We start from the raw sequence: 50,581 nt of genomic DNA, 5'->3' as shown, positions 1-50,581 counted from the left end.
CGGCTCGTTTGAGAGACACCCAAGTAGCACGGGGCCCGAGAAATCCCGTGTGAATCTGGCGGGACCACCCGTTAAGCCTAAATATTCCCTGGTGACCGATAGCGGATAGTACCGTGAGGGAATGGTGAAAAGTACCGCGGGAGCGGAGTGAAATAGTACCTGAAACCGTGTGCCTACAAGCCGTGGGAGCGTCGCGCAGGGAGCTTGCTCCTTGCGTCGTGACTGCGTGCCTTTTGAAGAATGAGCCTGCGAGTTTGCGGTGTGTTGCGAGGTTAACCCGTGTGGGGAAGCCGTAGCGAAAGCGAGTCCGAATAGGGCGATTGAGTAGCGCGCCCAAGACCCGAAGCGGAGTGATCTAGCCATGGGCAGGCTGAAGCGGAGGTAAGACTTCGTGGAGGGCCGAACCCACCAGGGTTGAAAACCTGGGGGATGACCTGTGGTTAGGGGTGAAAGGCCAATCAAACTCCGTGATAGCTGGTTCTCCCCGAAATGCATTTAGGTGCAGCGTCGTGTGTTTCTTGCCGGAGGTAGAGCACTGGATAGGCGATGGGCCCTACCGGGTTACTGACCTTAGCCAAACTCCGAATGCCGGTAAGTGAGAGCGCGGCAGTGAGACTGTGGGGGATAAGCTCCATGGTCGAGAGGGAAACAGCCCAGAGCATCGACTAAGGCCCCTAAGCGTACGCTAAGTGGGAAAGGATGTGGAGTCGCAGAGACAACCAGGAGGTTGGCTTAGAAGCAGCCACCCTTGAAAGAGTGCGTAATAGCTCACTGGTCTAGTGATTCCGCGCCGATAATGTAGCGGGGCTCAAGCGTACCGCCGAAGTCGTGTCATTCCAGCATGAGGGCCAACGCCCGCTGGGATGGGTAGGGGAGCGTCGTGTGCCGGGTGAAGCTGCGCCGGAAGGCAGTGGTGGACGGTTCACGAGTGAGAATGCAGGCATGAGTAGCGATACATACGTGAGAAACGTGTGCGCCGATTGACTAAGGGTTCCTGGGTCAAGCTGATCTGCCCAGGGTAAGTCGGGACCTAAGGCGAGGCCGACAGGCGTAGTCGATGGATAACCGGTTGATATTCCGGTACCCGCTTTGAAACGCCCAGTATCGAGCCCATTAATGCTAAGGCCGTGAAGCCGTTCCGGACCCTTCGGGGAAAGGAAAGTGGTGGAGCCGCCGACCCAAGGTGGTAGTAGGTAAGCGATGGGGTGACGCAGGAAGGTAGTCCAGCCCGGGCGGTGGTTGTCCCGGGGTAAGGGTGTAGGCCGTGTGATAGGCAAATCCGTCACACATTGAGGCTGAGACCTGATGCCGAGCCGATTGTGGTGAAGTGGATGATCCTATGCTGTCGAGAAAAGCCTCTAGCGAGTTTCATGGCGGCCCGTACCCTAAACCGACTCAGGTGGTCAGGTAGAGAATACCGAGGCGTTCGGGTGAACTATGGTTAAGGAACTCGGCAAAATGCCCCCGTAACTTCGGGAGAAGGGGGGCCACACCCGGTGACGAGTTTTACACTCTGAGCTGGGGGTGGCCGCAGAGACCAGCGAGAAGCGACTGTTTACTAAAAACACAGGTCCGTGCGAAGCCGTAAGGCGATGTATACGGACTGACGCCTGCCCGGTGCTGGAACGTTAAGGGGACCGGTTAGCTCCATTTCGGTGGGGCGAAGCTGAGAACTTAAGCGCCAGTAAACGGCGGTGGTAACTATAACCATCCTAAGGTAGCGAAATTCCTTGTCGGGTAAGTTCCGACCTGCACGAATGGCGTAACGACTTCTCGACTGTCTCAACCATAGGCCCGGTGAAATTGCACTACGAGTAAAGATGCTCGTTTCGCGCAGCAGGACGGAAAGACCCCGGGACCTTTACTACAGTTTGATATTGGTGTTCGGTTCGGCTTGTGTAGGATAGGTGGGAGACTGTGAAGCGGGCACGCCAGTGTTCGTGGAGTCGCCGTTGAAATACCACTCTGGTCGTGCTGGATGTCTAACCTGGGTCCGTGATCCGGATCAGGGACAGTGTCTGATGGGTAGTTTAACTGGGGCGGTTGCCTCCCAAAGGGTAACGGAGGCGCCCAAAGGTTCCCTCAGCCTGGTTGGTAATCAGGTGTTGAGTGTAAGTGCACAAGGGAGCTTGACTGTGAGACTGACGGGTCGAGCAGGGACGAAAGTCGGGACTAGTGATCCGGCGGTGGCTTGTGGAAGCGCCGTCGCTCAACGGATAAAAGGTACCCCGGGGATAACAGGCTGATCTTCCCCAAGAGTCCATATCGACGGGATGGTTTGGCACCTCGATGTCGGCTCGTCGCATCCTGGGGCTGGAGTCGGTCCCAAGGGTTGGGCTGTTCGCCCATTAAAGCGGTACGCGAGCTGGGTTTAGAACGTCGTGAGACAGTTCGGTCCCTATCCGCTGTGCGCGCAGGAGTCTTGAGAAGGGCTGTCCCTAGTACGAGAGGACCGGGACGGACGAACCTCTGGTGTGCCAGTTGTCCTGCCAAGGGCATGGCTGGTTGGCTACGTTCGGAAAGGATAACCGCTGAAAGCATCTAAGCGGGAAGCCTGCTTCGAGATGAGGACTCCCACCCACTTGATGGGGTAAGGCTCCCAGTAGACGACTGGGTTGATAGGCCAGATATGGAAGCCTGGTAACGGGTGGAGTTGACTGGTACTAATAGGCCGAGGGCTTGTCCTCAGTTGCTCGCGTTCACTGTGTTGGTTCTGAAACCACGAACAACCCCACACCTTCAATGCGTGTGGTGCGGTAGTTCACAGTTTCATAGTGTTTCGGTGGTCATAGCGTGAGGGAAACGCCCGGTTACATTCCGAACCCGGAAGCTAAGCCTTACAGCGCCGATGGTACTGCAGGGGGGACCCTGTGGGAGAGTAGGACGCCGCCGAACTCCTTTTAGGGAAAGCCGTGTTCCTTGAGTCGAAAGACTCGGGGAGCACGGCTTTCTTGCGTTGTCCGTCGAGACCACCCCTCCGCACTGGCACCCGGCAACTGACGGTAAGGTCTGGGGGCATCATTGGCTCGTTCACAGGAGGCCCCCGGGTGGAGGTCCAAGAGACGCGTGTCCAGACGGACCGGGTCCTCACCATCCCCAACATCCTCAGCATGGCGCGCCTCGTCGGCGTGCCCCTCTTCCTGTGGCTGATCCTCAGGCCGGAGTTCGGCGGCCCGAAGAGCGACGGCTGGGCGCTGCTCGTCCTGGCGTTCAGCGGAGTCAGCGACTACCTGGACGGGAAGCTCGCCCGCCGGTGGAACCAGATCAGCAGTCTCGGCCGGATCCTCGACCCCGCGGCCGACCGGCTCTACATCCTGTCGACACTGGTGGGCCTGACATGGCGGGAGATTCTCCCGCTGTGGCTGACCGGCGTGCTTCTGCTGCGCGAGCTGGTTCTGCTGGTGATGGTCTGGATCCTCAGGCGACACGGCTATCCGCCGCCGCAGGTGAACTTCCTGGGCAAGGCCGCCACCTTCAACCTGATGTACGCCTTTCCGCTGCTTCTCCTCAGCGACGGAACTGGCTGGTTCTACACGCTCGCTGGTATTTTCGGATGGGCGTTCGCCGGATGGGGTACAACGCTGTACTGGTGGGCAGGGATCCTCTACGTGGTTCAAGTCCGCCGACTTGTCAAGGCGGATGCCATGGCCGATTGAGCTAGCCGGTAAGGCAGCTGTAGCGGCTTGCGGGCCCGTACGAGACCTGAACGGGCCAATATCGGCAGGCTGAGTCGGCTAGATCGTCACCTATCAAGGAGGACGTTTCCGACATGAAGGCCGTCGTGATGGCCGGAGGCGAAGGCACACGCCTGCGCCCCATGACCTCGAGCATGCCCAAGCCGCTCCTGCCGGTGGCCAACCGGCCGATCATGGAGCACGTGCTGCGCCTGCTGAAAAGGCACGGGCTCACCGAGACCGTAGTGACAGTGCAGTTCCTGGCATCTCTCGTCAAGAACTACTTCGGCGACGGTGAAGAGCTCGGAATGGAGCTCACCTATGCGAATGAGGAGAAGCCACTCGGCACCGCCGGCAGTGTGAAGAACGCCGAGGAGGCGCTGAAGGACGACGCCTTCCTCGTCATCTCCGGTGACGCTCTGACCGACTTCGACCTCACCGACCTGATCAGCTTTCACAAGGAGAAGGGCGCGCTGGTCACCGTCTGTCTGACGCGCGTTCCCAATCCGCTGGAATTCGGCATCACCATCGTCGACGAAGAGGGCAAGGTCGAGCGCTTCCTGGAGAAGCCGACCTGGGGCCAGGTCTTCTCCGACACGGTGAACACGGGCATCTACGTCATGGAGCCCGAGGTCTTCGACTACGTCGAGGCCGATGTGCCCGTGGACTGGTCCGGGGACGTGTTCCCGCAGCTCATGAAGGAAGGCAAGCCGGTCTACGGCTATGTCGCCGAGGGCTACTGGGAAGACGTCGGTACCCACGAAAGCTACGTCAAGGCGCAGGCCGACGTCCTCGAAGGCAAGGTCGACGTCGAACTCGACGGCTTCGAGATCTCGCCCGGAGTATGGGTCGCCGAAGGCGCCGAGGTGCACCCCGACGCCGTCCTCCGCGGCCCGCTCTACGTCGGTGACTACGCGAAGATCGAGGCCGACGTCGAGATCCGTGAGCACACCGTCGTGGGCTCGAACGTCGTCGTGAAGAGCGGAGCCTTTCTGCACAAGGCCGTGGTCCACGACAACGTGTACATCGGGCAGCACAGCAATCTGCGCGGCTGCGTCGTCGGCAAGAACACCGACATCATGCGGGCCGCCCGCATCGAGGACGGAGCCGTCATCGGCGACGAGTGCCTCGTCGGTGAGGAATCGATCGTCCAAGGGAATGTACGGGTCTATCCGTTCAAGACGATCGAAGCCGGCGCGTTCGTCAACACCTCGGTCATCTGGGAGTCCCGCGGCCAGGCGCACCTCTTCGGAGCCCGCGGCGTGTCCGGGATCCTCAACGTGGAGATCACGCCGGAACTCGCGGTGCGGCTCGCAGGAGCGTATGCGACGACCCTGAAGAAGGGCTCCACGGTCACCACGGCCCGCGATCACTCCCGTGGTGCCCGGGCGCTCAAGCGGGCGGTCATCTCCGCGCTGCAGGCCAGCGCCATCGACGTACGGGACCTGGAGAACGTGCCGCTGCCGGTGGCGCGGCAGCAGACGGCGCGGGGGAGCGCCGGCGGGATCATGATCCGTACGACGACCGGGGTGCCGGACTCCGTCGACATCATGTTCTTCGACGGAGAGGGAGCCGACCTCTCCCAGGCGAAGCAGCGCAAGCTCGACCGGGTGTACGCACGCCAGGAGTACCGGCGGGCCTTCCCCGGGGAGATCGGGGACCTGCACTTCCCCTCCAGCGTCTTCGACTCGTACACCGGGTCGCTGCTGCGGAACGTGGATACGACGGGGATCGCGGAGGCGGAGCTGAAGGTCGTCGTCGACGCCTCCAACGGCAGCGCCGGGCTCGTCCTGCCCAGCCTGCTCGGCAAGCTCGGCGTCGACGCGCTGACGATCAACCCCGGCCTCGACGAGTCGCGGCCCACCGAGTCGTCCGACGCGCGCAGGTCCGGGCTCGTACGGCTGGGGGAGATCGTGGCGTCGGCGCGGGCCGCCTTCGGCGTGCGGTTCGACCCGGTCGGCGAGCGCCTTTCGCTCGTGGACGAGAAGGGGCGGATCGTCGAGGACGACCGGGCGCTCCTGGTGATGCTGGACCTGGTGGCCGCGGAGCGGCGCAGCGGCCGCGTGGCGCTGCCGGTGACGACGACGCGCATCGCCGAGCAGGTGGCGGCGTACCACGGCACGCAGGTCGACTGGACGACCACGTCGCCGGACGACCTGACCCGGGTCGGGCGCGGCGATTCGACGATCTTCGGTGGTGACGGGCGCGGCGGCTTCATCGTGCCGGAGTTCAGCAGCGTTTTCGACGGCACGGCGGCGTTCGTACGGCTCATCGGTCTGGTGGCGCGCACGCAGCTCACTCTCAGCCAGATCGACGCCCGCATCCCGCGCGCGCATGTGCAGCGGCGCGACATCGCCACGCCGTGGGCGGTCAAGGGCCTGGTGATGCGGAGCGTGGTGGAGGCCGCGGGCGACCGGTCCGTGGACACCACCGACGGCGTACGGGTGGTGGAGGCAGACGGGCGCTGGGTGCTGGTGCTGCCGGATCCGGCGGAAGCGGTCACCCATCTGTGGGCCGAAGGGCCCGACGACGCTTCGGCTCAAGCTCTGCTTGACGAGTGGTCGGCGGTCGTGGACGGCGCCGGGCGCTGAGCGTGCGGGTGTGCCGGGCCGAACCCGTAAGTGGTGCGGTCCGGCACACCGGTGGGGCCATTCGGAGGTAGCGCCCGCGACGTGCGACGATGTGCGGCATGCCGCAGCAGCCCCCCGTTCGGAGCACCGTCTCGCGACCCTCGCGCCCGGACGCCTCCATGTCGCTGCTCACCACCGTCATGGACCACAGCCTGGACGAGGGGTACGCGGAAGCCGCCGCCCGCAAGAGGGAATCCGGCACGGGTGGTGTGCCGAAGACCCTCCGGGCGAAGCTGGGGCTCGCGGCGGGTCTGGTCCTGGCCGCGCTTGTCGTGACCGTCGGGGCCGCCCAGGCGCGGATAGCGGCGCCCGTGCTCGCCAAGGAGCGCGCCGAGCTGATCGACCGGGTCGAGTCGGCGACGGCGGACGCGGACGAGCTCGAGGACGAGGTCGACGACCTGCGCAACGACGTGAGCGCGCGGCAGCGTGCCGCGCTGCGGAAACACGGCGGCGGCCAGGCCGAGTTGGTGTCGCTGCTCTCCGGTGCCACGCCCGTGCAAGGGCCGGGGGTGCGGCTCGTCGTCAACGACAAGAAGCAGGCCGACCAGGGTGGCGGCGGGCCCCGGGAGAGCGACGGGTTCTCGGACACCGGCCGGGTGCGTGACCGCGACATGCAGCGTGTCGTCAACGGGCTGTGGCAGTCCGGCGCCGAGGCGATCGCCATCAACGACCAGCGGCTGACCGCGCTGTCGGCGATCAGGGCGGCCGGTGACGCGATACTGGTCGACAACAAGCCGCTGGTGCCTCCGTATACGGTGCTGGCGGTGGGCCAGGGGCAACAGCTGAGCACCAGGTTCCAGAACAGCCCCGACGGTCAGTATCTGCATGCTCTGCAGGAGAACTTCGGCATCCGGACCAGCATCTCCGTGGCCGACGACCTCCGGCTGCCGGCAGCGCCCAGTGTGACCGTACGTACAGCAGAGCCGAAAGCAGGAAAGGGCACATCGTGATCGCGGTACTGGGCCTCGTCGTGGGAGTCGTGGCCGGATTGTTGGTCCGGCCCGAGGTTCCCGCGGTGGTGGAGCCTTATCTTCCGATCGCCGTGGTGGCGGCGCTCGACGCGGTGTTCGGAGGTCTGCGGGCGATGCTCGACGGGATCTTCGACGACAAGGTCTTCGTGGTGTCGTTCCTGTCCAACGTGGTGGTGGCCGCGCTGATCGTCTTCCTGGGGGACAAGCTCGGCGTGGGTGCCCAGCTGTCGACGGGCGTCGTGGTCGTCCTCGGGATCCGCATCTTCTCCAACGCCGCGGCCATCCGCCGGCATGTCTTCCGGGCGTGATGCCGATGAGCTCGACGAGCCCCGCGAACGGGGACGACACGCCCGGCGAGGGCCGGAGCGGGGAACTGCCCCCCGAGGTCCCGGTGACGCCCGGGAGGGGCGGGGACGGAGCGCCGGGCGCCGGGGACGGACCCGCGCCGCTGACCGGCCGCCAGCGGCTCGTGCAGGGGCTGTGGCCGCCGCGCCTGACGCGTGCTCAACTCATCGTGGCCCTGCTGCTCTTCGTCCTCGGCCTGGGTCTCGCGATCCAGGTGCGGTCCACCAACGACAGCAGTGACGCGCTGCGCGGAGCGCGACAAGAAGATCTTGTTCGCATCCTCGATGAACTGGATGACCGTACTCAGCGTCTGGAAGATGAGAAGCGGCGCCTCGAAGAACAGCGCACCGGTCTGGAGAACAGCTCGGACCAGGCCGAAGAGGCGCGCAAACAGACCGCCGAGAGGGAACGGCAACTCGGCATCCTCGCGGGCACGGTGGCCGCGCAGGGGCCGGGCATCACGCTGACGATCGACGACAAGAAGGGGACGGTGGAGGCACACATGCTGCTCGACGCCATCCAGGAGCTGCGCGCCGCGGGCGCCGAGGCCATTCAGGTCAATGACGTACGGGTGGTGGCCAGCACCCATCTGTCGGACGCGGCGGGCGGCGGTGTGCGGGTGGACGGCCGGAAGGTGGCCGAGCCCTACCGCTTCAAGGTCATCGGCAAGCCCCAGGACCTGGAGCCCGCACTGAACATCCCTGGTGGGGTGGTGCAGACTCTGGAGAAGGAGCAGGCCACGGTCACTGTCGCACGTACGGAGAAGATCGTCGTGGACGCCTTGCGACCGGCGAAGCGGCCTGACTACGCTCGGTCGTCCTCCCAGTGAGGCGGCGGCGCATGCGGGTCTTGGGTCCAGGGCATGAGGTTGCGGGGGGTCGGCGCACCCGGGACGGGGTGCGTGGTGGAAACTGTTTGGCGGATACGGACGTTGTGAGGATGTCCGTGTTGGCGATGCACGCCGGTGTGTGCAGTCAGGGTTCGTCCTGCCCCACGGGCGGGTCTGTTTCGGTCAAGGGGAATCGCCCGTGAAGTTGTTTGCGAAGTTGTTCGGCAAGAGCGCGCGTGAGGACGCGCGCCATCGTGCGCCGCGCCAGGGAGACGTGCCGGAGACCCAGGTGGGCGAGCGCCCGCTGTTCCGGGACCAGGTGGCTGGTCCGGGTGGTGACATTTCGGGCGGACAGGGCGCGTCGTCTGTTGACCCTGCTACTTCCGGCCGCATAGGTTTCGGGGATCCGTCGACCTCAGGTACGGGTGGAGGGTTTTCCGACCCGTACGCGTCCCACGCCCCAGCGGGGCAGCCGCGGCAGGAGGATCCGTCCATGTCGGCCCTGGTGTGTCAGAGGTGCGGTAACCGCAATGCGCAGGCGAGCCGGTTCTGTTCCAACTGCGGCGCGCCGCTGCGGCCCGGAGCGGTGAGCGAGCGCCCGTCCGAAACCACTTCGACGATCTCCATCTCCGGTCTTGAGGCCTACGACGCCGAGGCCACGGGCCAGACGCTGTCCCCGGCGCTGTCGCCCGAGGCGCAGGCGGCCGTGGACGCGCTGCCGCTCGGTTCGGCGCTGCTCGTGGTCCGCCGCGGGCCGAACTCGGGCAGCCGCTTCCTGCTGGACGGCGATCTGACGACGGCGGGCCGCCACCCGCAGAGCGACATCTTCCTGGACGACGTGACCGTGTCGCGCCGCCACGTGGAGTTCCGTCGTGCCGCGGACGGCAGCTTCACCGTCGCCGACGTCGGCAGCCTCAACGGCACGTATGTGAACCGGGAGCGGATCGACTCCGTCGCCCTGTCCAACGGCGACGAGGTGCAGATCGGCAAGTACCGGCTGGTCTTCTACGCGAGCCAGCGGGGCATCTGACCCTCTCCCGGACGCCGTCCGGGGGAACGCCGAGGAAGGTCCATGCTGCACACACCGAGGGGCGGTGCCGGTCACGGCACCGCCGCTGCGGAACACCGGCTGATGAGCATCGGCGCCGTGCTGAACGTGCTGCGTGACGAGTTTCCCGAGGTCACCATCTCCAAGATCAGGTTCTTGGAGTCCGAGGGCCTCATCGAACCGCAGCGCACGCCGTCCGGGTACCGCAAGTTCAGCCCCGAGGACGTCGAGCGACTGGCGCACGTCCTGCGGATGCAGCGCGACCACTATCTGCCCCTGAAGGTCATCCGAGAGCAGCTGGACGCCCTCGAGCGGGGCGAGCAGGTCACGCTGCCCTCGGTGGGGCAGCAGCGCGACGGCGGCGACGCCGTAGCGGAGGACGAGCGCACCGCCGCCCGGGTGGGGCGCGAGGCCCTGCTCGCGGCCGTGGAGGCCGACGAGGGGCAATTGGCCGAGTGGGAGACGTACGGCCTGATCGCCGCGTTGCCGGACGGCAGCTATGACGCGGATGCCGTGACCGTGGCCGCGCTCGTCATCGAGCTGGGGCGGTTCGGTATCGAGCCACGCCATCTGCGCGCCATGAAGGCGGCCGCGGAGCGGGACGCGGCGCTCGTCGACCAGGTCGTGGCGCCGCTGCGCAGGCACCGCAATCCGCAGACCAGGGCCCATGCGGAAGCGCGTACGAAAGAGCTCGCGGGGCTCGCGGGACGGCTGCACGCGGCGCTCGTGCACAGTGCGCTGGGCGTCCGGGCACGCTGACTCGACGGGTGCCCGACTACCCAAACCCGCCGGGCACGTCCTAGGGTTGCTGTGTGAACGAGCTCGACGTCGTAGGTGTCCGGGTCGAAATGCCCTCCAACCAGCCGATCGTGCTCCTGCGTGAAGTGGGAGGCGACCGGTACCTCCCCATCTGGATCGGACCAGGGGAGGCGACCGCCATCGCCTTCGCACAGCAGGGCATGGCACCCGCGCGGCCGCTGACCCACGACCTGTTCAAGGACGTGTTGGAGGCCGTCGGTCAGGAGCTCACCGAAGTGCGCATCACCGACCTGAGGGAAGGCGTGTTCTACGCCGAGCTTGTCTTCGCCAGCGGGGTCGAGGTGAGCGCCCGTCCCTCGGACGCCATAGCCCTCGCGCTGCGCACCGGGACGCCGATCTTCGGCAGTGACAGCGTGCTCGACGACGCGGGCATCGCGATCCCGGACGAGCAGGAGGACGAGGTGGAGAAGTTCCGCGAGTTCCTCGACCAGATCTCGCCCGAGGACTTCGGCACCAGCAGCCAGTGAGGAGTCGGAGGGTCCCTGCGAGGAGTGGCCGAGGGGCCCGCTCCGGAGCATTCGGCTAGCCTTTCCCCGCAGTGCGGGACGGGAAACCACTCGCAGGGTGATTATCACTCGGCGTGCCGAGTGTGGCGATCGTTGACGAGCCCCTGGCGACTGCCTACCGTCGAGAAGGCAGGTCAAGGACGGAGGTCGGCGTGAGAAGCAGCGGCGACGGTACAGCGGTGGGCGGTTCGTATCCGCTGCACGGTGGCTCGGCCGAACCCTCGTTGAGGCGCCCGGTGCCGGTTCACGGTAGCGGCAGCCCCTCCGGACCGGAAGGCCAGGCGCAACAGGGCGAGACCGACAGCATCGGCTATCGGGGCCCGACGGCGTGCGCGGCCGCGGGCATCACCTACCGCCAGCTCGACTACTGGGCGCGCACCGGTCTCGTCGAGCCCAGCGTGCGCGCCGCGGGCGGCTCCGGCACCCAGCGGCTCTACAGCTTCCGCGACGTCGTCGTGCTGAAGATCGTGAAGCGCTTCCTCGACACCGGGGTGTCGTTGCAGAACATCCGCACCACGGTCCAGCACCTGCGGGACAGCGGTTTTCGGGACCTCGAACGTACGACGCTGATGAGCGACGGCGCGACGGTCTACGAGTGCACGTCGCCCGGCGAGGTGCACGAGCTGCTCCAGGGCGGCCAGGGCGTCTTCGGGATCGCGGTGGGCGTCGTCTGGCGTGATGTCGAGGCGGCCCTTTCGCAGCTGCACGGAGAGCGCGTCGACACGGGGGAGACCCTCGTCGGGAACCATCCGGGGGACGAGCTGGCGCAGCGCCGCAATCGCGCTGTGTGAGGCCCTGAGAGGCGAGCGGAGGCCTGAATGTCCTCCGGCCCCCTCCTGCGCGCCCCAGGCGCGCACAGGCCCGTACGCGCCCTCGGTGGGCGCCCGCCCGCGCCGCCGCACGGTCTCGCCCGTCGCCGCTGGTCACGGGCGTTGTCAGTGGCGTAGGGCAGCATCAGTGATGTGAGAACCGCGCCGACGATCCTGCATCTCGACATGGATGCCTTCTACGCGTCCGCCGAGCAGGCCGCGAAGCCGAGCCTGCGCGGCAAGGCCGTCGTGGTCGGTGGCCTGGGGCCGCGCGGTGTGGTCGCGACCGCGTCGTACGAGGCCCGGCGGTTCGGGGTGCACTCGGCGATGCCGATGGGGCAGGCGCGGCGCCTCGCGCCGAACGCCGCGTACCTCGTCCCCCGCTTCGGTCTGTACCGGGAGGTCAGCGAGCAGGTCATGGGGTTGTTGCGGCAGCTTTCGCCGCTCGTGGAGCCGCTCAGCCTCGACGAGGCGTTCGTGGATCTGGAGGCGGGCGGCGTCGCGGACGACGAGGCGTCCGCGCGGGCCGTGGGGGAGCGGCTGCGGGCGGACATCCTGCGGGTGACCGGGCTCACCGGCTCCGTGGGCCTCGCCGTGTCCAAGATGCTGGCGAAGATCGCCTCCGAGGAGGCCAAGCCCGACGGGCTCGTGCTGATACCGCCCGGGACGGAGCGGGGGCTGCTCGGGCCGATGCCGGTGCGGGTGCTGCCCGGCGTGGGCCCCGCGACCGGGGACCATCTGCGGCGGGCCGGGATCACCACGGTGGCGGAGATCGCCGAGGCCGGGGAGGACGAGCTGGTGCGGCTCCTGGGCAAGGCCCACGGCGGCGCGCTGTACGCGATGGCGCTGGCCCGGGACGAGCGGCCCGTGGTGGCCGAGCGCGACACCAAGTCGGTCAGCGTCGAGGACACGTACGACGTGGACATCCACGACCGCGTGCGGGTGCGGATGGAAGTGGCGCGGCTCGCCGACCGGTGTGTGCAGCGGCTGCGGGCGGCCGGGCACTCCGGGCGGACCATCGTCCTGAAGGTGCGGAGGTTCGACTTCTCGACGCTGACGCGCTCCGAGACGCTGCGGGGGCCCACGGACGATCCGGCCGTGGTGCGGGAGGCGGCGGCGCGGCTCCTGGAGTCCGTGGACACGACGGGCGGGGTGCGGCTCCTCGGGGTCGGTGTGAGCGGTCTCGCGGACTTCACCCAGGAGGACCTGTTCGCGCAGGCCCACGCCGTGCTGCAGACCGAGTCCCTGGCGCCGGCGGCCGAGGGGGAGGAGACGGCGGCGGTCCCGGTGGAGCCCGCGGGCGACGAGGGCGGGGCCCACGCGGGATCCGGGGCCGGGGAAGCGGCCGGGGAGCCGGTGGCGCCCGCCGAGCGGCGGTGGCCCTCTGGGCACGACGTACGGCACGCGGTGTACGGGCCCGGATGGGTACAGGGCAGTGGTCTGGGGCGGGTGACCGTGCGGTTCGAGACCCCGGATTCGGCGCCGGGGCGGGTGCGGACGTTCCGTACGGACGACCCGGAGCTGGAAGCTTCGGATCCGCTGCCGTTGGTGGTGGCAAAGGACGGGGAGGCCCCCGGGGGCGCGGTGCCGCTGGCGGGAGGGGCGGCAGGGTAGCCGGGGGAGGACTTCGTGCGGGGAGGCGTCAGGTGCCCGGCCCGTCCGCCCGGTGGCCGAAGTCGTGGTCCGGCGGGGGCGGAGGTGCCACGTCCAGGCCGTAGTGGCGGTAGAGCTGGAGCTCCTGCTCGGGGGAGAGGTGACGGCCCACGCCGAAGTCCGGGGCGTCCTTGATCAGGGCGCGTTCGAAGGGGACGCGCAGGGTTCCGTCCTTGACCAGCTCGCTGGGCTCAAGGGGGACGAACGCGTCGCGGCTGAACAGACCGGTGCGTATGGCCGCCCACTCCGGGGCGCCGGTGGCGTCGTCGAGGTAGATCTCGTCGACCGTGCCGATCTTGGTGCCGTCGCGGTCGAACGCCTTGCGGCCGATGAGATTGCGGGGATCGATATCCGTCTGCACGTTCCCTCCAATTGGTCGCAAGTCATCCGGGCTCATCCGGTTTTCGGTCGTCACCACTACGAAAGAGCACATCGGGACGGGCGGCCACTCGAGGGATCGGCCACGGACCGCGCTGGTAGGCTGGCAAACGGCTGTTGACCCCGTGCGGGAGAGCTCTTCGGTGGCAGCACCGGAGGCGCCGAAGGAGCAACTCCTCCCCGGAATCTCTCAGGCCCCTGTACCGCACGGACGAGGCCACTCTGGAAAGCAGGGCGGGCGTCGGGCGGGCACGCTCGGAACCCTTCCTCACCGACGGTGAAAGCAGGACCGCCTTGGCGGGCCTGTGAAGCTCTCAGGTTGAGATGACAGAGGGGGAGGCCGTCCGGGTACCCGCGCCGTGGTGCCCCTCGCAGGTCGTGTCAGACCAGGAGGCCTCCGCAATGACAGCCACCCCTCGCACTCCGCTCGTACAGCTGGAGCAGGGAATTCCGTTCGAGCAGCGGCACATCGGACCCGATGCAGAAGCCCGCGCCAAGATGCTCGCCCAGGTCGGGTACGGCTCCTTGGACGAGCTCACGGCCGCCGCCGTGCCGGATGTGATCAAGAACGCCGAAGCCCTGGAGCTGCCCGGCGCGCGTACTGAGGCCGAGGTCCTGGCCGAGCTGCGCTCCCTCGCCGACCGCAACCAGGTGCTCGACTCGATGATCGGGCTCGGCTACTACGGGACGTTCACGCCGCCGGTGATCCTGCGGAACGTGATGGAGAACCCCTCCTGGTACACCGCGTACACGCCGTACCAGCCGGAGATCTCCCAGGGGCGCCTGGAGGCGCTCCTCAACTTCCAGACCGTCGTCGCCGAGCTGACGGGGCTGCCCACCTCGGGCGCCTCGCTGCTCGACGAGGGCACCGCGGCCGCCGAGGCCATGTCCCTCTCCCGGCGCGTCGGCAAGGTCAAGAACGGCGTGTTCGTCGTCGACGCCGACGCGCTGCCGCAGACCGTGGCCGTCATCCGGACGCGGGCCGAGCCGACCGGCGTCGAGGTCGTCGTCACCGACCTCAGCGACGGCATCCCCGCCGACCTCGCCGCGCGCGAGATCAACGGCGTACTGCTCCAGTACCCGGGTGCCTCCGGTGCCGTGCGTGACATCAAGCCGGTCATCGAGCAGGCCCACGAGCTCGGCGCGGTCGTCACCGTCGCCGCCGATCTGCTCGCGCTCACGCTGCTCACCTCGCCCGGCGAGCTCGGCGCCGACATCGCGGTCGGCACCACGCAGCGCTTCGGCGTGCCGATGGGCTTCGGCGGCCCGCACGCCGGCTACATGGCGGTGCACGAGAAGTTCGCCCGCAACCTGCCCGGCCGCCTGGTCGGCGTGTCCGTCGACGCCGACGGCAACAAGGCCTACCGCCTGGCCCTGCAGACCCGCGAGCAGCACATCCGCCGTGAGAAGGCGACCAGCAACATCTGTACCGCGCAGGTGCTGCTCGCCGTCATGGCCGGGATGTACGCGGTCTACCACGGGCCCGAGGGCCTGAAGGCGATCGCCCGGCGCACCCACCGCTACGCCACGCTGCTCGCCGAGGGCCTCAAGGCCGGCGGCGTCGAGATCGTGCACGGCGCGTACTTCGACACGCTGACCGCGCGCGTGCCCGGCAAGGCCGCCGACGTGGTCGCCGCCGCGCGCGAGGGCGGGGTCAACATCCACCCGGTCGACGCCGACCACGTGTCGTTCGCCTGTGACGAGACCACCACGCGCGCGCAGCTCTCCGCGCTGTGGACGGCGTTCGGCGTCGAGGCCGACGTGGAGGCCCTGGACACGAGCGTCGAGGACGGCCTGCCCGCCGGGCTGCTGCGCTCCGACGACTACCTGACGCACCCGGTCTTCCACCAGCACCGCTCCGAGACCGCGATGCTGCGCTATCTGCGCCGGCTCGCCGACCGCGACTACGCGCTCGACCGCGGCATGATCCCGCTGGGCTCCTGCACCATGAAGCTCAACGCGACCACGGAGATGGAGCCCGTCACCTGGCCGGAGTTCGGGCAGCTGCACCCCTTCGCGCCCGCCCAGCAGGCGCAGGGCTATCTGACCCTGATCCGCGAGCTGGAGGAACGTCTCGCCGAGGTCACCGGCTACGACAAGGTCTCGCTCCAGCCGAACGCGGGCTCCCAGGGCGAGCTGGCCGGTCTGCTCGCGGTGCGCGGCTACCACCGTGCGAACGGCGACGACCAGCGCACCGTCTGCCTCATCCCGTCCTCCGCGCACGGCACCAACGCCGCGAGCGCGGTCATGGCCGGGATGAAGGTCGTCGTGGTGAAGACCGCCGACGACGGCGAGATCGACGTCGAGGACCTGCGCGCCAAGATCGAGAAGCACCGCGACGAGCTGGCCGTGCTCATGATCACGTACCCGTCCACGCACGGCGTGTTCGAGGAGCACGTCGCCGACATCTGCGCGGCCGTGCACGAGGCGGGCGGCCAGGTGTACGTCGACGGCGCCAACCTCAACGCCCTGGTGGGGCTCGCCAAGCCGGGCCACTTCGGCGGCGACGTCTCGCACCTGAACCTGCACAAGACCTTCTGCATCCCGCACGGCGGCGGTGGCCCCGGCGTCGGCCCGGTCGCGGTGCGCGAGCACCTCGCGCCGTATCTGCCGAACCACCCGCTGCAGCCCGCCGCCGGTCCCGAGACCGGTGTCGGTCCGATCTCCGCCGCGCCGTGGGGCTCGGCCGGCATCCTGCCGATCTCCTGGTCGTACGTCCGGCTGATGGGCGGCGAGGGCCTCAAGCGGGCCACGCAGGTGGCCGTGCTCTCGGCGAACTACATCGCCAAGCGCCTGGAGCCGCACTTCCCGGTGCTCTACACCGGCCCCGGCGGGCTCGTCGCGCACGAGTGCATCATCGATCTGCGGCCGCTGAGCAAGGCCACCGGCGTGAGCGTCGACGACATCGCCAAGCGGCTCATCGACTACGGCTTCCACGCGCCGACCATGTCGTTCCCGGTCGCGGGCACGCTCATGATCGAGCCGACGGAGAGCGAGGACCTGGTCGAGATCGACCGGTTCTGCGAGGCGATGATCGCCATTCGCGGGGAGATCGAGAAGGTCGCGAGCGGCGAGTGGACCGCGGAGGACAACCCGCTGCGGAACGCGCCGCACACCGCGGCCGCCCTCGGTGACGACTGGGAGCACGGCTACAGCCGTGCTGAGGCCGTCTTCCCGGCCGGTGTGTCGGCCGCGGACAAGTACTGGCCGCCGGTGCGCCGCATCGACCAGGCGTACGGCGACCGCAATCTGGTCTGCTCCTGCCCGCCCCTGGACGCGTACGAGGACTGACCGGAGGGGCGGCACCCAGAGCCGGGTGCCCCTGGGCACAAGGCAGGGCCGGTGCGGAGGACTTCGTGTCTTCCGGGCCGGCCCTGGGTTCTTTCTGGACTGTCTGTCGTGCGCTGCTTCCGTGCGGACGGCTCAGGCGGCCGTCATCACCTGAATGGTGCCCAGCGGCCGGTGCGGCGCGATGATCTCGCCGTTCGGCAGCAGCTCACCGGTGTCCTCGAAGAGCAGGACGCCGTTGCACAGCAGGCTCCAGCCCTGCTCCGGGTGGTGCGCGATGAGGAGCGCGGCCTCCCGGTCGGCGGATTCGGCTGTCGGGCACGCTGGCTGGTGCTGGCACATGGAAGGGTTCTTTCGCTGCGAAGTGGTGGTTGTCGCGTCTGTGCTGCGGCTCGATGCGGTGGTCATGCCGCCCCCGTTCCCCCGTTGGTTGGTCGGTCCAGTCCAGTGTTGCCCCACGGACGTGATTCCGCAGGGATTTTGCGGCAGCGCTCCCTACAGCCTTAAGGACGTATCACCCGCCCGGACGGTTCAGCTCAACTCCCCTGTCCCTTCGGGTGGTTCGACGTGGCCGAAGTGGGCTAGTCCGGATGGGCATTCCGGGCAGGGGCGTGCCCCGCGGCCCTGGGGGCGGCGGGGCACGGAAGCGGAATCGCGCCGGGTTCAGGCGGGCGAGCCGAGCAGTGGGGCCGGGGTGAGGCGGTGGGTGAGCACCGGGAGGAGGTCGGCGGCGCGGTGCGGCCGGTGGGCGGTGATGCCGGGGGGCGCCGGGGCGAGCGGCACCAGGATGTCGGTGGGCGCGAGCGGGCCGCTGGCGGCGTCGGTGCCGCGGTCGCCGTGCAGCCACAAGGTGAGCATGTACAGCTCCGGTACGGACAGCAGGCGCGGCTGGTACGACTGCGGCATGGCCTCGGCGTGGCGCAGCGCGCGCTCGGCGGACGCGATGTACGGACCCTCGCAGAAGTGCGAGAACGCCCAGCCGTCGGGCGTGAGCATCGTCTCCGCCGCGGCCACCGCGCGCTCGCCGCAGCGGATCAGGAAGCGCCAGCCGATGAGCTTGGTGGCCGCTCCGGTCGCCGGTGCGGGCTCCGTCGCCGCGTGGTCCAACTCGTGCACGGGCAGCGGAACATCCGGGCTCACGGGCCCTTGGGCGGCGCGCAGGGAAGGCGTACGGGCCTCGCGGACGGCGGTGGGAGAGCTGAGGGCCGTGAGGACGCTGCGCAGTGCGGGCGCGGGAGCCGGGGGAACATGCAGCGGCATGGTGGGTCGCCTCTCTCATTCGACAGGCACAAGTGGAGCGGGGGGCGGGTGCGGACGGCGCTGTCTGCTCGGGGGCAGAGGGGGCGGGGGCAGGGGCCCCGGGGGACGGGGGACCGCGAGCGCCAACTCTCTGCCTCAACCCGGGAGTTTATACGACACGTGTTCAGGAAGTGTTTCGCCTAGCCCTTCCTCATATGCCGGTCAAGTCGTCATTCGGACGCGCTTCTGGGGGATTTCTCCTGATTCCGGATCGTGTCCGTGCGTGTGACCTCGTGACTTTCCACGGCTGCGGTCGGCCGATTCTCATCGGTTTTTTCGCCACAACTGGAGGAAGGGAAAGCGGCGTCGCGTCCCTTGCCTCGTGAATGTGCCCCACGGCACATTCTGGAGCCTACCGGGCGGCGGGCTCGCGCGGGGCGTTACGGATCACATCGTCGGGGCATCATCCTCCGTACACAGCGGCCGGGTTGCTGGCTGCCCATCCGGAGGAGGGAAGCTGCGATGGGGGAAAAGGTCGAGGCGGGATCGTACGACCTGTCCGATCGCCAGCTGTACCGGATCAAGCATCGGCAGTGCCTCGACGCGCTCGGGCGGATGCTCGACGAGCGGCGCTTCGACCGGCCCAAGAACCTGCTGGGCCTGGAGATAGAGCTGAATCTCGCGGGGCCCGACGGCTCTCCGAGAATGATGAATACCGAAGTTCTCAGGCGCATCGCGAGCCGTGATTTCCAGACCGAACTCGGAATGTTCAATCTGGAAGTGAACATTGCCCCGCACCGGCTCGGCGGCCGTGTTCTCGACCAGCTCGCCGAGGAGTTGCGCACGGCCCTCGCCTACGCCCACCGGAAAGCGAACGAGGTGGACGCGGGCATCGTGATGATCGGCATTCTGCCGACCCTGAACCGCGAGGACCTGGTCTCCGCGAACCTCTCCGATGACGACCGCTACGCGCTGCTCAACGACCAGATGGTGGCGGCCCGCGGCGAGCACTTCGCCCTGGACATCGAGGGCGTGGAGCGGCTGCGGTGCTCGTCGGCGTCCATCGCGCCCGAGGCCGCGTGCACGTCGGTGCAGCTGCACCTCCAGGTCACGCCGGGCAAGTTCGCCGACGTGTGGAACGCGGCGCAGTCGATCGCGGCCGCCCAGGTCGCGGTGGGCGCCAACGCGCCGTTCCTGTTCGGGCGCGAGCTGTGGCGCGAGTCGCGGCCGCCGCTGTTCCTGCAGTCCACGGACACGCGCCCGCCCGAGCTCCAGGCGCAGGGCGTACGGCCGCGCAGCTGGTTCGGGGAGCGCTGGATCAGCAGCGCGTACGACCTCTTCGAGGAGAACGTGCGCTACTTCCCGGCGCTGATCCCGCTGTGCGACCGCGAGGACCCGCAGCGCGTGCTCGACGACGGCGGGGTGCCGCAGCTGGCGGAGCTGACGCTGCACAACGGCACGGTGTACCGCTGGAACCGCCCCGTGTACGGCATCGCCGACGGCGTACCGCACCTGCGCGTGGAGAACCGGGTGCTGCCCGCGGGCCCGACCGTCACGGACGTCATCGCCAACGTCGCCTTCTACTACGGAGTGGTCCGCGCGCTCGCCGAGGAGACGCGGCCCGTGTGGAGCAGGCTGCCCTTCGAGACGGCCGCCCGGAACTTCGACACGGCCTGTCGCCACGGCATCGAGGCGTCCTTGGAGTGGCCGCGGCGCGGGCGGTACGGCGGCCTCACGCGGGTGGCGGCCGTCGATCTCGTACGCGACGAGCTGCTGCCGCTCGCCGGGGCCGGTCTTGACGCGTGGGGCGTGGAGCCCGCCGACCGCGATCTGTACCTGGGCGTGATCGAGGAGCGGTGCAGGCGGCGGGTCAACGGCGCGTCCTGGCAGGCGGCGACGTACCACCGGGCCCTGGAGCGCGGTCTGGAGCGCGAGGCGGCCCTCGCGGCCACCACGCGCCGGTACTGCGAGCTGATGCACGCGGGGGAGCCGGTGCACACCTGGCCGGTGGGCCTTCCGGAGCCGGCGCTGCCGGTGCGGTGACGCGTCCCGGCGCGGCGCAGCGGGGGTCTCCTCGGCGGACGAGGGGCCCGCGCGCGCCCGTGCCGTGGCGTGCGTGATCTCGTGAGCGCGGGTCGGCCGACCGCCCTCGGCGGTCATCGGGCAAGCTTGACGACCCAGGCGCGGCCTCGTACCGATCGATGCGACGGGCGGCGCGGTGAGCGACGAGGCGGGGTCACGCAGTGGAGGAAGAAGTGCGAGCGGAGCCGGGGCCGACGGCTGGTGTCCTTCCCGGGGCGAGGCCCTCGCGGCGGTTCCTGCGCGACGAGACGGTGCTCGTCCTCGCCCTGTCGCTCGGCGCGAGCGGTGTGTCGGCGCTCATCAGCTTCATCGGCTCGGTCACCAAGCCGGGCGGCCTCAAGGACCAGGCGGCGACCCTCAACTCCTCGGCGGCGCCGGGGCGGCCCTGGCTGGACCTCGCGTGGCAGCTGTTCGGCATCACGACGGCCCTGGTGCCGGTCGCGCTCGTGGCCCACTTCCTGCTGCGGGAGGGCTCGGGCCTCAAGGCGCTCGGCTTCGACCGGACGCGGCCGTGGCCGGACCTCGGGCGCGGGGCGGCGGTCGCCGCGGTCATCGGCTCCACGGGCATCGCCTTCTATCTGGCGGCCCGCGGCCTCGGCTTCAATCTGACGGTGGTGCCGGAGGACCTGCCCGACGTGTGGTGGAAGTACCCGGTGCTCGTCCTGTCGGCGCTGCAGAACTCGATCCTCGAGGAAGTGATCGTCGTCGGCTATCTGCTGCGCAGGCTCGACCAGTTGGGGTGGTCGCCGATGGCCGCCCTCGCGGCGAGCTCGGTGCTGCGCGGCTCGTACCACCTGTACCAGGGCATCGGCGGGTTCGTCGGCAACATGGCGATGGGTGTGGTCTTCGTCCTGCTCTACCGCAGGTGGGGCCGGGTCGGGCCGCTCGTCGTGGCCCACTCGCTCCTGGACATCGGGGCGTTCGTCGGATACGCGCTGCTCGCCGGGAAGGTGGGGTGGCTGCCCACCGCGTGATCCCACGCGGTGGGCGGGCGCGCGTCAGGCCAGCAGGTCGCCCTCGATGACGGTGACCGCGCGGCCGGTCAGCAGGGTGCGGTCGCCGCGCAGATCGGTGCGCACCAGGCCCGAGCGGGGCGAGGCCTGCAGGCCCGTCAGCTCGGTGCGGCCGAGGCGCGCGGACCAGAAGGGCGCGAGGGCGGTGTGCGCGCTGCCCGTGACGGGGTCCTCGTCGATGCCCACGCGCGGGAAGAAGCCGCGCGAGACGAAGTCGTAGCCGCTGGTGGGGTCCTCGGCGGGCGCGGTCGCGATGATGCCCCGCTCGGAGTGCAGCGCCAGGGCCCGGTGGTCGGGAGTGAGCGCGCGGACCGTCTTCTCGTCGGCCAGCTCGACCAGCAGGTCACCGGTGTGCGGACCCGTGTCGTACACCGAGAGCGGCTCGGCGCCGAGGGCTTCGGTGATGCCGTCCGGGGCGCCGGTCGCGGTGAGCGGGGCGGTCGGGAAGTCGAGCGTGATCGTGCCGTCCGCGTGGGTGGTGGAGACGAGCACCCCGGCCCGGGTGGCGAACCGCACGGTCCCCTCGGCCGTGCCCGTGGTCCACAGGACGTGGGCGGTGGCCAGGGTGGCGTGGCCGCACAGGTCGACCTCGGTGGCGGGCGTGAACCAGCGCAGCGCCCAGTCGGCGGCGCCGCCCGGCGGCAGCGGGTGGGCGAAGGCGGTCTCGGCGTGGTTGACCTCGGTGGCCACGTGCTGGAGCCAGCCGTCGTCCGGGAACGAGTCGAGCAGCAGCACACCGGCGGGATTGCCGGTGAAGGGGCGCTCGGCGAAGGCGTCGACGATGCGGATGCGCTTCCGTGGGGATGTCGTCATGGGGCGACGGTAGGGGGCCACTCAAGGACTTGGGTAAGGCCAATTCACTGAAACTGGCTTTGTTCGGTGACGGGTGGTGGGTTTTTGGCCATGAGCCGAGCCGCGCTGACGCGGGGATCAGGTGCGTGATGACGGCATGGGGTTGTCAGACGAACGGTTCCGATATATCGTCGAAGCATCGCGACTGATCAATGATGTCATTGACCGACGATGCCACGGATCAGCGGATGAGCAACGGAAGGAATGATCGACATGCGTTCCCATGGTTTTGAACACGAGCACCAGCGCGGCCGCGGACGCGGTCCGTTCGGCCCCGGCCCCGAGGGGCGCGGGGGATTCGGCGGCGGCTTCGAAGGGCGGCGCGGCGCGTTCGGCCCCTTCGGGCCCGGCTTCGGGGGCCCCGGCCCCTGGGGCGGACGCGGCGGGCGGGGCGGTCCGCGTGGCCGGGCCCGGCGCGGCGACGTACGCGCGTCCATCCTGGCCCTTCTCAAGGACCGTTCGATGCACGGTTACGAGATGATCCAGGAGATCGCCGAGCGCAGCGGCGGGGCGTGGAAGCCCAGCCCCGGCTCCGTCTACCCCACCCTCCAGCTCCTGGAGGACGAGGGCCTGATCGTCAGCGAGAGCGAGGGCGGCAAGAAGCTCTTCTCGCTCACCGAGTCCGGCCGCGCCGCGGCGGAGGAGGGCACGGACGCGCCCTGGGAGGACGCCGGGCGCGGCGTCGACTGGGAGGTCCTGAGCGAGATCCGGCAGGCCGGGGTCGGCCTGATGGAGGCCTTCGGCCAGGTCTGGAAGACCGGCTCCAAGGAGCAGCGCGAGAAGGCGCTGACCGTCATCAACGACGCCCGCAAGAAGCTGTACCTCATCCTCGCCGATGAGGACTGAGGCAGCGAGGACCGCGCCCTCCGCGCGGCCGTCGAGGCGCCCCGCACGACAGGTGCGGGGCGCCTTCCTCGTCCGCGCCGCGCCGGGCGCGGGCCGCGCCGCTCACTTCACCAGGTCGCCCAGCTTCCGCAGCGACTCGTTGAGCGCCGCCGTCACCGAGTCCTTGAGCTTGCCCGCCATCATCGACACGGCCGCGCCGCTGAACTCCCCGTTCGCGCGCACCGTCGACGCCTCGCCGTCCGGTACCACCGTGTAGCGGGTGCCGACCGTGACGCCCATCGGCCCCTTGCCCTTGATCGCGAACGTACGGCCTGCCTCCAGGTCCACGACCGTCCAGGCGACCTCGGCGGGGAAGCCCATCAGCTTCATGTTCTCCGTGAACGTTCCGCCCAGCTCCAGCGAGGCGGGCGGGCCTTGCGGGAAGCCGGTGTGCGTCGTGTTCCACTTTCCGTACTGGGACAGGTCGGCGAGGTGCGCCCAGACCTTCTCCGCTGGTGCCTCGATCCGTGCCTCCGCGCTGACTTCGGGCACTGCGACCACCCCTTCTCGTCGGGCGCTGCGGCGGGCGCAGCGACGGTGTCGCGGAAAGTAGCCCCAGGCTCCGCAACATTCAAGACGGCCGAACTGGCCGCTCGCGGCGGCCGGATAGGCTGGTCACCTCCCTCCTCCGTACTGCCGGAAGGCTCCTTCATGCCAGCCCTCGCCCACTCCGCCGAGCGTCCCCCGGCTCCCGCCGCCGTCGTGGCACGGCTGCGCGCGGCGGGCTGTGTGTTCGCCGAGGAGGAGGCGGACCTGCTCATGGCCGCCGCCGCGACCCCCGAGGAACTCGACGCCATGGTGGCGCGGCGGGCGAGCGGCCTGCCGCTGGAACACGTCGTGGGCTGGGCCGATTTCGCGGGTCTGCGCATCGCCGTCGACGCCGGGGTCTTCGTGCCGCGCCGCCGTACCGAGGCCCTCGTCCGCGAGGCGGCCGCGCTGTCGGCGCCCGGTGCCGTCGTCGTCGACCTGTGCTGCGGGTCCGGTGCGCTGGGGGCCGCCGTCGCGGCCGCGCTAGGCCGGGCCGAGCTGCACGCCGCCGACATCGACCCGGCGGCCGTGGCCTGCGCCCGCCGCAACGTGGGCGAGGCCGGAGGCCACGTGTACGAGGGTGACCTGTACGAGGCGCTGCCCGCCGCGCTCCGCGGGCGGGTCGACGTCCTGCTGGCCAACGTGCCGTACGTCCCCTCCGACGAGGTCGCGCTGCTGCCCGTCGAGGCCCGTGAGCACGAGGCGCGCGTCGCCCTCGACGGCGGAGCCGACGGGCTCGACGTGCTGCGGCGGGTGACGGCGGACGCGGCGCGCTGGCTGGCGCCGGGCGGATGCCTGCTGTTCGAGACGAGCGAGCGGCAGGTGACCTCGGCGGTCGCGGCCGTCACGGACGCGGGCCTCGTGCCGCGCGTCGTCACGGACGAGGAGCTGTACGCGACGGTGGTGAACGGCCGGCGCCCGGAGCGGTAGCCCCGGCCGCGACCCGTGCAGGTGCCCCGTGAAGGCGGCTCCGGCGCCGGTCGGAAGGCCGCGCGGTCAGCCGACGCGCTGTATCTCGGCCGCGTCGAAGAGGTCGGAGGCCCGGGGGAAGGGGCTCTCGTCGTGGCAGTGCCACGCTTCCCAGAACAGGTCGGCGGGCAGGGCGTCCTCCGGCGCGTACACGCGGTACACGTACAGTCGGCCGTCGACCGCCGGCAGGGTGACCAGCCAGCACCTGCTCTCCATGCCACAGACAGACGAGCGCCGGAGCGAAGTGGTTGCGCACCCGGCGCGCAGCACAAAAGCGCACGCCCCACCTGCGAAAACAGCAGAAAGTCATCCGTAAGGAGGACAACCCGCCCGGCAGTGCCCAACTTGTGTGGGACGCGGAAATGCTTCCCGCCGCCGATGCCGGGAGCTGTGGGGACTGATGGGGTGGGAGGTGTGCAAAGCCGTACCCCCCAGGGTGCCGAACCCGGCCCGACCCGAACCGACGTCGATTCCAGCCTGAGCGCGGCGCTGGCCTCGGTGCTGTCCGGTGCGCGCAGGCGGGCCGTGCGCGACGGGGACAGGCAGGTCGACACGGCCCATCTGCTGCACTCGCTCCTGGAGTACGAGCCGCAGGTCCGGGCGGTCTTCGACGGCGGGCCGCAGATCGCGCGGCTGCTCGGCTATCTCGTCCAGCGCAGCATCGGCTACGGCCTCCAGTGGCAGGGCACCGTCGAGGACTCCGGGGCCGTGCCGCTCGTGCCGTCCGCCAAGGAAACGGTTCTCTCGCCCGCGGCGGCCGGAGCCATGGAGGCCGCGCACGCGCGTGCCGTGCTGCGCGGCGAGCGCCTGGCCCAGGGGGTCGACCTGCTCGCCGCCCTCGCCGCCGACCGGGAGTGCCGGGCCGTCGAGGTGCTGCGGCGCGCGGGCGTCGACGCCGACGTGCTGCTCGCACGGCTGGAGAGCGACGGCGACGCGGAAGGCGAGCCGGCCTTCTGACGGCCCGCGCCGGGCGTGACCGGCGCGCACGGCACGGCGCCGTCCGCCGATTGAGACAGTGGTCATCAGGGGTGACGGTCATGACCTCGGCTGTCATCATGTGCCGGTGCGTGGGACTCAGAACAAGCGTCGGGGGGCGGCGGACGGCGGCAGGGGGCTCGGCCTCGGCCTCGCCCTGGTGTCGGCGGTCGCCTTCGGCGGCTCGGGCGTCGCGGCCAAACCGCTGATCGAAGCGGGTCTCGACTCGCTGCACGTGGTGTGGCTGCGGGTCGCGGGCGCCGCGCTCGTGATGCTGCCCGTGGCCTGGCGGCACCGGGCGCTCGTGCGGCGCAGGCCCGCGCTGCTCGCCGGGTTCGGACTGCTCGCCGTCGCCGGTGTGCAGGCCTGCTACTTCGCCTCGATCTCCCGCATTCCGGTCGGCGTGGCCCTGCTCGTGGAGTACCTCGCGCCCGCGCTCGTCCTGGGCTGGGTGCGGTTCGTGCAGCGCAGGCCCGTGACGCGGGCGGCCGCGCTCGGCGTGGTGCTCGCCGTCGGCGGGCTCGCCTGCGTCGTGGAGGTCTGGGCGGGGCTCAGCTTCGACGCGGTCGGACTCCTGCTCGCGCTCGGCGCCGCCTGCTGCCAGGTCGGCTACTTCGTCCTGTCCGACCAGGGCGGCGACGCGGGCGCCGACGCCCCGGATCCGCTCGGCGTCATCGCGTACGGCCTGCTCGTCGGCGCGGCCGTGCTCACGGTGATCGCCCGCCCGTGGGGCATGGACTGGGGCGTGCTCGCCCGCACCGCCGCCATGGACGGCTCGCGCGTGCCCGCGTGGGTGCTCCTCTGCTGGATCGTGCTGATCGCCACGGTCGTCGCGTACGTCACCGGGGTCCTCTCGGTGCGTCGTCTCTCCCCGGCGGTCGCGGGCGTCGTGGCCTGCCTCGAAGCGGTCGTCGCCACCGTGCTCGCCTGGGTGGTGCTGGGGGAGCGGCTCTCGGCGCCGCAGCTCGCCGGGGGCGCCCTCGTCCTGGTGGGCGCGTTCATCGCCCAGTCGTCCGCGCCCGTGAAGCCGTCGTCCGACGGGAGCGCGGGCGCCGTCCCGGAATCCGAACAACGGTTGTCCCCGAGCGGGACCGCCGCATAGGGTGCCGATCATGCACGCACGAGCACTCGTTCTTCCGCCTCCGGCCGCCTGAGAGCGGGCCCCCACGGATCACGCCCGGCCGTCGGCCGGGCTGAACGGCGCTGCCCGCAGACGACAGTCCCAGACCTGCGTCCCAGCGGCCGTGCGGGATGCCGTCCCCCTTCTTCTACGGGGCGGCCCCTGTTGAGCCCGTGCCTGCGGGCACTCCTCGTCGCCACGCCCGGCCGTGACGCGGTCTCCCTTTCGATCCGCTGCGGAGATTCCACGTGTCGAGCGTGTCCAGCATGTCCACGGCGTCCACGGACGCCACCCCCGTCGCCACCACCGCCCTTCCCCGGCTCTCCGTGGGGCGCGGCCTCGTCTATCTGAGCATCGCCGGAGCCGCCTGGGGCACCGCGGGTGCCGCCGCCTCGCTGGTCTTCTCAGCCGGTGACATGGGGCCCGTCACCCTCTCCTTCTGGCGTTGCGCCGGAGGGTTCCTGCTGCTGCTCGCCGCGCGTCTTGTGCGGCCGCGCGGCGGAGTCCGCCGCACGCCCGCGCGCGGGCCGCTGGGCCGCAGGGCCGGGCGCGTCCTCGCGATCGGTCTGGCCCTGACCGTGTTCCAGACCGCGTACTTCGCCGCCGTGGAGGCCACCGGCCTCGCGGTCGGCACGGTCGTCACACTCGGGGCGGGGCCCGTGCTCATCGCGCTCGGCGCCCGGCTGACCATGGGTGAGCGCCTCGGGCTCGGCGGCCTCTGCGCGGTGGGCGGCGCGCTCGCCGGGCTCGGCGTCCTCTTCGTGGGCGGCGGCGAGTCGGCCGTGCGCCCCTGGGGCGTGGTCTTCGCCCTGGCGTCCGCCGCCGGGTACGCCGTCATGACGCTCCTGACCCGGTGGTGGGGGCGGGACGGCGAGGCCGACGCGTCCAGCACCACGGTGTGGTCGTTCGCGGTGGTGTCGCTGTGCCTGCTGCCGTTCGCCGCGGCCGAGGGGCTGTGGCCGCACACCGCCGACGCGGCCCGCGTGCTCGGCTGTCTGCTGTACATCGCCGCCGTGCCGACGGCCCTCGCGTACGCGCTGTACTTCGCGGGGGCCGCCGTCGTCCGCTCCGCGACCGTCTCCGTGATCATGCTCCTGGAGCCGGTGAGCGCGGCGGCCATCGCCGTCACCCTGCTCGGTGAGGAGCTGAACGCCGCCACCGTCGCGGGCACCCTCCTGATGCTCGCGGCCGTCACGGGACTCGCCGCGGCGGAGGCGCGCGCCGCGGCACGCGCGCGCCGCGCGGGTCAGGGCTCGATCAGATAGTCGGGGACCTCGATGCCGGGGGCCAGGTCGGCGGACGGCACGACCGGGTCGTAGCCCTTGCGCAGCGGCACGACGCCCGCCCAGTGGGGCAGGTCCATGTCCTCCGGGTCGTCGTTCGGCCCGCCGGTGCGCACCTTCGCGGACACCTCGGCGAGATCGAGGCTGAGCACGGCGGTCGCGGCCAGCTCCTTGGCGTTCGCGGGCCGCGAGTCGGCGGCGCGGCCGGGCACCACGTGCTCGACCAGCGCGTCGAGCGCGGTCCGCTTCTCCTCCGGGTCCGTGACCGGGCGCGCGATGCCGTGCACCACCACGGAGCGGTAGTTGATCGAGTGGTGGAAGGCCGAGCGGGCCAGGACGAGGCCGTCGACGTGCGTCACCGTCAGACACACCGGGAGGCCCGGGTCCGCGCCGTCGTCCGGCTGCGCGGCCCCGGCCATCCGCAGCGGGCGCGACCCCGTCGAGCCGTGCACGTAGAGCCGCTCGCCGACCCGCCCGTACAGCGTCGGCAGGACGACCGGGGCACCGTCGCGGACGAAGGCGAGGTGGCACACGTACGACTCGTCGAGTATCGCGTGCACCAGCGCGCGGTCGTACGCGGCCCGTTCGCGGGCCCGGGTGGGCACGGTGCGGTCGGTCGCCGCATAGGGGGCGCTGTCCGGCGCGGCCGGGTGCGTCGTCGTCTCCATGGCTTCTCCCTCGGGTGCGCGTCGCGCTCCGGCCTCCGTGGGCCGTGCGCGCCGCCGCTTTGCCTCATCTATTGCACTAGTGCATACTGTGCTTTGTGCTAGGAGAGTATCCGATCGCTGGGCGCGGCGCAGCTGAGATCGCCGCCAGTGTCGAGCGCGCCGTGGGGCGCGGTGACCTGGAACCGGGGCAATCGCTGCCCCCGATGCGGGAGTTGGCGCGCCAGCTGGGGGTGAATCCCAATACGGTGGCGGCGGCCTACCGCACGCTGCGCGAGCGCGGTGTGATCGAGACGGCCGGGAGGCGCGGCAGCCGGGTGCGGAGCAAGCCCGCGACCACCGCGCGCGAGTACAGCCGCCTCGTCGTGCCGCCCGGGGTGCGGGACGTCGCCAGCGGCAACCCGGACACGGCGCTCCTGCCGTCGCTAGCCGAGGCCTTCGCGGCCGCGGCGGCGCACGCGGACATCCACCCCGACCTGTACGGGGAGTCGCCATTCGACCCCGCGTTCAGCCGCTGCGCGCGCGGGATGCTCGACCGCGACGGGGTGCCCCAGGGGCCGCTGGCCGTCACCTCCGGAGCGCTCGACGCGATCGAGCGGGTGCTCGTCGCCCGGCTGAAGGTCGGCGACGCGGTGGCCGTGGAGGATCCCGGGTGGGGCAGCGTCCTGGACCTCGTGCCCGCGCTCGGCCTGCGGCCGGTTCCGGTCGGTGTCGATGACGAGGGGCCGCTGCCCGACGACGTCGAGCGGGCGCTGCGCGCGGGCGCCCGCGCGCTCGTCGTCACCGCGCGCGCCCAGAATCCGACAGGGGCCGCCGTCAGCGCCACGCGTGCGCGTGCCGTGCGAGAGGTCCTCGCCGCGCACAAGGAGACGCTGGTCATCGAGGACGACCACGGCCACGGCATCGTCGACCTGCCGCTGCACACGCTGACCGGCGTGACCCACGCCTGGGCGTTCGTCCGCTCCACGGCCAAGGCGTACGGCCCCGATCTGCGCCTGGCCGTGCTCGCCGGTGACGTCGAGACCGTCGACCGGGTGCAGGGCCGGCTGCGGCTCGGCCCCGGCTGGGTGAGCAAGGTGCTCCAGCGGGCCGTCGTACACCTCTGGGAGAGCGGCGCGGTCGACGCCCGGGAGGTGGCCGCGGCGTACGGACGCAGACGGGACGCGCTGATCGCGGCCCTCGCCGAGCGCGGCGTCACCGCGTACGGGCGCAGCGGTATGAACGTGTGGGTGCCGGTCCCCGACGAGACCGGCGTGGTGGCCCGGATGCTGCACGCGGGCTGGGCGGTCGCCCCGGGGGCGCGGTTCCGCTTGGGCGCGGCCCCGGGCGTGCGGATCACCGTCTCCGCGCTCGGCGGGGACGACACCGCGGGCGTGGCCGAGGCCCTGGTGGCAGCCATGGGGCCGGTGGTGGAGCGCCGCTACGGCTGACGGCCGCCGCTTCCCCGCTGGTGCCTCGTGGCGCGTGCCTCTCCGGGGGCGTTCACCTGGCCCCGCGCGGCTTGGACTGCGTGAGCGCGGCGCCCGCCAGGATGATCACGGCACCTATCGGCGTCGTCCAGGCCAGGGACTCGCCGAGGACGGCCACGCCCGCCGCCGTCGCGATCACCGGGGTGAAGTACGTGACCATCTGGGCGGTCGTCGGGCCGACCTCGGAGACGATGTCGTACTGCACCAGGAAGGCCAGGCCCGTGCCGACCGCGCCGAGGGCGACGACCGCGAGCAGCGGCACCACGGGGAAATGCCGCGGCAGCGTCGTGAACAGCGGGGTCACGACGGCCAGTTCGACCGTGGCGACGAAGAGCTGGGCGCCGGTGAGGGCGAGGTTCGAGTGGCCGGAGCCCGCCAGGGTGCGGCGTACGTAGATCCAGCCGATCGGGTAGCACAGCGAGGCCAGCAGGGCCATGCCCGTGCCCCGGGCGTCCAGGCCGCTGAAGCCCTGCCAGGCGCCGAGGACCGTGAGCACCCCGAGGAAGCCGAGGCCGAGGCCCGCGACCCGGCGGCGCGTGGGGCGGTCCTCGGAGAGCGCGACGAGGGACAGGGCCATGCCCCACAGCGGCGACGTCGCGTTGCAGATCCCCGCCAGCGTCGAGGGGATCGTCAGCTCCGAGTACGCGAACAGGGAGAACGGCGCCGCGTTGAGCAGGAGGGCCGCCACCGACAGATGCGCCCAGGTGCGCGGGGAGCGGGGGAGCCGCTCGCGCTTCACCACCAGGAAGACCGCGACCACCAGCGTGCCGAACAGCAGCCGCCCGAAGGTGACCTGGAACGGTGCGTATCCGTCCGTGCCGACCTTGATGAACAGGAAGCTGAAGCCCCACACGAGCGAGAGGAAGGCGAAGCGCAGGCGCCAGTCGAGCCTGCGACGGCCGTCCGCGCGCGGGGAGGCGTCCTGGGCGGCTTCGGCGGGTGCGGGAGCGGCTGTGGGGGCGGGAGCCGAGGCCGGGACGGCGGCGGAGGTGGTCATGCTCGTCACGATGGATCACCGGACGCCTTAGTACAAGCGAGTTTTTGTGCTGGGTATCGCGTAGCATCACTTATATGTCGATCCTGGAGCAGTCATGCTGAGTGCAGTCATGCTGAGCGCGGCCATGTCGAGTCCGGAGCGGCCATGTTGAATCTGGAGCGCCTGCGGACCCTCGACGCGCTCGCGCGGCACGGATCGGTGAGCGGCGCCGCCGCCGGGCTGCACGTCACGACGTCCGCCGTCTCGCAGCAGATGACCAAGCTGGAGCGCGAGGTGGGCCAGCAGCTGCTCGCGAAGAACGGCCGGGGGGTGCGCCTCACGGACGCCGGACGGCTGCTCGCCGACCACGCCGCGCGCATCCTGTCCCAGGTGGAGCTGGCCCAGTCGGACCTGGAGCGGCAGCGCGGCAAGGCGGTCGGCCGGCTGGGGATAGCCGCGTTCCCGACGGCGATGCGCGGCCTGCTGCCCGCCACCCTCGCCTCGCTGCGGGCCCACCACCCGGGCCTGCGCGTGACGGCCGAGGAGCTGGAGCCGCAGGCCGGCGTCCAGAAGGTGGTGCGCGGCGATCTGGACCTCGCGGTGGTCCTCGACTGGTACAACAAGCCGCTGCCGCTGCCCGACGGTCTGCTGAAGGCCCCCCTGCTCGACGACCCCGCCGACGTGGCGATGCCCGTGGCGCACCCGCTGGCCGACCGCCCGGAGGTCGACCTGGAGGACTTCGCCGAGGACGAGTGGATCGCGTGGACGGAGGGCGAGTTCTGCCACGAGTGGCTGATGTTCACCCTGCGCGGCAAGGGCTTCGAGCCGCGCGTCGCCCACCGCGCCGAGGAGCACCACACCCAGCTCGCCCTGGTCGCGGCCGGGCTCGGCGTGTGCGTGGTGCCGCGCCTCGGCCGCGATCCGATGCCCGCGGGCGTGCGGACCGCGCCGGTGCGCCACCGGGTGCGGCGGCACGTGTACGTGGTGTGGCGCGCGGACGCCGACCGCCGCCCGTCGATCCGCGCGGCGGTGGAGGCGCTGCGGGTGGCGGGCGCGGGGCTCGGCTGAACGGGACGCGGGGGCTCGGCTGAAAGGGACGTGGGCCTGCGTCGTCGCCGGCGCGACTACGTCAGCTTGCGGAAGTCCCAGGACGCCACCGCGTCCGGCGTGAGCCGCAGCCACGCGTGCCGCCCGTCGTGCACCATCGCGTCGATGCCGAAGTTCTTGCGCGCGAACAGCCGCTCCACCGCGTCGAGTTCGGGGCAGGGCCCGCCGACGCGCGGAGCCTCGCCGACGCGCTCGACGGTGCCGGTCAGCTCGGCGCCGCGCAGTTCGCCGTACGCCTCGCCCGCGTCGACGACGACCGCGATCCGCGGGTCGCGCCCGAGGTCGGCCCAGCGCCTGCTGCGCGTGAGCGAGTACAGCCACACGGACGTGCCGTCCCACACGAACCACAGTGGGCTCGCGTGCGGGGCGCCGTCGGCGGACACCGTCGCCACCCGGCAGGTCCGCTCGGCGGTCAGGAAGGAGTCAAGCTCGTCCGGCGTCATCATGATCCGGCGGCCGCGGCGCTGTGTGAGGGCCATGCGTCGTCTCCTCTTCCGGGGCCGTCCGCGCGGTGGCCACGGCCGCGCGGCCGGGTGTCCGTGCGCTGCGGCGCCCTTGGCTGACAATGCGTCAGATGAGCATGGGGTCTCTTCCGCCGGGGCGCAATGCCGATTAGCCTCCCGCGCACCGCGGCCGCCGAGGGCCACGGCCCGCGACCGGGTGCGCCACGTACCGCGCGGCGGGCTCAGCCGAGGGGGACCATGCCCACGTACGAACAGCTCAGCCGCCTGCTCGACCCCGCCACCACCGCCCTGCTCACGGTCGAGTGCCAGCAGGGCGTCGTCGGGCCGCAGAGCGCGCTGCCCGAACTCGCCGACGCCGCCCGCGCGTCGGGGGCCCTCACCAACGTGGCACGTCTGGTGGCCGCCGCCCACGTGGGCGGCGTCCAGGTCCTGCACGCCGTCGCCGAGCGGCGGCCCGACGGGCGCGGTGCCAGCCACAACGCGCGCCTCTTCAAGGCCGCGGCGAAGCTGCCCGTGCAGCAGCTGTCCGGTACGACGGCCGTGCGGATCGCGGCGCCGATCGAGGTCGCCGAGGAGGACTTCGTCGTCCGCCGTCTGCACGGCCTTTCGCCGATCGCGGGCACCGACGTCGACGCGCTGCTGCGCAACATCGGCTGCCGCACCCTCCTGGTGACCGGCGTCTCGGCCAACGTGGCGATCCCGAACGCCGTCTTCGACGCCGTGAACCTCGGCTACACCGCCGTCGTGCCCGCGGACGCCATCGCGGGGGTGCCTGCCGACTACACCCCCGCGATGGTCCGCCACACGCTCGCCCTGGTCGCCACCGTGACCTCCACCGAAGAGGTCCTCGCCGTGTGGCAGCGACCGCGGCGCCTGCGGCCCGCCCAGCGGCTCAGGCCAGTTTGATCGAATCGCCCTCCACAGTGATCTCGGCCGGGGGCAGGGGGCTGGTCGCCGGGCTCTGCTTCACGCTGCCGTCGGCGATGTCGAACTTGCTGCCGTGGCACGTGCAGTTGATGGTGCCGCCCTCGACGCTGGCGACCGGGCACTGCTTGTGCGTGCAGCGGTTCGAGAACGCCTTGAACCGGCCCTTGGCGGGCTGGGTGACCACCACGCCCTCGTCCTTGAAGATCTTCCCGCCGCCCACGGGGATGTCGGCCGTCCTGGCGAGCACGGCGGCCGCCGTGCCGCCCCCGTCCTTCTCCCCCTTCTCCTTCTCCTCGCCCGCGGGTTCGGAGGAGCTCTTGTCGTCGTCGCCGGAGCCGCAGCCGATGAGCGCGACGGCCAGGCCCGCGGAGCCCGTGGCGGTGAGGACGGTGCGGCGGGTGAGGTGGTGGCCCGTGGGCAGGGGGGAAGCGTCCCTTGGAACAGTCATGTGGAGGGATACGGATGCGGAAGGCGGGTTGTTCACGGTTGAGCGAGCGGGTGGGCGGGCCTTCGCGGGGCGCTCCGGACCAGCCCAGTAACCTGGGGCGATGCTCTCCCAAGTCACCGCTGTCCGGTACGTCACGCCCCTGCGTGAGGGCGGCTCGCTGCCCGGCCTTGTCGAGACCGCCGACGGACGCGGGGCGTACGGGACGTACGTCACGAAGTTCCGCGGCGCGGGCCAGGGGCGCAAGACGCTGGTCGCGGAGGTGGTCTGCGGGCGCCTCGCGCGCCGGCTCGGGCTGCGCGTGCCGGGGCTCGTGGGCGTCGACCTGGACCCCGTGCTCGGCCTCGCCGAGCCGGACCAGGAGGTGCAGCAGCTGCTCAAGTCCAGCGGCGGGCTCAACCTCGGCATGGAGTACCTGTCGGGCGCCGTCGGCTTCGACCCGCTGGCCTTCGCGGTGGACCCGGTGGAGGCCGGCCGCGTCGTGTGGTTCGACGCGCTGATCAACAACGTGGACCGCTCCTGGCGCAACCCGAACCTCCTGGTGTGGCACGGCGACGTCTGGCTCATCGACCACGGCGCGAGCATGATCTGGCACCACAACTGGCCCACCGCCCGGGCCGCTTCCGCCAGGGCGTACGACGCCGGTGACCACGCCCTCGCCCCGTACGCCCCCGACGTCGCCGCGGCGGCCGCCGAGCTGGCCCCGCTGGTCACCGAGGAGGTGCTCGCCGAGGTGACGGCCGACGTGCCGGACGCGTGGCTGGAGGGCGAGCCGGGCTTCGACAGCGCCGACGCGGTGCGGCAGGCGTACGTCGACGCGCTGCTCCCGCGCGCGGAGAGCATCCACGAGCGCATCACCCTGGAAGGCGGCGGCAAGTGACCGACAAGACCGAGGCGCCCGCACGGGACGTCTACGAATACGCCCTGCTGCGGGTCGTCCCGCGCGTCGAGCGCGGCGAGCAGTTCAACGCGGGCGTGGTGCTCTACTGCCGCGCCAAGTCCTACGTCGCCGCCCGTGTGCACCTCGACGAGGCCAAGCTCCGCGCCCTGGACCCGGAGGCGGACGCCGCCGGGGTGCGCGCGGCCCTCGGCGCCGTCGAAGGGGTCTGCGCGGGGGGCGACGCCGCGGGTCAGGCCGCGCCGGACGACGCCGGGCGGCGCTTCCGCTGGCTCATCGCGCCGCGTTCGACCGTGGTGCAGCCGGGGCCCGTGCACACCGGCCTCACCGCCGACCCCGAGGCCGAGGTGGAGCGGCTCGTCGCGCTCCTGGTGCGCTGATCGCGGATCGCCCGCGCCCGGATCCCGGGGGTGCCGTTGACACCGGGTGCCAGGGCTTCTAGCGTCTCGTCTGCTGAAGGTACTAAGCGGTCGCTCACCTGGGGGCGCACCGCGGAGCCGCATCCCAAGGGCGAGGAGAGCCAGCATGTCCACCACTGAGCAGCGCGTCGCGGTCGTGACCGGAGCGGCGCGAGGCATCGGCGCCGCCACCGCCGTACGCCTCGCCGCCGAGGGCCGCGCCGTCGCGGTGATCGACCTCGACGAGGCCGCCTGCAAGGACACCGTCGAGAAGATCACGGCCGCGGGCGGCCGGGCCCTCGCCGTCGGCTGCGACGTGTCGGACGAGGCCCAGGTCGAGGCCGCGGTCGCCCGGATCGCCCAGGAGCTCGGCGCGCCGACGATCCTCGTGAACAACGCGGGCGTGCTGCGCGACAACCTGCTGTTCAAGATGAGCGCGGACGACTGGGACACGGTCATGAACGTGCATCTGCGGGGCGCCTTCCTGATGTCCAAGGCCTGTCAGAAGCACATGGTCGACGCGGGCTTCGGCCGCATCGTGAACCTCTCCAGCTCCTCCGCGCTCGGCAACCGCGGCCAGGTCAACTACGCGGCGGCCAAGGCGGGCATGCAGGGCTTCACCAAGACCCTCGCCAAGGAGCTCGGCAAGTTCGGCGTCACCGCCAACTCGGTCGCGCCCGGCTTCATCGCCACCGAGATGACCAAGGCCACCGCCGAACGCGTCGGCATGGGCTTCGAGGACTTCCAGGCCGCGGCCGCCACGCAGATCCCCGTACAGCGCGTCGGCGAGCCCGAGGACATCGCCAACGCCATCGCCTTCTTCACCGGCGACGCGGCGGGCTTCGTCTCGGGGCAGGTCCTGTACGTGGCCGGCGGCCCGCTCAACTAGCGCCCCCCGCTCCCTCCCCGACGCAAAGGACAGTACGGAATGGCAGTGCAGGACAGCGGCAAGGCGGCGCTCGTGACGGGCGCGAGCCGCGGCATCGGCTACGGCATCGCGGAGGCGCTCGTCGCCCGCGGCGACCGCGTGTGCATCACCGGGCGCAACGAGGACGCCCTCAAGGAGGCCGTCGAGAGGCTCGGCTCCGACCGCGTCATCGGCGTCGCGGGCAAGGCCCACGACGAGGCGCACCAGGCGATCGCCGTCGAGCGGGCCATGGAGGCCTTCGGACGCGTCGACTTCCTGGTCAACAACGCCGGTACGAACCCGGTGTTCGGCCCCATGGCCGAGCTCGACCTCAACGTGGCGCGCAAGGTCTTCGAGACGAACGTGATCTCGGCCCTCGGCTTCGCGCAGCTGACCTGGAAGGCGTGGCAGAGCGAGCACGGCGGGGCGATCGTGAACATCGCCTCGATCGCGGGCGTCGCCGCGTCGCCGTTCGTCGGCGCGTACGGCATGAGCAAGGCCGCCATGGTCAATCTGACGCTCCAGCTGGCGCACGAGTTCGCGCCGAAGGTACGGGTCAACGCGATCGCGCCCGCCGTGGTCAAGACCCAGTTCGCGCGGGCGCTGTACGAGGGCCGCGAGGAGGAGGTGACGTCGGCGTACCCGCTGGGGCGGCTCGGCGTGCCCTCCGACGTCGGCGGCGCGGCGGCGTTCCTCACCTCCGGGCAGTCCGACTGGATCACCGGCCAGACGCTCGTGGTCGACGGCGGCATCTTCCTGAACGCGGGCGTGGGCTGAGCGACCGCTCCGCCTCCGGCCGGTGCGGGCGCCTCGCCGCACCGGCCGGCGCGCGCGAAAGGGCACATCGTGCAAAGCTCAACAACCGCCCGTAGGTGACGTACGCACGCAACAAGAACCGCCTCGGCGTGCCGGGTTGGACCGGCTGGACCTTGCGGTATGGTCTGCCGCCCCATGGCACGGCAGATCGAGGAGCGCCCGCGTGTTCACCAGAGGTCAGCTGCGATGCCTGCGTCCGTTCGCGGTGTCGTTGTCCATATCCCTGCTCGCCGGATGCGGGGTGTTCTCGTCCGAGGACTCGGACGACGAGGACGTCATCACCGTGGGCACGACGAGCGCGCCGACCACGCTCGACCCCGCGGCGTCCTGGGACGGTTCCTGGGAGCTGTACCGGAACGTCTTCCAGACGCTGCTGAGCTTCCCGTCCGGCGCCACGGAGCCGCAGGCGGACGCCGCCCGCTCGTGCCGGTTCACCGACGACTCCAGCACGGTCTACGCGTGTACGCTCCGCGACGACCTGACGTTCTCCGACGGCGACGAGCTTGACGCCGCGGCCGTGAAGCACACCTTCGACCGGATCCGGCGCATCGACGTCAAGGGCGGCCCCGCGGGGCTGCTCGGCTCCCTGGCGTCGGTCTCCACCGAGGGCGAGCGGACCGTGGTCTTCCGGCTGAAGAAGCCGGACGCGACCTTCCCGTTCGTGCTCGCCACGCCCGCCATGTCGATCGTCGACCCGGACGACTACCCGGCGGACGGGCTCCGCGAGGGCAACGAGGTCACCGGCTCCGGCCCGTACGAGCTGGACGACTACCGGGTCGACGAGAAGGCGGTCCTGGTCAGGAACGACCGGTACGTGGGCGCCGCCGACCGCAAGAACGACGCCGTGACCATCCGCTACTTCGACGACTCCGGCGCCATGGTCGACGCGCTGCGCGAGAAGGAGCTCGACCTCACCTTCCGCGGCATCGCCGCCGAGGACATCGTGGCGCAGCAGGGCGCCGACAAGGAGGAGCACCTCCGGCTCGTCGAGGGCGCGGGCGCCGAGATCCGCTACCTGGTCTTCAACCCCAAGGACCCGTGGGCGCGCAAGCCCGCGGTGCGCAAGGCGTTCGCGCAGGTCCTCGACCGGCCCGCGCTCGCGCACAAGGTGTACAAGGACACCGTCGATCCGCTGTACTCGATGGTGCCGCGCGGCGTGAACGGGCACACCACGGGCTTCTTCGACGAGTACGGCGAGCCCAGCGCGGCCAAGGCCGAGCGCATCCTCACGGCCGCGGGCATCACCGAGCGGGTGCCGCTCACCCTCTGGTACGCCACCGACCGCTACGGCTCCGTGACCGCGTCGGAGTTCGCCGAGCTGAAGAGGCAGCTGGAGGCCTCGGGCCTGTTCAGGATCACGATCAAGGGCCGCCCGTGGAAGGCCTTCGAGGCGGGCTACGAGGAAGGCCGGTACCCGGTCTTCGGGCGCGGCTGGTTCCCGGACTTCCCCGACGCGGAGAACTTCATCGCGCCCTTCGTGGGCGAGCGCAACGTCCTGAACACGCCCTACCCCTCGCCGCGGATCACCGAGAACCTGCTGCCGCGCTCGCGGCGCGAGGCGGACCGGGGCAAGGTCGCCGACGAGTTCGAGGCCGCGCAGGGCGTCCTCGTCGACGACGTCCGGCTGCTGCCGCTGTGGCAGGGCAAGCAGTACATCATGGCCAGCGAGGAGATCGCGGGCGGCGAACGCGCCCTCGACCCGTCGGCGATCATGATGATGTGGGAGCTGAGCCGCAAGACGAGCTGGTAGCCGTCGCCGGGCCGGGCGGGCCGGAGGGGCGGGACACCGGGCGGGGACCGGTTGTCAGTGGTCGCCGGTAGGTTCTGTGCTGAAGAACAGACCGCACACCGGAGGTTGTTGACGTGACCGACATCGCCATGCTGCCCGCGTCCTGGCGCGGAGTCCTCGGCGAGGAGCTCCAGAAGCCCTACTTCAAGGAGCTCACCGAGTTCGTCGAGGAGGAGCGGGCGAAGGGACCGGTGTTCCCGCCGCGCGAGGAGGTCTTCGCCGCCCTGGACGCGACGCCGTACGACGACGTGAAGGTCCTCGTCCTCGGCCAGGACCCGTATCACGGCGAGGGTCAGGGTCACGGCCTGTGCTTCTCGGTGCGCCCCGGCGTGCGGACCCCGCCCTCGCTGCGGAATATCTACAAGGAGATGCACGCCGAGCTGGGCCTGCCCATCCCGGACAACGGCTATCTGATGCCCTGGGCCCGCCAGGGCGTCCTGCTCCTTAACGCGGTCCTGACGGTCCGCGCCGGTGAGGCCAACTCGCACAAGGGCCGGGGCTGGGAGAAGTTCACGGACGCGGTGATCCGGGCCGTCGCCGACCGCGCGGAGCCGGTGGTCTTCGTCCTGTGGGGGAACTACGCGCAGAAGAAGCTGCCGCTCATCGACCAGGAGCGGCACGTCGTGGTCAAGGGCGCGCACCCGTCCCCGCTGTCCGCCAGGAAGTTCTTCGGCTCGCGGCCCTTCACGCAGATCAACGAGGCGGTGGCGGCCCAGGGGCACACGCCGATCGACTGGCGCATCCCGAGCGCGGGCTGACCCCGGGGCCGCCCGCCGGTCCTGTTCTGTGTCCGTCACCGGCCTGGCGCAGCGGGCGGGCGCGGGCCGCCCGCGTCGCACCGCGCCTGACGGGGATTGTCAGTGGTGGCCGCTAGCGTCGGGACCGTGGGACGACCGAGGACGGACGGCGGACGCGGAGGGCGGCGCGGTGGTGGAGCGGAAGGAACGGACGGCGGACGGCGAGGACGCCGTGATGACCCGGATCGGGCAGGCGGTCATGCTCCAGCACGCCGGTGACCGCGAGGAGGCGAGGACCCGCTTCCTCGCCATCTGGTCGGAGATCGGCGAGGACGGCGACGCGCTCCACCGCTGCACCCTCGCGCACTACATGGCGGACACCCAGGACGATCCGGCGGACGAACTGGCCTGGGACCTCAGGGCGTTGTCGGCGGCGGACGAGCTGACCGACGACCGGGTCGGCGCCCACCACCACTCGCTCGCGGTCCGCGGCTTCTACCCCTCGCTCCATCTGAACCTGGCGGCGGACTATGTGAAGCTCGCCCGCCCCGAGGCGGCCCGCAGCCAGCTGCGCCTCGCGCGCGGCGCGGTCGGCGCGCTCGGCGACGACAGCTACGGGGACGGCATCCGCGCCGCCCTGCACCGCCTTGAGGCGCAGGTGGGGGAGGGCGCCGTCGAGGAGTGACCACCCGGTCCCGCGCGGGACCGGGGCGGCTCCTCAACTCCCGTACACCTCACGGCAGATGACCGCCTGCGGGCTGTCGGGGTCCCAGTGGCCGTGCTTCCGCGCGAGGGCGCAGACGCCCGTCTCGTCGCGGGCGCGGGGCGGCGGGCCGTGCGGGGTCTCCCGCGGGCGCTGCCCGTGCCGGGGCCCCTCGGGGCGGGGCTTCTGGGGGCGGGGGCGTGCGGCCACGGGGGCCTCGTCGGGCGTGGCCGCCCGGGGCGCGGGCGCCGGGGCCGCAGGGGCGGGCGGCGCGGGGCGGGGTGTCCGCCGCGGTGGCGCGGGCGGTGGGTCGGCGCGCTGAAGCCGGTCGCGGGCCGGGGGCTGGGTGGCCCGCGGGGGCGGCCGGTCCTTGGTGCGAGGCGACCGCTCCGTCGGCCCCGAGGGTGCCTTGCCCCGGTCGGCAGTCGTCCCGTGGGCCGCCGTCCGGTCGACGCCGACACAGCCGGAGACGGCCGAGACGGTCACGGATATGGACAGGGACACGAGCAGGGTCATGGTGGTCGTCATGCGCCGCATCCCGGGAACTCTGCTGGGCGCCGGGCGGCGTACGGCCGTGAAGGCGGGCCGATGCCCCCGCACGGGGGACGGCACGGCTCTCCCGGCGGGGCGCGCCCTCCGCTGAGCGCGCCGCCCGACGGGCCCGTGCCCCCCCTGCGGGCTACTCGTCCAGCATTCCGCGCAGCAACTCGCCGAAGCCCGCCCGCAGTTCCTCCATCGTCGGCGTCTTGGCGCTGTACGAGCCCGCCACGCAGGAGAACATCAAACCGTCGCACCACGCGACCAGGGACAGGGTGTGCCGGTCCGGGTCCGTGGAGCCCGCCGCGCGCACGAACGCGTGGAGCGGCTCGCGGAACCGGGCGCCCGTCGCGTCGTAGTACGCCCGCAGCTCCGGGCGTCGCGTGGCCTCCAGGGCCAGCTCGTAGCGGGAGACGAGCAGGGCGCGGTGCTCGGCGCCGGAGAGGAAGCGGTGCAGGGCGAGGGAGAGCCCTTCGACCAGGGCCGCGCGCCCGCCCGCCGGGTCCGGCAGCTCGTCCGGAGTGAGGACGGCCGCCTCGCGCTGCGCCTGTCGCCGCACCGCCGCTTCCAGGAGCGCGAGCCGGGTGCGGGCGTGGTTCGAGGTCGAGCCCGGGGGGAGCCCGGCCGCCTCGTCGACGGCCCGGTGGGTCAGACCGCGCATGCCGCGCTCGGCGAGCAGGGTCAGCGCGGTGTCGGCGATCAGTTCGGGGCGTGAGGAGCCCTTGGCGCGTACGGACATGGGTGCACCCTACCCGTTTCACTACAGCTGTAGTACGGTCATCCCACTGGCACTACAGCTGTAGTGCCAGTGGGTGTGCGACCGAGGAGAGAACATGGCCCCCACAGGCAAGCCCCTCAAGCCCGGCGAGCCCCACGCCGTCGTCGTCGGCGGTGGCATCGGCGGGCTCACCACCGCCATCGCCCTGCACCGGTCCGGCTGGCGCGTCACCGTCCTGGAGCGGGCCGCGTCCCTGGAGCCCGTCGGCTCCGGCATCGGCCTCGCCCCCAACGCCCAGCGCGCCCTTGACGTCCTGGGCCTCGGTGACGGCGTGCGCGAACTGGCCGCCTGGCAGGGCGCGGGCGGCCTGCGCGCACAGGGCGGCCGCTGGCTGGTGCGCACCACGGCCACCGCCACGGCGCGGCAGTTCGGCGGCGCCCTCGTGCTCCTGCACCGGGCGACGCTCGTCGACCTGCTCGTCGCCGCGCTGCCCGGCGAGGGCCTGCGCACCGGCACGGCCGCGCGGCTCGCGGACCCGGGCGGGCCCGGCCGCGCCGCCGTCGTGAGCACCCCCGAGGGCGACATCGAGGCGGACCTCGTGGTCGGCGCCGACGGCATCGACTCCGGGGTGCGCGGGGAGCTGTTCCCGGGCCACCCCGGGCCCGTGTACACCGGGTTCACCGCCTGGCGGCTCATCGTGCCCGCGCCGGAGCGGCCCTTCGAGCCGCACGAGACCTGGGGGCGCGGCGGCGTATGGGGCACGCAGCCGCTGAAGGACGGCAGGGTCTACGCGTACGGCACGGCGCTCGTGCCCCCGGGCACCCGCGCGCCCGACGACGAGAAGGCCGAGCTGACGCGGCGCTTCTCCCGCTGGCACGACCCCATCCCCGAGATCATCGCCGCGGCCCGCCCCGAGGACGTCCTGCGCAACGACGTGTGGCACATGGCGACCCCGCTCGCCGCCCACCACCGCGGCCGCGTCGCACTCGTCGGTGACGCGGCGCACGCCATGGCGCCCACCCTCGGCCAGGGCGGCAACCAGGCCATCGAGGACGGCGTCGTGCTCGCCCACCACGCGCGGCCCGGCGGCGACCTCTTCGCGGGCCTGGCCGCCTACAGCGTGGTGCGCGTGCCCCGGACGACCGCCGTCGTGCGGCGGGCCGCCCGCACCGCCCGCCTCAACCACCTCTCCCACGGCGGGCTCGTCGCCGCGCGCGACACCCTGATGCGCGCGGCCCACCGGCTCGGCCCGAACCTGATCACACGGGGCTTCTCCTCGATCGCCGACTGGCGGCCGCCGGGTCCCCCGTATGCTGCGGAGACGGACGCCGGGGCGCATGGGCGTGAACCGGCACGACGGTAGGGAGACAGTGGTGAAGGTCGGCTGCATCGGACTCGGTGACATCGCGCAAAAGGCGTACCTGCCGGTGCTCACCACGCAGCCAGGCGTCGAGCTGCACCTCCAGACCCGCACGCCCGCCACCCTGGAGCGGATCGGCGAGATCCACCACGTCCCCGCGCGGCAGCTCCACACCGACCTGGACGCGCTGCTCGCCCAGGACCTCGACGCGGCCTTCGTGCACGCGCCGACCGCCGCGCACCCCGAGATCGTGGAGCGCCTCCTCGAGGCGGGCGTGGCGACGTACGTGGACAAGCCCATCGCCTACGAACTCGCCGACTCCGAGCGGCTCGTGGAGCTCGCCGAGCGGCGCGGCGTGAGCCTCACCGTCGGCTTCAACCGCCGCTACGCGCCCGGCTACGCCCAGTGCGCCGAGCACCCGCGCGAGCTGATCCTGATGCAGAAGAACCGCGTGGGGCTCCCCGAGGACCCCCGCACGATGGTGCTCGACGACTTCATCCACGTCGTGGACACGCTGCGGTTCCTGGTGCCGGGGGCCGTCGACCACGTGAGCGTGCGCGGCCGGGTCGCGGACGGCCTCCTGGAGCACGTCGTGCTCCAGCTCGCGGGCGACGGCTTCACCGCGATCGGCGTGATGAACCGGCTCAGCGGCTCCACCGAGGAGGTCCTGGAGGTCTCCGGGCAGGACACCAAGCGGCAGGTGCTCAACCTCGCCGAGGTCGTGGACCACAAGGGCCAGCCCACCGTGCGGCGGCGCGGCGACTGGGTGCCGGTGGCCCGTCAGCGCGGCATCGAGCAGGTCACGCTCGCCTTCCTCGACGCCGTGCGCGCGGGCAAGGTGCTCAGTGCCCGGGACGCGCTGGCGACCCATGAGCTGTGCGAGCGGGTGGTACGCGCGGTGGGCGAGCAGGCCGCCTGAGCGCCCGCGCCCCCTCGGCGACCGCGAGCGCGGCGAGGACCGCGAGCGCGCCGTACACCGGCCAGTCGCCGAGCCGCACGTACGGCGTCGTGCCCGTGGCCAGCGGGACCTCGTACTCCGCCGTGCTCGACGCCGAGGTGCCGAGCGGCTCGCCGACGCGCTCACCGCTCGGACCGTAGACCGCCGAGACGCCGGTGAGCGTCGCGTGCACCATGGGGCGGCCGGTCTCGGCGGCCCGCAGGGCGGCGAGCGAGGCGTGCTGCTCGGGGGCCCAGCTGTGCTGGAACGAGGACGTGGCGGACTGCGCGAGCAGCACCTGCGCGCCCTCGCGGGTGAGGTGGCGGCTCATGTCGGGGAACGCCGACTCGAAGCACACCAGGGGCCCCACGCGCAGCCCCTGCGCGAGGTTCATCACGACCGGCCGCTCGCCGCGCCTGCGGTCCTCACCGGCGGCCTTGCCCACCGACGTGGCCCAGCCGAGCAGCGAGCGCGCCGGGACGTACTCGCCGAACGGGACGAGGCGCATCTTGTCGTAGCGGTCGCCCGTCGGCCCGTCCGGGCCCACGAGCACGGAGCTCTTGAAGATGCCGGGCCTGTCCGAGCGGCGGGCGTCCACGTTCACCAGGATCTCGGCGCCCACCCGGCGCGAGAGCGCGGCGATCCGCCGCGCCAGGTCGGGCCGGTCCGCCAGGTCGTGGCCCACGCTGCTCTCGCCCCACACGACGAGGTCCAGGTCCCGGCCCACGAGGGCGCGGGTCAGCGCCTCCTCGCGGTCGAACCGCCGGTCGGGCGCGTCCGTCCCGTCCAGTACGCCGGGCTGTACGACGGCGACGCGGACGCTGCCCGCGGCCTCCGGGCGCGGGGACCAGGTCCACGCGGTGGTGGTCGCGGCGGCCACGGCGACGAGCCCGGCGACGGCGGGAGCGCGCGCCGACCGCCATGCGAGGAGCACCGCGACCCCGGTGTTCACGGCCACGACGAGCGCGCTGACCAGCCAGACACCGCCCACCGACGCGAGCCGCAGCGCGGGCTCCACCTGCCACTGGCTGGAGCCGAGGAGCCCCCACGGACCGCCGAGGCCCTCCCAGGACCGCACCAGCTCGACGAGGAGCCAGCCGGACGGCAGCACGAGCAGCGCGGCCACGGCCCGCCCGGCAGCGGGCGGGCCGCCGAGGAAGCGGTGCGCGAGCCAGCCCCAGGGCGCCCACAGGAGCCCGAGGAGCGCGGCGATGACCAGGGTGAACACATGCAGGCTCGGCAGCAGCCAGTGGTGCACGGCCACCATGAAGCCGAGCCCGCCGAGCCACCCGTCGAGCGCGGCCCGCCGCCCCGAGTCCGCCGACCTGGTGAGCAGGATCCACGGCACGAGCGCGACGTACGCGAACCACCACCACGACGGTTCGGGGAAGGCGAGCGCGGGCAGGGCGCCGCACAGGGCGGCCAGGGCGCCGCGCCGCCACCGCGAGGCGAGGGCGGCGTCCAGGCGGTGGCGCCAGGAGGGAAGGGCCCGCCGGGACAGTGCCCGTCGGGGCGCCCACCGGTGCGGCCGCCTGCCGCTGAGTACGTCCATGCAGCGCGCCTCCTTGCCCCGACTCGGCCCGACGGCCGGTCGTGCTCCCAGTGTGCGGGCCGGTGACGATCTAGGACAGGGGGCGGAGCCGCCCGGGTCACGGGGCGGCCCCGAGCGCCCGGCGCGCCGGGTGGCCGCTTCCGCCGGGCCGTGCGCGGATCCGCCCGGAGCCGGCCGTCCCGCGCTCCGCTCAGCCCGGCTCGGTGAGCGGTGGCGTCCGCTGTCCGACGACGGCCTGGTCCCACGTCTGGTCGGCGGTCCGCGTGCTGCGCCACTTCTCCCGTACGAGGACCTGACCGAGCCGCCAGCCGCCGTGCGTACGCAGCGCGGTGAACTCGTAGCGGCCGCCGCAGGTGAAGTCGGGCGTGGTGGTCGCCTCGGCGCCCGGCTGCCCGGCGAAGCGCATGGGGTTCACATAGTCGGCCCGTATGCGCGCGGTGTCGCCGATGTCCTGCTCGCGGACGCCGAAGCGGATTCTGCGGTTGACGACGAGGTGCTGGCGCATGGCGAACATCCGCATCGTCTCGGCGAGCCACGCGGACACCTCCGCCGCGGAGCCCTCGATGCCGCCCGCCGACCGGTAGTCGGCGCGTCCTTCGGGGGTGAACAGCTGTCGGTACGCGTCCCAGTCGCCGTCGTCGACGGTACCGGCGTAGTCGGTGATGAGGGCGTCGATGGCCAATCGGTCGATGAGGGCGGCGAGTTCCACGCGCTGCGTCATCGACTCAGTGTTGGGCACCGCGGGGCCGGAAGGAACCCCCGGGGACAGTGTCCCCGGGGGAGGGGAGCGCCACAGCGTCCGGGGGAGGGGGGAGTGTTGCCTAGGCGGCCTGGACGACCTCCGCGCGCACCGCCTCGGCCCACTCGGTCACCAGCTGCTCGTACTCCCGGCGCTGATCGGCGGAGAGACGGCCACCGGCGCGCAGCCACAGGCCTCGTATCCGCTCGTTCAACTCGGTAGAAGACCGCACGGAACCATGGGGTTGAGGGGTTAAGGGCATGCACTCAGCCTAGGCGATGGGTCCGACAATCGGAACTGTCGGCTACCGCACACCTGCGGCGCGTGATCACGCGCCGGTGGGATCCGGCGCGCGTCCCTCAGTCGTCCGCATCCCCGCTCCGCGCGGGGTGCGCGCCGTAAGGCCGCCGCCCCGCGAACGGCAGCTGCACCACGAGGAGCGCGATGCCGCACAGCGTGACCACGCGGATCGCGGCGTCGAGGCCGTTCCAGTCCTCGGACTGCCACATCGCGAACCACTCGCCGCCGACGCCGATGAAGCCGCCGCCGAACAGCAGCATCAGCATCAGCAGCCCGGAGGTGCTCACCGCCCGCGCGCGGGCGAAGTCGTCACCGTGCCCGCGCAGTCCGGCGATCCACAGGACCGTCCCGGCGATGAGGACGAGCGCGGCCAGCGTCTCCCAGGCGATGATCGCGACGTACGCGGCGTCCTGGAGGGCGCGGGACTCGACGGCCCGCCACATCAGGTCCTCGTCCTTGAACGTCGTGTCCATGGCCAGGACATGGCGGACGAACTGCTGGTTGGAGTCGAAGTCCGTGATGTTCCCGAACGCGACGAGGGATATGTAGAGCGCGACGACACCCGTGAGGACGGCCGCCGCGACGGCCGGTGTTCCCAAGGCGGTTCCCCCGTGTCTCCTCTTCGTGCGCTCGCCGGTGTCCGTGGCCATGCCCAACTCCTCTCGCCCGCCTGTCCGTTCGCCCACTGCGGGCGGCTGGAGACCCGTCGCGGGGGAGTGCCGGGGCGTGCGCGGTCCGGCAGGACCCGGCACTCCCGCCACGGATCGGTACGCCATTCTCATGGATCGGCACGTGATTCCCGCGGGCCGGGTGCGCCATTTCCACAAGGCGAATCCCGGCCCGCGGCGTTCAGGGGCGCGCGGGCCGGATGCGGTGGGCCGCCAGGACCCCGGCCGCCGCGAGGGCGGCCGTGAGCGTGAAGGTCACCGTCAGGGCGACCGTCACCGTCGAGCCGTACGCCGACGCCAGGGAGACGGCCGCGCCGCCGAGGCCGCTGAGCACCGCGACCGCCAGCGTCTGGGCGAGCTGCATGGCGCCGCTGGCCTCGCCCTGCCGGTCGGCGGGGGCCTGCTCCATGGCGTCCGTGGTGGCCGCGTTGAAGGCCACGCCCATGCCCGCGCCGCCGATCGCCCAGCCCGCCACGGCGACCAGGGCGGGCACCGCGTCGACCAGGACGCCGAGCGCCATCACGACGATGCCCACGAGCAGCACCACGAACCCGGCCGCGATCGGCACGGCGCGCGAGCGCCCGCTCCAGCGGCCGTCGGCCCGCCCCTGCCAGGCGGCGCCGAGCACCCAGGTGATCGCGCCCGCCGAAAGACCGAGCCCGGCCTGGGACGCGCTCAGGTCCCGCAGCCGGACCAGGCCGAGCGGCAGGAAGGCCTCGCTGCCGAAGTACGCCCCGCACAGCAGGAAGCGCAGCACGACCCCCGTCGGCACGCCGCGCCGCACCGTGAGGGTGCCGGGCGGCGTGACCGTGCGCAGGGCGAGCACCCCGGCGACGCCTCCGGCCACGACCAGCGGGACCAGCAGGGCGAGTTGACGCAGCTGGAGCCCGGCGAGCAGCACGCCGGTGCCCGCCGCGAGCAGCACGCTGCGCGCGACCGGCGTGGCCCACCAGCGGGCCGGCGGCGCCTCGGCCGGGGCGCCGCCGGTGCCGTCGGCCCGGTCCAGGCGGCGCAGCTGCGGCAGCGCGAGAGCGGCCGCGACGGCGATCAGGGGCAGCAGCAGGACGAAGACGCCGCGCCAGGAGAAGTGGTCGGAGATCACGGCGGCGAGGGTCGGGCCGACGAGGGACGGCACCGTCCAGCCGCCCGCGACGAGCGCGAACATCCGCGCCCGCAGGTGCTGGGGGTAGGCCAGCGAGATGGCCGCGTACGCGAGTGCCATCACCGCGCCGACGCCGAGCCCCTGGAGGAAGCGGCCCGCGAGGAACACGGGCCAGTTCGGCGCGGCGCCGGCGAGCGCGCAGCCGACCGCGAACACGACGAGCCCGACGGCGAGCGGGCGCGCCGGGCCGTGCCGGTCGGCGTCGCGGCCCGCGGCGACGGTGCCGATGAGGTTGGCGAGCATCAGCGCGGACAGGCCCCAGCCGTAGGCGTGCAGGCCGCCGAGCCGCTCCGCGATGTCGGGCAGGACCGTGGCCACGCCCATCGACTCGAACGCCACGAGGCCGACGGACAGGACGATGCCCCAGGTGAGGGCGGCGTAGGGGGCGCGGAAGACGCTTTCGGCGGCGGGCGCGCGGGCGGTGCCGGGCGGTTCGCCCGCGGGGGACGTGGACGCGGCGGGACCGCCGTGGACGCTCTGGACGGTCGCTTCCTGCTCTGACGGCAAGGCCGACCCCTCCTTTATGTTTCGATCCGGAACGGAACGAAATCACATGCTACCTATACTGATCCCCATGGCAACCCCGGATTCCGCAGCCCCGCCCGCCCGTTCGGCGGGCCGCCCGCGCGACACCCGGCTCGACGAGGCCATCGTCAAGGCCACGCTCGACCTCCTGGAGGAGTCCGGCTATCCGCACCTGACGCTCGAAGGGGTGGCCCGGCGCGCGGGCACCACCAAGCCGGCCATCCGCCGCCGCTGGCCGTCCCGGCAGCACCTGGTGATCGCCGCCCTCGCCGAGGCCATGGGCACCGCGCCCACCCCCGACACCGGCTGCACGCACTGTGACCTCATCCTGGGCATCGAGACCCTCAGCCAGGCCTTCGGCGGCACCCTCGGGCGCCGGACGCTGCCCGCGCTCGTGGCCGAACTGGCCGACGACCCGGAGCTCGACCGCGTGTTCACCGAGACCGTCTTCCGGCCCCGCAGGGCCACGACGGAGGCGGCGCTGCGCCGGGGCATCGAGCGCGGCGACATCCGGGAGGACGCCGACATCGGCCTGCTCCTGGACATGCTCGGCGCCACCACGTACCACCGCGTGCTCTTCGGTCATCTGCCGGTCACGGACTCGCTCGCGCACGACGTGGTGATGACGGTCATGGGCGGCGCGGCGACGCCGCGCTGGCGCGGGCACTACCAGCGCCACCACGAGCGCGCGGGCAGCTCCGTGTGAAGCGGCCCGCTCCCCGTCACCGCGCGGGCAGCACCTCAAGAAGCCGCCGGAGCGCGGGGCCCGGCGCCCCCGGAGGCATCGCCACGTACGTCGTCACGGCCGGGGCGGCGAGCGGTCGCACGGCCACGCGCGGGAACGAGGGCACCCCCGCCACCTCGTAGAAGACCGTCCACGACGGGGCGCCCGCGCCGATCTCGGCCAGGGTCTCCTGGAGCGTGGTGAAGGGCGGCCCGAGCGGCGGCTCGGCCCCGGCCGCCCGGAGCGCACCGGTCACCAGGTCGTGGAACGGCGGGTTCTGCTCGCGCGGCGCGAGGCGCAGCGGCAGCTCCCCGAGCTGCTCGACACGCAGCGCCGAGGAGCCCGCGAGCCGGTGCGCCGCGGGCAGCGCCACGTACAGCGGATCGCTCCACACCGGCAGGAGTTCGAGCCCGGGGGCCGTGGCCGCCGCCCGGACGAGGGCCGCGTCCAGCTCGCCGGAGCGCACCGCGGCGAGCCGCTCCGCGAGCCCCAGGCGCCGCAGCCGGACGGGGAGCCCGGGCGCCGCGGCCGCGAGGTCCGCGAGGAGGCGCTGGATCCGGTCGCCGGGGCCCTGCACGGTGCCGAGGCGCAGCGGCGCCCCGCCCGCCGCGAGGTCGGCCGCGACCTGGCGGGTGCGCCGCGCCGCGGCGAGCACCGCGCGGGCCTCGGGCAGCAGGCGCTCGCCCGCGCCGGTGAGTTCGACGTGCCGCGTGGTGCGCCGGAAGAGCCGCACCCCCAGCTCGCGCTCCAAGCGGCGCACCTGCTGGCTCACCGCCGACTGGACGATGCCGAGCCGCTCGGCGGCCCGGCTGAAGCCGCCCTCGTCGGCGACCGCGGCGAAGTACTGGAGCTGACGCAGTTCCACGGTCCCCCCCCCGCCCCTGACGGCCCATTGTGGCCGATTCATCACGATCGATGATTTCTGCAGGTGACAACTGCTTCTGGTACGCGGCTTGTTCCCCGGGTCGAATGAGTTCCGCGCAGAGCGCGCGGACCGCACCGCGGTCGACCGAACCCGAGGAGCCCCGATGACCGATGGCAAGCGCACCGCCGAAGCCCTGCTCGTGCGGCCCGGCACCGCCGAGCGCGTCCCCCTGCCGCACGGCGGCGGCTTCGAACTGCTCGCCGACGCCGCGGCCACAGGGGGCTCCCTCGGCGTCAA

At 71.8% G+C, this 50,581-nt stretch carries 50 protein-coding genes, 2 rRNA genes and 1 riboswitch (2 of these 53 running past the window's edge); of the genes, 34 read left to right on the top strand and 18 right to left on the bottom strand.

The annotated features are described in order from the left end of the window. The 12 genes from CP982_RS08140 to CP982_RS08085 all read left to right on the top strand — a co-directional run. Positions 1 to 2,687, top strand: a 23S ribosomal RNA gene (locus CP982_RS08140) (it extends 436 nt beyond the left edge of the window). A gap of 91 nt (positions 2,688 to 2,778) precedes the next feature. Beyond that, positions 2,779 to 2,895 (top strand): 5S ribosomal RNA (rrf, locus tag CP982_RS08135). A gap of 152 nt (positions 2,896 to 3,047) precedes the next feature. Then, positions 3,048 to 3,656 (top strand): cardiolipin synthase ClsA, encoded by a 609-nt coding sequence (gene clsA / locus CP982_RS08130; RefSeq protein WP_150509908.1) that lies wholly within the window; start codon positions 3,048 to 3,050, stop codon positions 3,654 to 3,656. A gap of 113 nt (positions 3,657 to 3,769) precedes the next feature. Beyond that, positions 3,770 to 6,265: a mannose-1-phosphate guanyltransferase gene (locus tag CP982_RS08125; RefSeq protein ID WP_150509907.1), complete on the top strand. Its 2,496-nt coding sequence runs from the start codon at positions 3,770 to 3,772 to the stop codon at positions 6,263 to 6,265. Between the two features lie 89 nt (positions 6,266 to 6,354). Then, positions 6,355 to 7,254, top strand: a complete 900-nt coding sequence (locus CP982_RS08120) for a DUF881 domain-containing protein (protein ID WP_150509906.1) — start codon at positions 6,355 to 6,357, stop codon at positions 7,252 to 7,254. Further along, the gene (locus tag CP982_RS08115; protein ID WP_003988855.1) at positions 7,251 to 7,583 is read left to right on the top strand and encodes a small basic family protein; all 333 of its coding nucleotides are present in this window, start codon (positions 7,251 to 7,253) and stop codon (positions 7,581 to 7,583) included. Before CP982_RS08120 ends, CP982_RS08115 begins: the two co-directional genes overlap by 4 nt. 5 nt (positions 7,584 to 7,588) lie before the next feature. After that, positions 7,589 to 8,449 carry a DUF881 domain-containing protein gene (locus tag CP982_RS08110; RefSeq protein WP_150509905.1) on the top strand — a complete coding sequence of 287 codons (861 nt, stop codon included), beginning with the start codon at positions 7,589 to 7,591 and terminating at the stop codon, positions 8,447 to 8,449. An 82-nt stretch (positions 8,450 to 8,531) separates the two neighbouring features. Continuing rightward, positions 8,532 to 9,479: an FHA domain-containing protein gene (locus CP982_RS08105; protein WP_150509904.1), complete on the top strand. Its 948-nt coding sequence runs from the start codon at positions 8,532 to 8,534 to the stop codon at positions 9,477 to 9,479. Positions 9,480 to 9,521: 42 nt separating this feature from the next. Continuing rightward, positions 9,522 to 10,256: a transcriptional regulator FtsR gene (gene ftsR, locus CP982_RS08100; RefSeq protein WP_150509903.1), complete on the top strand. Its 735-nt coding sequence runs from the start codon at positions 9,522 to 9,524 to the stop codon at positions 10,254 to 10,256. Positions 10,257 to 10,309: 53 nt separating this feature from the next. Next, positions 10,310 to 10,783 carry a bifunctional nuclease family protein gene (locus tag CP982_RS08095; protein WP_150509902.1) on the top strand — a complete coding sequence of 158 codons (474 nt, stop codon included), beginning with the start codon at positions 10,310 to 10,312 and terminating at the stop codon, positions 10,781 to 10,783. A 113-nt stretch (positions 10,784 to 10,896) separates the two neighbouring features. Beyond that, positions 10,897 to 11,613 (top strand): MerR family transcriptional regulator, encoded by a 717-nt coding sequence (locus CP982_RS08090; RefSeq protein ID WP_372503336.1) that lies wholly within the window; start codon positions 10,897 to 10,899, stop codon positions 11,611 to 11,613. A gap of 171 nt (positions 11,614 to 11,784) precedes the next feature. Beyond that, on the top strand, positions 11,785 to 13,245 hold the full coding sequence (locus tag CP982_RS08085) for a DNA polymerase IV (RefSeq protein ID WP_150509900.1): 1,461 nt from the start codon (positions 11,785 to 11,787) through the stop codon (positions 13,243 to 13,245). A 28-nt stretch (positions 13,246 to 13,273) separates the two neighbouring features. Here the strand turns inward: CP982_RS08085 and CP982_RS08080 are convergent, their stop codons facing one another. After that, the gene (locus CP982_RS08080) at positions 13,274 to 13,645 is read right to left on the bottom strand and encodes a PRC-barrel domain-containing protein (RefSeq protein WP_150509899.1); all 372 of its coding nucleotides are present in this window, start codon (positions 13,643 to 13,645) and stop codon (positions 13,274 to 13,276) included. A gap of 135 nt (positions 13,646 to 13,780) precedes the next feature. Beyond that, positions 13,781 to 13,878: riboswitch (glycine riboswitch) on the top strand. 186 nt (positions 13,879 to 14,064) lie between these two features. Between CP982_RS08080 and gcvP the strand changes: the two genes are divergently transcribed. Beyond that, positions 14,065 to 16,953: an aminomethyl-transferring glycine dehydrogenase gene (gene gcvP, locus CP982_RS08075; protein WP_150509898.1), complete on the top strand. Its 2,889-nt coding sequence runs from the start codon at positions 14,065 to 14,067 to the stop codon at positions 16,951 to 16,953. Positions 16,954 to 17,085: 132 nt separating this feature from the next. Here the strand turns inward: gcvP and CP982_RS08070 are convergent, their stop codons facing one another. Both CP982_RS08070 and CP982_RS08065 read right to left on the bottom strand, forming a co-directional pair. Then, on the bottom strand, positions 17,086 to 17,292 hold the full coding sequence (locus tag CP982_RS08070; protein ID WP_278192600.1) for a DUF5999 family protein: 207 nt from the start codon (positions 17,290 to 17,292) through the stop codon (positions 17,086 to 17,088). Between the two features lie 321 nt (positions 17,293 to 17,613). Further along, on the bottom strand, positions 17,614 to 18,210 hold the full coding sequence (locus CP982_RS08065; RefSeq protein WP_150509896.1) for a hypothetical protein: 597 nt from the start codon (positions 18,208 to 18,210) through the stop codon (positions 17,614 to 17,616). A 501-nt stretch (positions 18,211 to 18,711) separates the two neighbouring features. Here CP982_RS08065 and CP982_RS08060 point away from each other — a divergent pair. Then, positions 18,712 to 20,232, top strand: coding sequence for a glutamate-cysteine ligase family protein (locus CP982_RS08060; RefSeq protein ID WP_150509895.1), 1,521 nt, complete (start codon positions 18,712 to 18,714; stop codon positions 20,230 to 20,232). 212 nt (positions 20,233 to 20,444) lie between these two features. Next, complete coding sequence (locus CP982_RS08055) at positions 20,445 to 21,245, top strand: CPBP family intramembrane glutamic endopeptidase (RefSeq protein ID WP_150509894.1); 801 nt, start codon at positions 20,445 to 20,447, stop codon at positions 21,243 to 21,245. 24 nt (positions 21,246 to 21,269) lie between these two features. Here CP982_RS08055 and CP982_RS08050 read toward each other — a convergent pair whose 3' ends face one another. Then, positions 21,270 to 22,097 (bottom strand): PhzF family phenazine biosynthesis protein, encoded by an 828-nt coding sequence (locus tag CP982_RS08050; protein ID WP_150509893.1) that lies wholly within the window; start codon positions 22,095 to 22,097, stop codon positions 21,270 to 21,272. 252 nt (positions 22,098 to 22,349) lie between these two features. On the opposite strand from CP982_RS08050, the gene CP982_RS08045 reads away from it, so the two are divergent. Next, on the top strand, positions 22,350 to 22,982 hold the full coding sequence (locus CP982_RS08045) for a PadR family transcriptional regulator (RefSeq protein WP_150509892.1): 633 nt from the start codon (positions 22,350 to 22,352) through the stop codon (positions 22,980 to 22,982). Between the two features lie 102 nt (positions 22,983 to 23,084). On the opposite strand, the gene CP982_RS08040 is transcribed toward CP982_RS08045, so the two are convergent. Further along, complete coding sequence (locus tag CP982_RS08040; RefSeq protein WP_150509891.1) at positions 23,085 to 23,513, bottom strand: type II toxin-antitoxin system Rv0910 family toxin; 429 nt, start codon at positions 23,511 to 23,513, stop codon at positions 23,085 to 23,087. A gap of 159 nt (positions 23,514 to 23,672) precedes the next feature. Between CP982_RS08040 and CP982_RS08035 the strand changes: the two genes are divergently transcribed. Beyond that, complete coding sequence (locus CP982_RS08035; protein ID WP_150509890.1) at positions 23,673 to 24,479, top strand: putative protein N(5)-glutamine methyltransferase; 807 nt, start codon at positions 23,673 to 23,675, stop codon at positions 24,477 to 24,479. A gap of 66 nt (positions 24,480 to 24,545) precedes the next feature. Here the strand turns inward: CP982_RS08035 and CP982_RS08030 are convergent, their stop codons facing one another. Further along, positions 24,546 to 24,734 (bottom strand): hypothetical protein, encoded by a 189-nt coding sequence (locus CP982_RS08030; protein WP_150509889.1) that lies wholly within the window; start codon positions 24,732 to 24,734, stop codon positions 24,546 to 24,548. Positions 24,735 to 24,932: 198 nt separating this feature from the next. On the opposite strand from CP982_RS08030, the gene CP982_RS08025 reads away from it, so the two are divergent. From CP982_RS08025 to CP982_RS08015, 3 genes are all read left to right on the top strand, one after another. Further along, complete coding sequence (locus tag CP982_RS08025; protein WP_170316392.1) at positions 24,933 to 25,475, top strand: Clp protease N-terminal domain-containing protein; 543 nt, start codon at positions 24,933 to 24,935, stop codon at positions 25,473 to 25,475. 100 nt (positions 25,476 to 25,575) lie between these two features. Beyond that, positions 25,576 to 26,595: an EamA family transporter gene (locus tag CP982_RS08020; RefSeq protein WP_150509887.1), complete on the top strand. Its 1,020-nt coding sequence runs from the start codon at positions 25,576 to 25,578 to the stop codon at positions 26,593 to 26,595. Positions 26,596 to 26,879: 284 nt separating this feature from the next. Further along, complete coding sequence (locus CP982_RS08015; RefSeq protein ID WP_150509886.1) at positions 26,880 to 27,878, top strand: DMT family transporter; 999 nt, start codon at positions 26,880 to 26,882, stop codon at positions 27,876 to 27,878. Here CP982_RS08015 and CP982_RS08010 read toward each other — a convergent pair. Beyond that, on the bottom strand, positions 27,860 to 28,564 hold the full coding sequence (locus tag CP982_RS08010; RefSeq protein ID WP_150509885.1) for a pyridoxamine 5'-phosphate oxidase family protein: 705 nt from the start codon (positions 28,562 to 28,564) through the stop codon (positions 27,860 to 27,862). The two genes, CP982_RS08015 and CP982_RS08010, sit on opposite strands and share 19 nt — an antisense overlap. A 95-nt stretch (positions 28,565 to 28,659) precedes the next feature. Between CP982_RS08010 and CP982_RS08005 the strand changes: the two genes are divergently transcribed. Continuing rightward, the gene (locus tag CP982_RS08005; RefSeq protein WP_150509884.1) at positions 28,660 to 29,991 is read left to right on the top strand and encodes an aminotransferase class I/II-fold pyridoxal phosphate-dependent enzyme; all 1,332 of its coding nucleotides are present in this window, start codon (positions 28,660 to 28,662) and stop codon (positions 29,989 to 29,991) included. A 52-nt stretch (positions 29,992 to 30,043) separates the two neighbouring features. Here CP982_RS08005 and CP982_RS08000 read toward each other — a convergent pair whose 3' ends face one another. Next, entirely contained in the window at positions 30,044 to 31,027 is a 984-nt protein-coding gene (locus CP982_RS08000) for a DMT family transporter (RefSeq protein WP_150509883.1), read from the bottom strand. A 144-nt stretch (positions 31,028 to 31,171) separates the two neighbouring features. On the opposite strand from CP982_RS08000, the gene CP982_RS07995 reads away from it, so the two are divergent. Next, complete coding sequence (locus tag CP982_RS07995) at positions 31,172 to 32,074, top strand: LysR family transcriptional regulator (protein ID WP_150509882.1); 903 nt, start codon at positions 31,172 to 31,174, stop codon at positions 32,072 to 32,074. 56 nt (positions 32,075 to 32,130) lie between these two features. Here CP982_RS07995 and CP982_RS07990 read toward each other — a convergent pair whose 3' ends face one another. Next, entirely contained in the window at positions 32,131 to 32,592 is a 462-nt protein-coding gene (locus tag CP982_RS07990) for a pyridoxamine 5'-phosphate oxidase family protein (RefSeq protein ID WP_150509881.1), read from the bottom strand. Between the two features lie 222 nt (positions 32,593 to 32,814). Here CP982_RS07990 and CP982_RS07985 point away from each other — a divergent pair, with 222 nt between their 5' ends. Further along, positions 32,815 to 33,483 carry a cysteine hydrolase family protein gene (locus tag CP982_RS07985; protein WP_150509880.1) on the top strand — a complete coding sequence of 223 codons (669 nt, stop codon included), beginning with the start codon at positions 32,815 to 32,817 and terminating at the stop codon, positions 33,481 to 33,483. Here CP982_RS07985 and CP982_RS07980 read toward each other — a convergent pair. Next, positions 33,470 to 33,952 (bottom strand): Rieske (2Fe-2S) protein, encoded by a 483-nt coding sequence (locus CP982_RS07980; protein ID WP_150509879.1) that lies wholly within the window; start codon positions 33,950 to 33,952, stop codon positions 33,470 to 33,472. The genes CP982_RS07985 and CP982_RS07980 overlap by 14 nt on opposite strands. A gap of 100 nt (positions 33,953 to 34,052) precedes the next feature. Here CP982_RS07980 and CP982_RS07975 point away from each other — a divergent pair, with 100 nt between their 5' ends. From CP982_RS07975 to CP982_RS07945, 7 genes are all read left to right on the top strand, one after another. After that, the gene (locus CP982_RS07975; RefSeq protein ID WP_150509878.1) at positions 34,053 to 34,829 is read left to right on the top strand and encodes a HipA family kinase; all 777 of its coding nucleotides are present in this window, start codon (positions 34,053 to 34,055) and stop codon (positions 34,827 to 34,829) included. Beyond that, positions 34,826 to 35,227 (top strand): DUF3037 domain-containing protein, encoded by a 402-nt coding sequence (locus tag CP982_RS07970; RefSeq protein ID WP_150509877.1) that lies wholly within the window; start codon positions 34,826 to 34,828, stop codon positions 35,225 to 35,227. The genes CP982_RS07975 and CP982_RS07970 overlap by 4 nt, the downstream gene beginning before the upstream one ends. A 145-nt stretch (positions 35,228 to 35,372) precedes the next feature. Next, a complete protein-coding gene (fabG, locus tag CP982_RS07965) occupies positions 35,373 to 36,134 on the top strand; it encodes a 3-oxoacyl-ACP reductase FabG (RefSeq protein WP_150509876.1) in 762 nt (253 codons plus the stop codon). A gap of 39 nt (positions 36,135 to 36,173) precedes the next feature. Then, positions 36,174 to 36,929 (top strand): SDR family oxidoreductase, encoded by a 756-nt coding sequence (locus CP982_RS07960; RefSeq protein WP_150509875.1) that lies wholly within the window; start codon positions 36,174 to 36,176, stop codon positions 36,927 to 36,929. 202 nt (positions 36,930 to 37,131) lie between these two features. Next, positions 37,132 to 38,718 (top strand): ABC transporter substrate-binding protein, encoded by a 1,587-nt coding sequence (locus CP982_RS07955; RefSeq protein WP_229879493.1) that lies wholly within the window; start codon positions 37,132 to 37,134, stop codon positions 38,716 to 38,718. 128 nt (positions 38,719 to 38,846) lie between these two features. Continuing rightward, complete coding sequence (ung, locus tag CP982_RS07950; protein WP_184925792.1) at positions 38,847 to 39,515, top strand: uracil-DNA glycosylase; 669 nt, start codon at positions 38,847 to 38,849, stop codon at positions 39,513 to 39,515. Positions 39,516 to 39,684: 169 nt separating this feature from the next. Next, a complete protein-coding gene (locus CP982_RS07945) occupies positions 39,685 to 40,179 on the top strand; it encodes a hypothetical protein (RefSeq protein WP_150509873.1) in 495 nt (164 codons plus the stop codon). Between the two features lie 33 nt (positions 40,180 to 40,212). Here CP982_RS07945 and CP982_RS42950 read toward each other — a convergent pair whose 3' ends face one another. Both CP982_RS42950 and CP982_RS07935 read right to left on the bottom strand, forming a co-directional pair. After that, entirely contained in the window at positions 40,213 to 40,725 is a 513-nt protein-coding gene (locus CP982_RS42950) for a hypothetical protein (protein WP_150509872.1), read from the bottom strand. A gap of 151 nt (positions 40,726 to 40,876) precedes the next feature. After that, positions 40,877 to 41,473, bottom strand: coding sequence for a TetR/AcrR family transcriptional regulator (locus tag CP982_RS07935; protein ID WP_150509871.1), 597 nt, complete (start codon positions 41,471 to 41,473; stop codon positions 40,877 to 40,879). Positions 41,474 to 41,567: 94 nt separating this feature from the next. On the opposite strand from CP982_RS07935, the gene CP982_RS07930 reads away from it, so the two are divergent. Both CP982_RS07930 and CP982_RS07925 read left to right on the top strand, forming a co-directional pair. Continuing rightward, complete coding sequence (locus tag CP982_RS07930; protein ID WP_150509870.1) at positions 41,568 to 42,815, top strand: FAD-dependent monooxygenase; 1,248 nt, start codon at positions 41,568 to 41,570, stop codon at positions 42,813 to 42,815. Between the two features lie 10 nt (positions 42,816 to 42,825). Continuing rightward, positions 42,826 to 43,731, top strand: coding sequence for a Gfo/Idh/MocA family protein (locus CP982_RS07925; RefSeq protein ID WP_150509869.1), 906 nt, complete (start codon positions 42,826 to 42,828; stop codon positions 43,729 to 43,731). Here the strand turns inward: CP982_RS07925 and lnt are convergent. The 5 genes from lnt to CP982_RS07900 form a co-directional block, all read right to left on the bottom strand. Further along, positions 43,655 to 45,301, bottom strand: a complete 1,647-nt coding sequence (gene lnt / locus CP982_RS07920; RefSeq protein WP_150509868.1) for an apolipoprotein N-acyltransferase — start codon at positions 45,299 to 45,301, stop codon at positions 43,655 to 43,657. The two genes, CP982_RS07925 and lnt, sit on opposite strands and share 77 nt — an antisense overlap. 190 nt (positions 45,302 to 45,491) lie before the next feature. Beyond that, the gene (locus CP982_RS07915) at positions 45,492 to 46,022 is read right to left on the bottom strand and encodes a nuclear transport factor 2 family protein (protein ID WP_150509867.1); all 531 of its coding nucleotides are present in this window, start codon (positions 46,020 to 46,022) and stop codon (positions 45,492 to 45,494) included. A 100-nt stretch (positions 46,023 to 46,122) separates the two neighbouring features. Beyond that, positions 46,123 to 46,272: a hypothetical protein gene (locus CP982_RS07910; RefSeq protein WP_372503334.1), complete on the bottom strand. Its 150-nt coding sequence runs from the start codon at positions 46,270 to 46,272 to the stop codon at positions 46,123 to 46,125. A 127-nt stretch (positions 46,273 to 46,399) separates the two neighbouring features. Next, positions 46,400 to 46,990, bottom strand: a complete 591-nt coding sequence (locus CP982_RS07905) for a DUF2165 domain-containing protein (protein ID WP_150509866.1) — start codon at positions 46,988 to 46,990, stop codon at positions 46,400 to 46,402. Between the two features lie 199 nt (positions 46,991 to 47,189). After that, the gene (locus tag CP982_RS07900; protein ID WP_150509865.1) at positions 47,190 to 48,677 is read right to left on the bottom strand and encodes an MFS transporter; all 1,488 of its coding nucleotides are present in this window, start codon (positions 48,675 to 48,677) and stop codon (positions 47,190 to 47,192) included. A 67-nt stretch (positions 48,678 to 48,744) separates the two neighbouring features. Between CP982_RS07900 and CP982_RS07895 the strand changes: the two genes are divergently transcribed. Then, on the top strand, positions 48,745 to 49,401 hold the full coding sequence (locus CP982_RS07895; protein WP_150509864.1) for a TetR/AcrR family transcriptional regulator: 657 nt from the start codon (positions 48,745 to 48,747) through the stop codon (positions 49,399 to 49,401). A gap of 16 nt (positions 49,402 to 49,417) precedes the next feature. Here CP982_RS07895 and CP982_RS07890 read toward each other — a convergent pair whose 3' ends face one another. Continuing rightward, entirely contained in the window at positions 49,418 to 50,284 is an 867-nt protein-coding gene (locus tag CP982_RS07890; RefSeq protein ID WP_150509863.1) for a LysR family transcriptional regulator, read from the bottom strand. A gap of 163 nt (positions 50,285 to 50,447) precedes the next feature. Between CP982_RS07890 and CP982_RS07885 the strand changes: the two genes are divergently transcribed. Next, positions 50,448 to 50,581, top strand: partial view of a cupin domain-containing protein gene (locus CP982_RS07885; RefSeq protein WP_150509862.1) — the start only. It continues 418 nt past the right edge of the window; the window shows 134 of its 552 coding nt (coding positions 1–134); its start codon is at positions 50,448 to 50,450; the stop codon falls past the right edge of the window.

This window comes from Streptomyces spectabilis, from assembly GCF_008704795.1.
GTDB lineage: Bacteria > Actinomycetota > Actinomycetes > Streptomycetales > Streptomycetaceae > Streptomyces > Streptomyces spectabilis.
This window is presented reverse-complemented; position numbering and strand designations above follow the sequence as displayed.

Excerpts from the sequence above, each read along its gene's own strand:
- CP982_RS08060 (WP_150509895.1), top strand. The coding sequence starts at position 18,712 with ATGGGGGAAAAGGTCGAGGCGGGATCGTACGACCTGTCCGATCGCCAG.
- CP982_RS42950 (WP_150509872.1), bottom strand. The coding sequence starts at position 40,725 with ATGACGACCACCATGACCCTGCTCGTGTCCCTGTCCATATCCGTGACC.
- CP982_RS07980 (WP_150509879.1), bottom strand. The coding sequence starts at position 33,952 with ATGACTGTTCCAAGGGACGCTTCCCCCCTGCCCACGGGCCACCACCTC.
- CP982_RS07975 (WP_150509878.1), top strand. The coding sequence starts at position 34,053 with ATGCTCTCCCAAGTCACCGCTGTCCGGTACGTCACGCCCCTGCGTGAG.
- CP982_RS08015 (WP_150509886.1), top strand. The coding sequence starts at position 26,880 with ATGTCCACGGCGTCCACGGACGCCACCCCCGTCGCCACCACCGCCCTT.
- ung (WP_184925792.1), top strand. The coding sequence starts at position 38,847 with ATGCTGCCCGCGTCCTGGCGCGGAGTCCTCGGCGAGGAGCTCCAGAAG.
- gcvP (WP_150509898.1), top strand. The coding sequence starts at position 14,065 with ATGACAGCCACCCCTCGCACTCCGCTCGTACAGCTGGAGCAGGGAATT.
- CP982_RS07895 (WP_150509864.1), top strand. The coding sequence starts at position 48,745 with ATGGCAACCCCGGATTCCGCAGCCCCGCCCGCCCGTTCGGCGGGCCGC.
- CP982_RS07930 (WP_150509870.1), top strand. The coding sequence starts at position 41,568 with ATGGCCCCCACAGGCAAGCCCCTCAAGCCCGGCGAGCCCCACGCCGTC.
- CP982_RS07995 (WP_150509882.1), top strand. The coding sequence starts at position 31,172 with ATGTTGAATCTGGAGCGCCTGCGGACCCTCGACGCGCTCGCGCGGCAC.
- CP982_RS08125 (WP_150509907.1), top strand. The coding sequence starts at position 3,770 with ATGAAGGCCGTCGTGATGGCCGGAGGCGAAGGCACACGCCTGCGCCCC.
- CP982_RS08065 (WP_150509896.1), bottom strand. The coding sequence starts at position 18,210 with ATGCCGCTGCATGTTCCCCCGGCTCCCGCGCCCGCACTGCGCAGCGTC.
- CP982_RS07905 (WP_150509866.1), bottom strand. The coding sequence starts at position 46,990 with ATGGCCACGGACACCGGCGAGCGCACGAAGAGGAGACACGGGGGAACC.
- lnt (WP_150509868.1), bottom strand. The coding sequence starts at position 45,301 with ATGGACGTACTCAGCGGCAGGCGGCCGCACCGGTGGGCGCCCCGACGG.
- CP982_RS07985 (WP_150509880.1), top strand. The coding sequence starts at position 32,815 with ATGCCCACGTACGAACAGCTCAGCCGCCTGCTCGACCCCGCCACCACC.
- CP982_RS08000 (WP_150509883.1), bottom strand. The coding sequence starts at position 31,027 with ATGACCACCTCCGCCGCCGTCCCGGCCTCGGCTCCCGCCCCCACAGCC.
- CP982_RS07960 (WP_150509875.1), top strand. The coding sequence starts at position 36,174 with ATGGCAGTGCAGGACAGCGGCAAGGCGGCGCTCGTGACGGGCGCGAGC.
- ftsR (WP_150509903.1), top strand. The coding sequence starts at position 9,522 with ATGCTGCACACACCGAGGGGCGGTGCCGGTCACGGCACCGCCGCTGCG.
- CP982_RS08070 (WP_278192600.1), bottom strand. The coding sequence starts at position 17,292 with ATGTGCCAGCACCAGCCAGCGTGCCCGACAGCCGAATCCGCCGACCGG.
- CP982_RS08050 (WP_150509893.1), bottom strand. The coding sequence starts at position 22,097 with ATGACGACATCCCCACGGAAGCGCATCCGCATCGTCGACGCCTTCGCC.
- CP982_RS08110 (WP_150509905.1), top strand. The coding sequence starts at position 7,589 with ATGAGCTCGACGAGCCCCGCGAACGGGGACGACACGCCCGGCGAGGGC.
- fabG (WP_150509876.1), top strand. The coding sequence starts at position 35,373 with ATGTCCACCACTGAGCAGCGCGTCGCGGTCGTGACCGGAGCGGCGCGA.
- CP982_RS07990 (WP_150509881.1), bottom strand. The coding sequence starts at position 32,592 with ATGGCCCTCACACAGCGCCGCGGCCGCCGGATCATGATGACGCCGGAC.
- CP982_RS08120 (WP_150509906.1), top strand. The coding sequence starts at position 6,355 with ATGTGCGGCATGCCGCAGCAGCCCCCCGTTCGGAGCACCGTCTCGCGA.
- CP982_RS07915 (WP_150509867.1), bottom strand. The coding sequence starts at position 46,022 with ATGACGCAGCGCGTGGAACTCGCCGCCCTCATCGACCGATTGGCCATC.
- CP982_RS08030 (WP_150509889.1), bottom strand. The coding sequence starts at position 24,734 with ATGGAGAGCAGGTGCTGGCTGGTCACCCTGCCGGCGGTCGACGGCCGA.
- CP982_RS08045 (WP_150509892.1), top strand. The coding sequence starts at position 22,350 with ATGCGTTCCCATGGTTTTGAACACGAGCACCAGCGCGGCCGCGGACGC.
- CP982_RS08035 (WP_150509890.1), top strand. The coding sequence starts at position 23,673 with ATGCCAGCCCTCGCCCACTCCGCCGAGCGTCCCCCGGCTCCCGCCGCC.
- CP982_RS08010 (WP_150509885.1), bottom strand. The coding sequence starts at position 28,564 with ATGGAGACGACGACGCACCCGGCCGCGCCGGACAGCGCCCCCTATGCG.
- CP982_RS07935 (WP_150509871.1), bottom strand. The coding sequence starts at position 41,473 with ATGTCCGTACGCGCCAAGGGCTCCTCACGCCCCGAACTGATCGCCGAC.